This window comes from Bacillus cereus (assembly GCF_002567495.1).
Taxonomy (GTDB): domain Bacteria; phylum Bacillota; class Bacilli; order Bacillales; family Bacillaceae_G; genus Bacillus_A; species Bacillus_A cereus_AQ.
Genome location: NZ_NVAP01000007.1, coordinates 1 through 57,671 on the forward strand (window position 1 = coordinate 1; position 57,671 = coordinate 57,671).

The following is a 57,671-nucleotide window of genomic DNA, read 5'->3' on the forward strand; positions in this document are numbered from 1 at the left end:
AAAGCTAAAGAAGAAGAGAAGGCAAAAGAAATAGCAAAAGCTAAAGAAGAAGAGAAAGCAAAAGAAATAGCGAAAGCGAAAGAAGAAGAAAAAGCGAAAGAAGTGTCTAAAAATAACATACAGTCTGCTAAACGTGAATTAACGGTAGTAGCGACAGCGTATACTGCTGATCCAAGTGAAAATGGTACATATGGTGGACGCGTTTTAACTGCGATGGGGCATGATTTAACGGCAAATCCGAATATGAGAATTATCGCAGTTGACCCGAAAGTAATCCCGTTAGGATCTAAAGTATGGGTAGAAGGTTATGGAGAAGCTATCGCTGGTGATACTGGAAGTGCAATTAAAGGTAATCGTATTGATGTTTTAATGGGTTCAAAAAGTAAAGCTATGAATTGGGGAAGACAAACTGTTAAAGTGAAAATTTTATAATAACAATAATTATCCAAATAGAAGTCAGTTCTCTTTATTGAGGCTGGCTTTTATTTTTTGAGTGGAAGTAACATAGAATTTTTAAAGGGTTATTACTAAATCTGTACTAAAACATAAAAGGAAAATGAAACTTGTATCATGTTTATAAAATAAACTATTAAGGATGAGGTGAGGAAGTAGAGAAGAATAGTATGTTGACAACGACGGGTTTACGTATAATGGAATATATAAATCGGATCAAATCATTTACTAAACACTTTCACTCATAATAGTGTAATTAAGTTCAAAGGATTGGTGTATTTCATGAAAGAAGTAAGAGAATATATTGAAACAAAAAAACAAGGTGTATTGGAGTTGCAAATAAAAGAAACTGAAGAAAAGTTAGGTGCTGCTTTCCCAACTCAATATAGGGATCTTATTAAATTAGTTAATAATGCTGAAATAGGGGAATGGATACTATATCCAATTAAAGATAATAGAAATGTAACGAAAACTTGGGATGATATAGTTAGACAAAACGTTGACATGAGAGATGAGTATATACCAGAAAACCTTATCGTAATTGGTGACGATGGTTCAGGGGATAAATTGTGCTTTAAAATAAATAACGGAATCATGGTTGATGAAGTATATATTTGGTATCACGAGGATGATGAAATGGAAGAAATAGCCCTAAGTTTAAAAGAATTTATTATAGAAACTATTCAGGAAGACGATGCTTTTTAGTGTTAATTATTATCATTTTGTGGATCACTTTTATAAAAAGCGAGGATAGAATATGACAACAGAATTATATGGTGCACATTGTAATAAATTGAAAGGGTATAGAGTAATAGAAGGAAAAGATTCATATAATCACTACTTTGGCGGTCAAGATTGCAATTTGCCAGTATGTAAGTTATGCGGTGAGAAGATGCACCAAATTCTCTGTTTTGATTTAAAAGATGAGAGACTTGCTGAACTTAAAAGTAGTGAACTAAATATTTTACCATTCGTTTCATGCTTGAACTGCGCGATGGTGTGGGAACCGCAATATTTTCAGTTAAGTGATGGAGGTAAAACAGTTCAAATCATACAGCAGCAAAATACAGAAGAATGGATAATGGAAGAGGAAGATAAGTTACCAGTTTCATTACCAAAAACAACGGTAAAGCTTATAAATATGAAAAATGAAGATATACCTACAGATGAAGATAGGTACTGGGAAGCTTTCGACTTGTTCGGTTCGGAATATGTATGTAGATTGTTAGGGGCACCATTATATGATGATCTTCCAGAGGATTTGGCGTGTCCAACTTGTTCTAAAGAGATGAAGTATGCTGCTACAATTACACAAGATATCGAGGAACGTGAACTTATTTCAGTAGTTGATTTCCAGTTTGGGGAAATGAATATCTATTTTTATTTATGTAAAGATTGTTCAATTATAAAAACGGAAACACAAAGTACATAACAAGACTAACATATTATGTTAGTCTTGTTTTTGTATCGCAACATCGTTAAGAATCGCATCAAATATATCTTTTTGTGTAAAATTATCTGTAAAAATAGTTTCACTAGCAACTTCAATTGTATCGTGCGGATTATACCATTTTTGAAGGGAATATTCACCAAATTCATGTCGTTTGTCCCTTGTGTTATGTCGTCTAATGGTTTCCTCGAGTGATAAATCAAAGTAATATGTATATGCATTTCCATCAAAATAACGAATTAATTCTTTCAACATATCACCGTATCTACGATTGTTTAAAATACCTTCTAAAATAACAAACTTACATTTTCCTTTTCCGTACTTCGTAATTTCAAATAGTAGATCATGAGATAAATTACCCATTGTGTCGTGTACTCTAAGCATATCTCTACGTACAACATCCTGTGATACTAAAAGTGTCCCTTGTCCGAAATGTTCTTGTAGTTGTTTTGCAATTGTTGTTTTACCACTTGCGGAATTTCCTCTAAGAATGATTAAAGTGGATGTAAGTATAGGATTAGACATAATGTATTCCCCCCAACAGCATTAATTATATAGAAAATTTTAACAAATAAAGTGAGGGAAGTGTATAATCAATATGATGGATATATTTAAGAAGGGGGTTAGATGGGGAGTACATTAAAAAATGCACAATCTATATGGAAACGGACGTGGTTTCGTTATCTAAGGGCATTTTTTATTGTTCAGTTACTGTTTATCCCGCATTAACGGGCAGTAAGACCCCCACCTCCAAATTCAGCGAAAGCGAAGAAGTTAGGTGGGAGATCAACTGCCCGTAAAAGCCCCATTGGTTCAACTAATAATCAGTGGGGGATGAACAAAAACCCCACTGATTAAAGTTTCACTTTATTTTGTGTGAAATAACTGCGTGGCGCCAAACTTTAGGCCAGGCGGAGAGTTTTTTAATAGAATATTAAATTCGCAATTTTTCACAGAATGGTTCACGCTCTATACAATCCCGCAATTTAACGTATTTACAGCGTTTTTTTACGATCACATTACTACCATATGCATTAGTAGGTGCAATGAAAGATATAATATCAAGAAAAAATATAAAAGAATAATAGAGGTATAATATGCTATTTCAAAAAGAAGGGTTATTGATTAGATACGTAATGAAAGGGGATGCACCTATCATTTCTAAATGGTTAACGGACCCAGAAGTCCTGCAGTATTACGAAGGACGAGATAATCCGCAATCTGTAGAAAAGGTACTTGATCATTTTATACATAATCCAAACAGTAATGAAAAAAGATGTTTAATAGAACTTGATGCCGTTCCGATTGGTTACATACAAATGTACCCAGTTGATTCAGAGTGGAAAGCGTTATATGGATATAAAGAATCACAAAATGTATGGGGAATGGACCAATTTATCGGTGAACCAGCCTATTGGGGAAAAGGAATTGGAACAAAAATCGTTCAGGCAGCAGTTACATACATTATGGGTGATATGGGAGCAGAAGCAATCGCAATGGATCCGAAAGTAAATAATGAACGTGCGATAAAGTGTTATGAAAAAAGCGGATTTAAAAAAGTAAAGATTTTAAAGGAACATGAGTTGCATGAGGGGATATTAGAAGATTGTTGGATGGTGGAATATAAATAATAATAATGGCTTATACAAACAAAGGGAGCTGTGCGAAATGAAAAAAGCATTAATTGTAATTGATGTGCAAGCGGGTATGTATACAGCTGGAATGCCAGTACATAATGGAGAAAAGTTTTTACAAACATTGCAAGAGCTAATTGGGGAATGTCGTTCAAATGATATCCCCGTTATTTATGTCCAACATAACGGGCCTAAAGATCATCCGTTAGAAAAAGGTACAGATGGTTGGCGAATCCATGCGGCCATCGCTCCGCAAAAAGGGGACAATATCGTTGAAAAGACGACTCCAGATTCATTCCATAATACAAACTTAAGCGAAGTGTTACAAGAAAAAGGAATTGAACACGTTATTCTTTCAGGAATGCAAACAGAGTATTGTGTAGATACGACAACACGCAGAGCGTGTAGTGAAGGATATAAAGTAACGTTAGTAAGTGATGCGCATAGTACATTTGATACAGAAGTGTTACGTGCTGAAGATATTGTGAAACATCATAACGCAGTATTGGGAGCGTTTGCGGATGTTGTTGCATTAAAAGACTTGAAAGTGGCTGCCTCTAAATAAGAGGCAGTTTTTTATTGGGAAAAATAGCGTCAAATATTGTCGGTAAGTGGATATTTTGAAATAATCGTTTGTATAATTTCACGTATCATAATGAAAATACACAAAAAAGGAGCACCACATAATTAAAAAGGGCGCTCCTGCATTAAAACGTTACTTCTTCTTATCTTTATCCAATATATTTTGTTCTTCAGCAAACTCCGTACCATATGCAAAGCGGCGATTAATATGAATATTATCATTGTTATGCCTTGTGCGGGCATTTGAAAAACGATGAACGATTACTTCTGATAATGTGAAGACAATCGCCGAAAGGATACTGCCCCATGCAATTTGCATATAGTTGTCTAATAAAATATTACCGAAAATCCAAACGCTTAAATACGTTAATAAGAAATCTGTCATAATGGCACCAGTATTGCCAATTCGATTTAAAATAATTTTATCAACGAACATGTAGGATACGATTGTAACAAAGAGACTGAATGAAATGATTTGGACGAACGTTGCAGGGAAAAATAAAGCGAGCCCAATACTAAATGCGATAATGCACGATATAAACTTGATAAGCACTACTGTGAAATCATTCAAAATTTACACCTCCGATTTATACATAGTTTTTCAATAAATTCTGGAGTTCATACATTGTAACGGATTTATTTACATAAAACTTTTTCATGTTTGAAATTTAGTCTAAATATTATAAAAACAGCGAAAAAATGTTATAGTAAAATGAGAGTGTATGACATTTTTAGGTAAGGGGGAATCCAGAATGTGGATTACTTCAGAAGTAGAAATTCCAGATGAATTAATCGATCACCTTGAGCAAGGGAAGTTAGTGTTATTTGTTGGAGCGGGAGTTTCTATGAAAGGGAAATCAAACTTACCGAATTTTGATGATTTAGTTGATGAAATTGCAAAAACGTTATATGTCGAAAAACGTGAAATAACAGAACCTCATGATTATTATCTTGGTAAAATTGCGAAAACAAAAGATGTACATCAAGTCGCAAGAGATCTTGTTCATATAGAGAAATCAAAACCGAATCCATTGCATTATGCAATTCCAAGGTTATTTCCTTTAGATACAGATGTCCGCATTGTAACAACAAATTTTGATCAACATTTTACAACTGCAATTAAAGAAATAAATAGAGATACCAATGTTTATTACGCTCCAGCTTTACCGACTGGGAGGGCTTTTAAAGGTCTTGCTTATATACATGGTAATGTAGAACAGGAGAAAGAGGCTTTAATTTTAACAGACGGTGATTTTGGAAGGGCTTACTTAACCGAAGGATGGGCGAGAAGATTTTTAGTCGATCTATTCTCAAATTACACCGTTTTATTCGTTGGATATAGCCATAATGACCCAGTAATGAAATATTTAGCAACTGGTTTACCACCAAGCACAAGGCGGTATGCTTTTGTTGCGCAAGGAGAAAATACGTACCACTGGGAACATTTAGGGATAAGACCAATTGTGTATCCGAATAAAGCAAATAATCATCAATCCCTCGTAAAAGCGGTAAAACGCTGGGCGGAATTAATGGGGGATAATTATATTACGAAAAGAATGCGTATTCGGGATATTGTAACGGTTCCACCGTCAGTAGAACAGGAACAATTATCATACATAAAGCAATCCATTAAAAAAATTGAAACCGTTCGTTACTTTGTGGAATTTGCTCATGATTATGAATGGGTCGAATGGTTGGAAGCAGAAGGTAAATTACAAAATTTGTTTATGCTTACGCCAAATTATAATGAGGTAGATGAATTACTTGCAGAATGGTTAGTAGAACAATTTCTTTTTAGTCATCAGAAAGAATTATTTCAATTAATTTATAAAAACTATTCTAAAATATCACCGTTATTATGGAGAAAGATTTGTAATTACTTAAACGAAACGAAAAGTAAGATGGACCCATTGTTGTTTGCGAGGTGGACACTCCTTTTATTAGAAACAGCTGAAAAAGATAGTAGCTCTATAGAAAAGATTTCTAACTTACTACAAAAATGTTCTTTTCCTGAGCATAAGGAAATTGCCTTATTGTTACTAACTTTTATTTTAGACGGAAAACTGAAGTTGAAACGTGTGAGAAAATGGGGAAATGATACGCAAGAATCAATAGAACTCGAAGAATCGAGTCGCTTGCCAGTGTCTATATTTTCTCATGTGGAGCAAATTTGGAACGAAAAGATGAAGCCATATATTGCCTACTACGCTGTTCCAATTATGATGATTGGATTAGAAAAATTGAGAATGTTGTCGTTAAGACAAACTGCATTGAAAAAAAGAAATAAGGAAGATATAGAAAAAGAGTTTTATCAAAATGATCTTGCATTTTTAATACAAATTGTAAAAGAGTGTCTAGCTTATTTATGCGAAAACAATGAGAAAAAAGCGGATTATTATATTACAGAAATGATAGAAGCAAATAGTGTGCTTCAAAAGCGAATTGCAATTGATGCGATGAATAAAAATATTTTTGTTCGTGTAGATGACAAAATGAAATGGTTGTTACATGAAGGACTTCTTTTAGATTTCACTTATAAACACGAAGTTTTTCAACTTTTAAAAAGGCATTATGCACATTCTTTAGAAGAAACAAAAGAAGAAGTAACTGGAACTGTAATAAAGCATCTTACAGAAGAGAGGGCATTTGATGCATGTCTCGTATTAGACTTATTATTCAAGTGTGATTCAAATAGTCCATCTACGGCAAATGGGTATGAGTTAATGAAGCAAAAACATCCTCATTTTCATTCTGAACAATACAGTGTACAAAAGAAAGAAGATACAGAACAAAGCATTACTTGCAATGTCACTGCTGACGGATTATTGCAGCTGAAAGATATTGAAATTATGAAGCAAGTTCGGCAATTTTCTCAAGATGGTGTTTTTGAACAACGCCATTTTTTAGAGATGTTATCAAAAGCATGTAAATTAAATACAGAGTGGAGTATTTCATTCGCATACCAATTGGTAGGAGTGCAAGAAATAAGTAATGAAGTATGGTTTGTTTGTATTAGAGAATGGCGAAATAACCGAGGATTGACAAATAATCAAATCCAAAAAATTATTCCGCTATTGCAGAAATTTGTTAGAAATACGGATTTTCATTGGTTAATCAGTAGTTTTCTATATGAAATTAGTAATCGACTAGAAGAGTTAGAGGAGAATAGTATACGTGTTGTAAAACGTTTTGCTTTTTCAGTATTTCCTCAAGTTATGAAAAGTAATACAGATTTTAAGCTTGGAAAACAAGATTTTTACAATGAGTCAATTCAGCATCCTGTTGGAAAAATGACGGCTGTATTATTAAAATTGTTATCATATGATCATTTATACGATCGTAATGTATATGAATATTTATTTTTATTTGAAGAACAAGTAAGAGTTAATTCAGTACGAACAAACTTTATGGTTGCTCGTTTAATAGCGGATATTACATTTCTATATCATATTGAAAAGCAATGGTGCCGAAAATATTTGTTACCATACTTAGATTTAAAAAAACAAAATGAGATTACGGAATATGCATGGGCTGGCTTATGTTACACGCAAATAAATTTACCTTTATTTACAGAAATGAAGCGTTTTATTAAGTATGCGATAGAACATTTGGAAGTATTACATCCGCATACGAGAGAAGCTTTCTTGAAGTGGCTTAGCTTTGTATTTATTAAATGTGTACTATATTGGGAGCAAAAAACAGATTGGTTGTATCCTTTACTCATACTAGAAAATGAAGAAAATAAAATTAAGTTTATGCAGTTTTTATGCTATTACGTCAAAACATTAAGCGTAAAAGAACAACAAAAATTTTTGACAGCTTGGCTTAGTGTATTTTTACGAGAACGACCAAAAATGGGTGAAATCAATGCTAGAGAATATGTAATGCTTGTACGTATTATTTTATACATGGATGAAATTTTAGAAAGAGGATTATCGATAATATCTAGTGCATTTTCGGATGTAGATGGAAAAGGTAATCAAAAGGAGTTTAAACAGTTATTTATTGAAATACTGGGAAAGAAAGAGAGTATGAAAACGTATAAAGAATTGTATGCAAATGTGTTTTTCACTTTACTACAAACACTTCAGGAAGGCGATTTGCTTGAAAATGAAATCATCCAAATGAAAGAAATATTAACACGATATGGAGTAGAAAAACATATATTAAATTTAATAGATAATGAAATAATTCGCATCGGAATTGTTATGGGAGATTTACAAGAAGAATTATAGGACGTAAGTGGAATTTTAAAAAAATATATAAAAAGTTGTTGACAGTGTTTTGAAAAGCGTTCTATAATACGAATCATACTTATTCAATTTCAAAAACATTTGAATAAACAAAGTGCAATGAAGAGATCACAGTAGTGGTTAGTCTTACTGTAACAGAGAGCTGGTGGTTGGTGTGAACCAGTACAGGGATAATCATGAATTACAGTCTTGGAGCATCTTTTTCGTAATAAAGATAGTTTGTCTTTATGAAGAAAGAGCGGTCAATTGATCGTTAACAGTGAAGAGAGGTAGACGGAAAGTTAGTCTACAACTAGGGTGGTACCGCGATAAATATCGTCCCTACTGATTTATTCAGTAGGGACTTTTTGTATTTTAGTGGTCCAACTTGAAAATAAAATAGTCATGCATTGAAAGGAAAAGCAGTAGTTGTTGTTTCCCTGTAACAGAGAGCTGGTGGTTGGTGCGAACCAGTACATAAACAAGAGCGAATTACAGTCCTGGAGCATCTTTTTCGTAGTAAAGATAAGTATTGTCTTTATGAAGGGAAAGACGGTCACATTGATCGTTAACAATGAAGAGAGGTAGACGAAATAAGTCTACAACTAGGGTGGTACCGCGATAAATATCGTCCCTACTGATTGGATCAGTAGGGCTTTTTTGTACAAAAAAGTGGGTTTTTAGCTAGTCGATAGGTGTCTTTGTATGTATTATTAGCTTAAAATAAGAAGAGGTATCGATTCCACTATAAATTTGTATAATTAACCAGTTCAGAAAATAGAGAATCTTTCGTTCTCTTACTATACTTTTAAAACATTAGAGGAGGATTTCCAAATGGCAAATCATGAATTAGATCAATTACGTAAACAGGTAGATGAAATTAACTTACAACTATTACACCTTTTAAACAAACGTGGTGAAATCGTTCAAAAAATTGGGGAGCAAAAGCAAGTGCAAGGTACGAAACGCTTTGATCCAGTACGTGAGCGTGAAGTACTTGATATGATTGCAGAGCATAACGAAGGACCATTCGAAACATCAACAGTTCAACATATTTTCAAAACAATCTTCAAAGCTAGCTTAGAATTGCAAGAAGATGATAACCGTAAAGCATTACTAGTATCACGTAAAAAGAAAAAAGAAAATACAATCGTTGATGTAAAAGGCGAATTAATTGGAAACGGAACTCAAACGTTCATCATGGGACCTTGTGCAGTAGAAAGCTTAGAACAAGTTCGTCAAGTAGGGCAAGCGATGAAAGATCAAGGCTTAAAATTAATGCGCGGTGGTGCATTCAAACCGAGAACATCTCCATACGATTTCCAAGGTTTAGGAGTAGAAGGACTGCAAATTTTACGCCAAGTAGCAGATGAGTTCGACTTAGCAATTATTAGTGAAATTTTAAATCCGAACGATGTTGAAATGGCATTAGACTACGTTGATGTAATTCAAGTTGGTGCACGTAACATGCAAAACTTCGATTTACTACGAGCTGTAGGTAAAGTTAATAAACCAGTCTTACTAAAACGTGGATTAGCAGCAACAATTGATGAGTTCATTAACGCAGCTGAATACATCATTGCGCAAGGTAACGATCAAATTATTCTTTGTGAACGCGGTATCCGCACATACGAAAGAGCGACACGTAATACATTAGATATTTCAGCTGTACCGATTTTAAAGAAAGAAACACATTTACCAGTTATCGTTGACGTAACACATTCAACTGGACGTAGAGATTTATTATTACCAACAGCGAAAGCGGCACTTGCAATTGGAGCAGATGCAGTAATGGCTGAAGTTCATCCAGATCCAGCTGTTGCATTATCAGATTCTGCACAACAAATGGACATTCCAGAATTCCACAGATTCATGGATGAGTTAAAAGGTTTCAAAAATAAATTATCTTAATTCCATATCATATATGCGCTGAAGAGGAAACAGTAGTGCTTATCTCACTGTTAAAGAGAGCTGATGGTCGGTGTGAATCAGTACAAAGATAAGCATGAATTACAGCCTTGGAGCATCTTTCTCGCCAATTATGGAGAGAAAGACGGTCAAACGATCGTTAAAGAAGAAGAGAGGTAGACAGAAATTCAGTCTACAACTAGGGTGGTACCGCGATAAACATCGTCCCTACTGAGCGCTCAGTAGGGACTTTTTTGTACAAAAAAATAGTAAAGGGGCAAGAGAAATGAGATACATTACAGCTGGAGAATCACATGGGCCGCAGTTAACAGTTATTTTAGAAGGTGTACCAGCAGGTTTAACATTAACAGCGGAACATATTAATAAAGAATTACTAAGAAGACAAAAAGGGCACGGACGCGGAAGACGCATGCAAATTGAAACAGATACAGTTGAAATTGTAAGTGGTGTTCGTCACGGGATGACACTTGGTTCACCGATTACGTTAATCGTAAAAAATGATGATTTCAAACATTGGACGAAAGTAATGGGTGCAGAGCCAATTTCGGAAAAAGAAAGTAAAGACATGAAACGTACAATTACAAAACCACGTCCAGGACATGCGGATTTAAATGGAGCAATTAAATATGGTCATCGTGATATAAGAAACGTATTAGAGCGCTCATCCGCAAGGGAAACGACAGTTCGTGTAGCCGCTGGTGCAGTTGCAAAACAAATTTTAAGCGAATTAGGCGTGGAAATTGCAGGGCATGTTCTTGAAATTGGTGGCGTACAAGCGAAGCGTATTTCATGTTTACCGATTGAAGAAATTCAAACGATAACTGAAAACTCACCAGTTCGATGTTTAGATAAAGAAGTAGAGCAAGAAATGATGGATGCGATTGACAACGCAAAAAGTAGCGGGGATTCAATCGGTGGTATTGTGGAAGTCATTGCAGAAGGTATGCCAATTGGCGTTGGTAGTTACGTTCATTACGATCGAAAATTAGATGCAAAACTTGCTGGTGCAATTATGAGTATAAATGCATTTAAAGGTGCTGAGATTGGCGTTGGCTTTGAAGCAGCAAGACAACCAGGAAGTAAAGTGCATGATGAAATTCTGTGGGATGAAGAAAAAGGATACACGAGAAAAACGAATAATGCCGGCGGTTTAGAAGGCGGTATGACTACAGGTATGCCAATTGTCGTAAGAGGCGTTATGAAGCCAATTCCTACTTTATACAAACCGTTAGCAAGCGTTGATATTGATACGAAAGAAGCCTTCCAAGCGAGTATTGAAAGATCTGATAGTTGCGCAGTACCAGCAGCGGGTGTAGTAGCTGAATCTGTTGTAGCATGGGAACTTGCAGATTCACTAGTCGAACAATTCGGAAAAGATCGTATGGAATTATTAAAGCAAAATATTATGCAACACAATAACTATGCAAAAGAATTTTAATAAAAAGGTGGGTTTAACGTGCAAGTAAAAGATCAACTATCATCATTACAACCATATAAACCAGGTAAATCACCAGAACAAATGAAAGAAGTGTACGGAGATCATTCATTTGTGAAGTTAGCATCGAATGAAAATCCATTCGGTTGTTCACCACGTGTTTTAGAAGAATTACAAAAATCGTGGTTGGAACATGCATTATATCCTGACGGAGGTGCTACAAAGCTCCGTCAAACAATTGCAGAAAAGTTACAAGTTCAAATGGAACAAGTACTTTGTGGTAGCGGTTTAGATGAAGTCATTCAAATAATTAGTCGCGCAGTACTCAAAGCTGGAGATAACATTGTAACAGCAGGTGCAACATTTCCGCAGTACCGCCATCATGCAATTGTTGAAGGCTGTGAAGTGAAAGAAGTTGCTTTAAATAAAGGTGTATACGACTTAGACAAAATGTTGTCAGTAGTAGATAATAATACAAAAATCGTATGGATTTGTAATCCGAATAATCCGACGGGCACATATGTGAACGAGCAAAAATTAACTCAATTTATTGAAGGCATTAGTGAAAATACGTTAATTGTCATTGATGAAGCGTACTATGAATACGTAACAGCAAAAGATTTCCCTAAGACATTACCGCTTTTAGAAAAACATAAAAACATTCTTGTACTTAGAACGTTTTCTAAAGCGTACGGATTAGCTTCCTTCCGCGTTGGATATGCGGTCGGACAGGAAGAGCTAATCGAGAAATTAAATGTCGTACGTTTACCATTTAACGTATCTTCATTAGCACAAAAAGCAGCGACCATTGCTTTTGGTGATGATGAATTTATTGAAGAAATCATTCGTGTTAATACAGAAGGGTTACAGCAATACGAAAGTTTCTGTACGGAAAACGAAATACCATTTTATTCGTCACAAACGAATTTCATCTTCTTACCGGTAGATAATGCTGGAGAGATTTATGAAGATTGTGCATACGCAGGGTTTATTATTCGTCCATTCCCAAATGGTGTCCGTATTACAGTCGGAACAAGGGAGCAAAATGAAGGAGTGATTTCAGTGTTAAAACAACATTTTGAAAATAAAAAAAGTAAGTCTCGAGATGAGGCAAATGCGTAAAAAGGTAGTATTAATAGGAACAGGTTTGATAGGAGGCTCTCTCGCATTAGCAATTAAGAAAGAGCACGATGTAACGATAACAGGCTATGATATATTTAAAGAGCAAGCGGAGCGTGCAAAAGAATTACACGTAATAAATGAAGTAGCAGTTGATTTACAGCATGCATGTGAAGAGGCACATTTAATTGTTTTTGCTTCTCCAGTTGAAGAAACGAAGAAACTATTGCACAAACTAGCGTCATACCGTTTACGAAAAGATGTTATTGTAACCGATGTTGGTAGTACCAAAGGGTCTATTATGAACGAAGCGGAAGCTTTATTTTCGAAGGAAGTTTCTTTCATTGGTGGACATCCGATGGCGGGTTCTCATAAAACAGGAGTTGAAAGTGCAAAAGCACATTTATTTGAAAATGCATTTTACATTTTAACACCGATGAATCACGTGCCAAATGAACAAGTGGAAGAGCTAAAATTATGGTTAAAAGGAACAGGATCACATTTTCTCGTTTTAAATACAGAGGAACATGATTATGTAACAGGGATCGTTAGCCATTTTCCGCATCTTATCGCAGCAGGTTTAGTAAAGCAAGTGGAGAAACATGCAGGAGACAATCCGCTCATTCATCAATTAGCTGCCGGAGGGTTTAAAGACATTACACGCATCGCATCTAGTAGCCCGAAAATGTGGAGTGATATTGTTAAGCAAAATCGTGAGCATTTAATGGTATTATTAAAAGAGTGGATTTCTGAAATGGAAGAATTATATGTTACAGTTTCTGCTGGAGATGCGGGTGAGATTCAAAACTATTTTGCAGATGCGAAAGAATACCGTGATTCTTTACCAGTAAGAAAGAGCGGCGCAATTCCTGCCTATCATGACTTATACGTTGATGTATTAGATAAGGTGGGAGCATTGGCTCATATTACGAGTATTTTGGCACGCGAGGAAATTAGTATTACGAACTTGCAAATATTAGAAGCGCGTGAAGGACTGCTTGGAGTATTACGTATTAGCTTCCAAAGGGAAGAAGATCGTATGAAAGCAAAGCTAGCGCTTGGAGAAGAAGAATACCAAACTTATGAAACAATTTAAATGAGAAGGTGAAAAACGTGAAAGAAAGAACAATACAACCTGTTAATAACGGATTGAATGGCAATATTACAATCCCAGGTGATAAATCTATTTCACACCGCGCTGTTATGTTCGGTTCGATTGCAGAAGGGAAAACAACAATTAAAGGTTTCTTACCTGGTGCAGACTGTTTAAGTACGATATCATGTTTTAAAGAAATGGGAGTAGACATTAAGCAAAACGGTGATGAAGTTACTGTAGTTGGTAAAGGACTAGAAGGTTTACAAGAACCAAAAGCTGTATTAGATGTTGGTAATTCTGGTACAACAATCCGACTAATGTCAGGTATATTAGCTAACACACCATTTTTCTCTTGTGTACAAGGTGATGAATCTATCGCAAAAAGACCGATGAAGCGTGTAACAAATCCATTAAAACAAATGGGCGCAAACATTGATGGCCGAGAAGAAGGTACGTTTACACCGCTAACAATACGTGGAGGAGATTTAAAAGCAATTGAATATATTTCTCCTGTTGCAAGTGCACAAGTAAAGTCAGCTATTTTACTTGCAGGTCTTCGTGCAGAAGGTGTAACAGCTGTTACAGAACCACATATTTCACGCGATCATACGGAAAGAATGCTTGATGCATTTGGTGTTAAAGTAACTCGCGAAGGGAAAACAGTGAAGTTGTCAGGTGGACAAAAATTAACAGCAATAGACATTCAAGTACCAGGTGACGTATCATCAGCAGCATTTTTCTTAGTAGCAGGTGCAATCATCCCGAATAGTAAACTAGTATTACAAAATGTAGGAATGAACCCAACTCGTACAGGTATTATTGATGTTTTAGAGAAAATGGGTGCTACGTTCACTGTAGAGCCAATTAACGAAGGAGCATCAGAACCAGCTGCAAATATTACAATCGAAACATCTTCATTAAAAGGAATCGAAATCGGTGGAGATATTATCCCTAGATTAATCGATGAGATTCCAGTAATCGCATTAGCGGCAACGCAAGCGGAAGGAATTACAGTAATTAAAGATGCACACGAATTAAAAGTAAAAGAAACAAACCGTATTGATACGGTCGTTGCTGAGTTAACGAGATTAGGAGCTCGCATAGAAGCAACTGATGACGGCATGATTATTTACGGAAAATCAGCTTTAAAAGGCAATACAGTAAATAGTTACGGTGATCACCGCATTGGAATGATGCTTGCGATTGCTGGCTGTCTGGCAGAAGGAAAAACAATTATTGAAGATGCAGAAGCAGTAGGTGTATCATATCCTACATTCTTTGACGAACTTCAAAAGTTAGCTAAATAATTAGGATGAGAAGCAGATACATGATGTATCTGCTTTTTTTGTTAAAACACCCTTATAATTTCACTTGCCAAACTGGAATAGTTAGAATTATGGTACAATTCAAACAGGAAATGGGGGAGGACTATATGAACGTCATACAATTAAAAGAAGATAAGTTCAGAGAAGCATTACGTTTATCAGAATACGCTTTTCAATATAAAGTAGATGAGGGACGATTACAGCAGCAACTTACAAAGATGAAGGAAAGCCATGAAATATACGGCATTATGGAAGGGGAAGACTTAGCTGCAAAACTACATCTCATTCCGTTTCATATTTACATAGGTAAAGAAAAATTTAAAATGGGTGGCATTGCAGGGGTAGCGACGTATCCAGAGTATAGAAGAAGTGGGTATGTAAAAGAATTACTTCAACATTCACTTCAAACAATGAAAAAAGATGGTTATACAGTCTCTATGTTACATCCATTTGCTGTTTCATTTTACCGTAAATACGGCTGGGAACTTTGTGCGAATCTTCTCGTATGTCATATGACTAAGAGCGATTTAGTTATGAAAAAACAAGTAAGTGGTACTGTGAAACGTTTCAATAAAGAAAATCATCCAGAAGAAGTCGAGAAGCTCTATGAAACATTTGCAGAACGTTTTTCAGGTATGTTAGTTCGAGAGAAGAACTGGTGGTTACAAGCGGTTTATGATGATTTAACATTAGCGATTTACTATGATGAAAATAAAACGGCAGCAGGTTACATGTTATATAAAATAGAAAACTATAAAATGACAGTAGAAGAATTTGTACCACTGCATAATGAGGCACGAAATGGCTTGTGGAACTTTATTTGCCAGCATGATTCTATGATTAAAGAACTTGAAATGACAGTAAGTGAAAACGAACCGTTGTTATATTCATTGCAAGAACCACGCATAAAGACAGAAATAAAACCATATTTTATGGGAAGAATTGTAGATGTGGAGCAGTTCTTCAAACAATATGATGAGTTGAACTGGAACAATGTACAGCAAGAAGTGATCCTACACATTACAGACGCATTTGCTCCGTGGAATAACGTAACAGTGAGACTTGCAAATCATGAAATAACAATTGTAGAAGAATCAACTGAAAAAGGAATCAAACTGGATATAAATGCGCTATCGGCAATAATGTTTGGGTATAAACGCCCATTAGAACTAAATGAACTTGAATTAATTAGCGGACGTGACGAGGCTATACGTTTATTTGAGAATGTAGTACCAGTGCGTAAGCCGTTTATTTATGATTTCTTTTAATTTGCATACATGAGATTGAACTATCCCGAATAAAATTGCGGGATAGTTCGGTCTCTTATTGTAAGTTTTTGTCAGTTAGTCGATGTATCATGAAAACCGTAGATATAACTTCATTCAAAAACATGGGATTAAAAACAGCAACTATACGTTGTCACATGCTTGACTTTTAGCGCATCTAATTTATAATTAAAAACGGAATGAATTTTCATTCCTAGAAATTGAGGTGAAAAAATGGCTAAAAACAAACAAGAGGATATTTTTGATGCTGCAATACAACTTTTTGCAGAACGAGGTTATGATGGTACAACAATTCCGATGATTGCTGAAAAAGCAAAAGTAGGTGCTGGTACGATCTACCGTTATTTTGAAAATAAAGAAGCGCTTGTTAATTCTTTATTTACGAAAAGTGTTTTACAGCTATCGGAATTAATAAAAACTGATTTCCCGGTCGATGCAAATATTCGTGAACAGTTTAGCCATACGTACAACCGTTTATTTGAATTTGCGAGACAAAATGCAAATGCTTTTCTTTTTACAAATTCTCACTGTGATAGTTATTTTCTCGATGAACATAGTAATGAACTATTCGAGGACTTTATGGGCTTCTTTATGGATTTAATAGAAGATGGAATCGAAAAAGGTTTTCTTCGTCCATTACCACCAATTGCTTTAATTATTATTGTATATCAACCAATTGAAAAATTAATTAAAGTAATGGAAACAGGACAATTAGAATACACAGAAGAATTGGTAAAGGAATTGGAAGAAAGTTGTTGGAATGCTATTAGAATCATCTGATTCTATAGCTTTATAAGGATAGGAATGAACATTCATTCCTAAGTGAATGTGAAGATTAGAACAGGAGATGATATATTTGTGTAACCAAAGGAATGAATATTCATTCCGATAAAGGGTAATTTAATAGAACCTATAAAATAATGTTATAGAATAATAGGAATGAACGTTCATTCCTATAAGGTAGTTTTCAAACAATGAGAATGAATATTCATTCCGTGTATAACATAAACCTCTAAAAGCAGGAGATGATGAATTTGAGCAAGTTAAAAAGTTGGAGAAGTTTATCTTTTCTATTATGGATAGTTATTACTATTACAATGGTCGTAACGATGCCTAATATGGATAAATTAGTGAAGGAAAAAGGGAAAATTACAATCCCTAATACAAAGCAAAGCAGTATTGCTGACAAGATGATGAAAGAAATGGATAAAGACGGGGTTGAAAAGTATGAAATTATAGCCGTCTTTAATAGTGGCAACAAGGAAGCTTTAACGGCTGAACAAAAAGAGGAAATAACAAAAACGATTAACGCCCTTCAAAGTGAAAAAGAGCAATTAGGAATTAAGGAAGTTGTTTCACATTTAGATAATAAGGACTTGGAGAAACAATTCGTTTCTAAAGATAATACGACTATTTTAACGCAAATATCGATAGATAAAAAACATGGCGAAATATCAAAGGTTACAAATAATCTTCATAAAAAAGTGCAAACGAAAGGGGTAAAAACGTACTTAACAGGAAGTGATTTAATAGCGGGTGATTTTCTTAAGTCCTCTCAAGAGGGAGTGAAAAAGACAGAAGTTATTTCAATCATTTTTATTCTTGTAGTATTAATCCTCGTATTCCGTTCACCTGTTGTTCCGATTGTTTCTCTTCTTACAGTTGGTGTATCGTATTTAGTTTCAATGGGGATTATTGCCCAGCTTGTAGATCAATTTAATTTCCCATTCTCAAACTTTACACAAGTGTTCGTAGTTGTCGTTCTGTTTGGGGTAGGAACAGATTATAACATTTTATTATATACGAGGTTTAAAGAAGAATTAAGTAAACAAGAAAACGCATTTTTAGCTACGAAAGAAACATTTAAATCAGCAGGTAAAACCGTATTATATAGCGGCATAGCGGTACTAATTGGTTTTGCATCACTTGCGTTAGCAAGTTTTAAATTATATCAATCTACTTCAGCGGTAGCAATTGGTGTTTTAGTATTATTACTCGTATTAACAACTTTAAATCCATTTTTTATGGTGCTTTTAGGAAAGGGAATGTTTTATCCAGTTAAAACATTTAAAGGTCATGAGGATAGTCGCTTATGGGGATTCTTTGCGAAAAACTCAGTAGCAAGGCCATTTGTCGCTTTAATCATCGTATTCGTAATATCAATTCCTTTTATATTAAAATACTCTAATACACTTAATTACAATGATTTATTTGAAGTGGATAATAAGTATGAATCAAAGATGGGGATTAACGTAATAGAAGATCATTTTCCGCCTGGTTTCTCTTCACCTAGTACATTAGTTATTCAATCTGATAAAAAGCTGGATGAAGGAACTTCTCTACAAATTTTAGACGAATTAACGGATAAAATTTCGAAAGTTAAAGGTGTGTCAGAAGTATATGCACCGACACGTCCAACTGGTGAGAAGATAAAAGAATTATATTTAAATAAACAAGCGGGAGAACTGAATACAGGATTAGGAGATGCCAATGGTGGCATAAAGGAAATTAATGATGGATTAACGGATGCGAAAAATAAAATGGGAAGTAATGATTCAAATAGTCTTGCGAATGTTCAAAAGTTAATTGATGGAACAAGCGAGGCGAAAAACGGGGTATCAGCATTAGGAACAGCTTTACATCAATTATCAAATGGCATGAACGACGGTGCACAAGGAGCACAGCAAATTGAGAGTGGCTTAGCTTCAGTAAACGAAAATATAAATGTTCTATCTAATGCAACGTCGCAGCTGCATGCTGGTTATGCACAGTTAGAAAAAGGTTTAAGCTCTTACGATCAATACTTCGGAAGCATTTCTCAAGCAATTGATGGTGCGAAAAAGGGATATGAACAAATTGAAATGTTAATGACCAATTTCGTTCAAACGAAACCAGAATTAGCGAATGATTCAAACATACAACAAACGATAGGAATTGCTAAAGAGGCTCAAAAACAATTAAACGTACTTTCAAAAGAATTAAATCAATTAGCAACGCAGCATAAAGCAGCAATGGGTTCCTTTAGAGAAGCAAATCAATCGTTATTGAAAGTAGATAATGGTTTAAAAGAAATGAATAATGGGGTTACCAAGTTACAAAAAGGCGCTACTGATCTGAAAAATGGATTGAACGAAGGAGCTACAGGTTCAAAACAAATTGCGAATAAATCAGCTGAGTTACAATCTGGATTAACGAAAATAAACGATGGGCAAGGGCAACTTTTAACTGGCCTTAAAGACCTGCAAGAAAAGATGGGGCAATTACAATCTGGTTTATCTAAAAGTACAGAAGGCCTTGGAAAAGTAAGTAATGGCCTGCATGACGCGCAGAAATATTTAGGGGAGCTTAATGAATCGAAAAGCTCTGAGAAGTTTTATATTCCAAAAGAAGTGTTAGAGGGAGAAGATTTCCAAAAAGCATTGAACACGTACATGTCACAGGATAGAAAGATTGCTAAAATGACAATCATTTTAGATGTAAATCCGTATTCAAAAGAAGCGATGCCGATTATTCAAGAAATCAATAAAACAATTGATGGCACTGTAAAGGGAACGGAATTAAATGATACGAAAAAAGCAATCAGCGGAACAACAGCTAGAAACGTTGATTTAAAAGAAGTAACAGGGCAAGATTTCTTACGTACAGCTACGATTATGTTAATTGGAATTGCGATTGTATTAATTGTAATTACACGTTCATTATTAAATACAATATTTATTATTGGTTCATTACTATTAGCGTACTTTGCATCCCTTGGTATAAGCGAACAAATTAGTGCACATGTATTACATGTAGAGTCATTAAGCTGGAATGTTCCATTCTTTAGCTTCATTATGATTGTCGCTTTAGGAGTGGATTATAGTATTTTCGTAATGATGCGCTATAACGAGATAGAAGGGGATTCGGTAACGAAAATTGTAACTGCATCTCGTCATATAGGAGGAGTTGTATTATCAGCGGCGCTAATTTTAGTAGGGACATTTGCAGCATTAATCCCTTCAGGTGTATTGACACTTATACAAGTAGCATCAGTTGTTGGCGTTGCACTATTACTATTAGCTTTAATCGTGATGCCGATATTGTTACCTGCTTTAATGGGGTTAACGAGTAAATTGAAGAGTTATAAAGAAAAAATAATAAATACGAAATAAGTAGAGACTGTAGGGAATGATTTCTCTACAGTTTTTTCTATATATAAAATTTCAAAAAAAAAAATGAATCCAATGTATTACAGAATGGGAAGTGAATGGTTATATGAGAAAGGGGTTGATGATATACATACAATAGCTAGGGGAAGGGAGAAAAACTATCCGATTTCATTGTAGAAAGGTAATCAACCGTTGCTATTCATCCAGCTTCTACTATATAATAGCTATAGTCTACAATAATTGAGTCGTAATATGCGATTTTTTAAGACAATCGGTGAGAAAACGCTGAAATAAGCGGTATTAGTAGGAGGACACAAATGATTACAGTAAGTAACGTTAGTTTGCGTTTCGCGGATCGCAAATTATTTGAAGATGTTAACATAAAATTCACGCCAGGTAATTGTTACGGTTTAATCGGAGCAAACGGTGCTGGTAAATCAACATTTCTAAAGATTTTATCTGGAGAAATTGAACCATCAACAGGTGACATACATATTACGCCAGGTGAGCGTCTAGCAGTATTAAAACAGAACCACTTCGAATATGAAGAGTTCCCAGTATTAGAAACAGTAATTATGGGTCACACGCAACTTTACAAAGTAATGCAAGAGAAAAATGCTATTTACATGAAAGAAGACTTTAGTGATGAAGATGGAATGCGTGCTGCAGAACTTGAAGGTGAGTTCGCTGAGCTTAACGGTTGGGAAGCTGAGTCAGAAGCTGCAATCCTTCTAAAAGGTCTTGGTATTGGTGAAGATCTTCATGACAAAAAATTATCAGAATTAACTGGTGCAGAGAAAGTAAAAGTATTACTTGCTCAAGCATTATTCGGTAAACCTGACATTCTATTACTAGATGAGCCTACCAACCACTTGGACTTAAAAGCGATTCAATGGTTAGAAAACTTCTTAATGAACTTTGAAAATACAGTAATCGTTGTATCCCATGACCGTCACTTCTTAAATAAAGTATGTACGCACATGGCTGATCTTGATTTCGGTAAAATTCAACTTTATGTTGGTAACTATGACTTCTGGTATGAGTCAAGCCAATTAGCTTTAAAATTAACACAAGATGCTAATAAGAAAAAAGAAGAGAAAGTAAAAGAGTTACAAAACTTCATTGCACGCTTTAGCTCAAACGCATCTAAAGCGAAACAAGCAACTTCTCGTAAAAAATTATTAGATAAAATTACATTAGATGATATTAGACCATCATCACGTCGTTACCCATTCGTTGGCTTCACACCTGAGCGTGAAATAGGAAATGACTTATTAACTGTTGAAGGTCTTTCTAAAACAATTGATGGCGAAAAAGTGTTAGATAATGTGTACTTCACTTTAAATAAAGGTGATAAAGTTGCATTTATTGGTCGTAACGATATTGCGATGACAACATTATTTAAAATCCTTATGGGTGAAATGGAGCCAGATAGCGGTTCATTCAAATGGGGTGTTACAACATCTCAATCTTACTTCCCAAGAGATAACTCTAAGTACTTTGAGAACAGTGACTACAACTTAGTTGATTGGTTACGCCAATTCTCTCCACAAGATGAGTCAGAAAGCTTCTTACGTGGTTTCTTAGGCCGTATGTTATTCTCAGGTGAAGAAGTTAAGAAGAACGTTTCTGTATTATCTGGAGGCGAAAAAGTTCGTTGTATGCTATCTAAAATGATGTTAAGTGGTGCGAACGTAATCACACTTGACGATCCAACGAACCACTTAGACCTTGAGTCTATCACTGCATTAAACAATGGTTTAATTGCATTCAAAGGTACAATGTTATTCACATCTCATGACCATCAGTTCGTACAAACAATTGCAAACCGCATTATCGAAGTAACACCAAATGGTGTAATCGATAAAGAGGCAACTTACGATGAGTACTTAGAAAATGAAGAACTTCAAAAACAAGTAGATGCAATGTATAAAGGTCAATAATATATAATGAAAAAACTCGCTCTTTTTAGAGCGAGTTTTTTGTCGAGGAAACGTAAATCTTTTGGTGGCTTAAATGAATAATTATTCAAATATAATATTAATGAACATGAGAATTTTTCATGTATGGAAGGAGTGTAATGATTATAAGATTTAAAGAGTTAGTTGAAGCAGGGGAATGTAAGTTGAGCAATATAATTAAATAACATTATTTTGTCATGTGAAATATGTACCAAATTTGGAGATAGATTTGTTTGCGAATGAGTTTATAAAGGTATATAGTATGGGGTGTCATAATTAGTGGATGAATCTTGGGAGAAAACAGGAAATGTTACAAATTTATTTTGTTAAATAGAAACCAAGGTCAAAATGTTTAAAAAGAAATAGTTGAATAAATACAAGCTTCAAATTATAATTACTAATATTCTTCATATAGTTAAATAAAAAAATCTATTTGAAGAAGAAAAATTGAATAGAGAGACAGACTTATAAAAAAATAAGCCTTGGATGATCAAAAGAGGTGGAGAGATGAAGCAGTTTTTATTAAAGAGCAAAAGTGTGTTAAGCAATCATTTTGGATTCTTTCTGTTTGCCGTTATTTTATTGTGGCTCAAAACGTATGCAGCCTATGTAACGGAATTTAATTTAGGAATTTCAAACACAATCCAAAAATTCTTGCTGTTTTTCAACCCGCTTAGTTCAGCAGTTCTATTTTTAGGACTTGCATTATTTGCAAAAGGGAAACGATCTTATATTTGGTTAATTGTTATCAACTTGTTATTGTCGATTCTTTTATACGCAAACGTAGTTTACTATCGCTTTTTCAGTGACTTTATTACGTTCCCGACATTAACACAAACGAATAACTTTGGAGATTTAGGTGGTAGTATTCTTGCGTTGCTACATCTTTATGATCCACTATACTTCTTAGACACGATTATATTAATTGTGTTAGTCGCAACAAAATTTGCAAATCCAAAACCAATTCGTGTTGCGAAGCATAAATTATCTCTAGTATTTGTAGCAGGTATTTTATTATTCAGTGTTAACTTAGGTCTTGCAGAATCAGACCGTCCTGAATTATTAACAAGAACATTCGATAGAAATTATATTGTGAAATATTTAGGGGCGTATAACTACACAATTTACGATGGTATTCAAAGTGCGAAAGCATCAACAGAACGAGCATTAGCTGATGGGGATAATATGACAGAAGTAAGAAATTATTTAACATCAACTTATGCAAGTCCAAATCCTGAGTATTTCGGTAAAGGAAAGGGAATGAATGTAATTTATATTCATTTAGAGTCATTCCAAAACTTCTTAATCGATTATAAATTAAATGGTCAAGAAGTTACACCGTTCTTAAACTCATTTACAAAAGATGCGAATACGCTTTACTTTGATAACTTCTTCCATCAAACAGGACAAGGGAAAACATCTGATGCGGAGTTTATGTTAGAGAATTCAATGTTTGGTTTACCACAAGGTTCGGTATTTACAACGAAATCTCATAATACGTATCAATCAGCACCAGCTATTTTAGGACAACAAGGATACACATCAGCAGTATTCCACGGTAACTACAAAACATTCTGGAACCGTGACGATATTTATAAATCATTTGGTTTTAATAAATTCTTTGATGCGTCATACTATGATATGAATGAAAAAGATGTAGTAAACTACGGATTAAAAGATAAACCGTTCTTTAATGAATCTATTCCGTTATTACAAACGCTGAAACAACCGTTCTATACGAAGTTTATTACGTTATCGAACCATTTCCCTTATCCAATTGATAAGGCAGAAGCAACAATTGAACCAGCGACTACAGGTGATTCATCAGTAGATACGTACTTCCAAACAGCACGCTATTTAGATGAATCTGTAAAAGGTTTCATCGATTACTTGAAACAATCTGGTTTATACGATAACTCAATTATCGTTATGTACGGAGACCATTACGGTATTTCAGATAATCATAACGCAGCAATGTCAAAAGTAATGGGTAAAGAAATTAACTCATTTGAAAATGCACAGTTACAGCGTGTACCGTTAATCGTTCGTGTACCAGGAGCGAAAGGCGGCATACAACATCAATACGGTGGTGAAATTGACGTTCTTCCAACGCTTTTACACTTACTAGGTACAGATACAAAGAATTATGTTCAATTCGGTTCCGATTTACTATCACCAGATCATAAACAAGTCGTTGCGTTCCGTAACGCTAACTATGTAAGCCCAACCGTTACTGCGCTGAACGGAAAATACTATGATACAACGACCGGAAAACCTGTAGAATTTACAGATGAAATAAAGCAAAATGAACAAATGGTTCAAAACTCACTAAAATACTCTGACCAAGTCGTAAATGGTGACTTATTACGATTCTACACACCAGAAGGCTTCACTCCAGTAGATCGTTCTAAGTATAACTATAACCATCGTGATAAAAATAAAACGAAGGTAAAGACGACTGAAGATGGTGAAACTAAATAAATGATAAAAAGCGCTACTTATATGAGTAGCGCTTTTGTTTGTAAATATAACATCAACATTATATGGAATCATTTTTTGTTTTTTGTTTCATCTTTCCGAAAAATACTACACCGGCTATGATAATAAGAATGAATCCCCATTTAACGAAAGGGTTACTTTCGAAAAATCCAGCGAACCATTTCTCATCTACAATCATTTTTGCAGCAGTATAAGCTAAAACAGCTGCTCCAATCGTAATGATGACAGGAAAACGGTCCACCCATTTTAAAATCAATGTACTGCCCCATACTACGACTGGAATAGAAACTAATAGCCCGATAATGACTAAAGAAAAGTTGCCATGCGCAGCTCCTGCAACAGCGAGAACATTATCAATGCCCATTAACGCATCAGCAATAATAATAGTTTTAATAGCAGACCAAAATCCTTCTTCTGCCTTAATATCATGATTTTTGCCCTCAGCGATTAATTTGTAAGCAATCCATATAAGAAGTACACCACCAATTAAAAGTAACCCTGGTATTTTTAATAACCAAACGACAACTAAGGTAGCGAGGGCTCTAATGGCGATTGCTCCAACGGTTCCCCAAATGATAACTTTCTTTTGTTGATCTTTCGGTAATCGCCTTGCTGCTAATCCAATAACGATGGCGTTATCCCCAGCTAACACTAAATCAATTACAATAATGGCAAGCAAGGCAGACAAATATTCAGATGAAAGAAAATCCATATACATATCACTCCTTAAGAGTAATATGTGCTAAAGTGTTGATAATATAAAAAATAGGATTGAAATTGCATATTCAATCCTATTTTTTGACTGTATTCTGATATGTAGGTTTTAATTTTGAATAAGTTGCTTTTGTAGTTTTTTTGCTTATCGCATTTCTTAAATTGAGTACAAGGTTCTTCAGCTTGTATTGTAAATATGATCATATAACACCTACTTATTTAAATTAGGCTAGAGTATTGCATGTGATATTTTAAAGTTAAATTTATTTGATTTTTGCTTATTAAAGGGGAAGAGACATATAATATTGATACGGTGAAAGCGTGTATAGGTCTTCTCTATAAGAAAATTTCCAAACGATAAAAAAGACTTGACAACCTACTAGAGGGAATCAAGCCTTTTCATTAAATACGATTATCATGCCAGAAGTTTAATGGGAAGTGTTCGTTCTCATTATATGCTTCTAATTCATATCCTTTTTCTTTCAGTCCTTTAATAATTCCAGGAACTGCTTTTACTGATTGTGGATGAATATCGTGCATAAGGATAACTTCTGTTGGATTTGTAGAATGAGCTAGAACGTTTTCTACAATTTTAGCAGATGCAGCATCAACTTGCATTTTGTTATATTTCCAGTCTAAAGAATCAATTGTCCAATCCCAAACTTTTAAGCCATTCTCTACAACTTTGTTGCGAAGAGCCTCGTTTAATCCTGGCATTGAGCCGTATGATGGGCGAGTTAATACTGGTGATTTACCTAAAACACCAGCGATTAAGCCTTGGTCTTCCTTCATTTCATCTACATAATGACCTTCAGTGTAAAGTTTCTTGTAGTTATGAGTCATACTGTGCATCCCAACGTAGTGGCCTTCAGCATCTTCGCGTTTTACAAGATCAGGGAAAGCTTTTACGTTTGAACCAATTAGGAAGAATGTTGCTTTTGCATTTTCTTTCTTTAACATATCTAAAAGCTCAGCTGTGTATTTTCCGGGACCATCATCAAATGTTAAGTAAGCGACTTTTCTAACTTGTCCGTTATAATGCTTTGGAGCCTCTTTCGGAGCAAGAGAGGTTTGAATCTCACTTACAAGTTGAACAGATTTTGCCTCATCCTCTGTACTAGCTAAAGCAGTATGTACTGATCCAAAAGCGGCTTCGTATGTAAATAATACCCCCGCACAAACCAACATAGCCCTTTTTACCAAAGTTGTCATTCGAATTCCATTGTGCATAATTTTCCTTCTCTCTATAAAAGTTCTACTCTACTATATTAGCAATTATAGGCATAGAAATGCAAAAAAACTTTTTTACAAGTGCTAAAAAGTTTTTCCAAAAGTATGCAAGATTTGCTTGTTTTCTATGATTAGAAATAAAGGAGGTAAAATATGCTTATGGATAATTTCACATACCGCATTTTAAAAAATAAATATAGGAAAATCAGAAAATAATGTAGAATATATCGTACATATATATGTGAAGTCAACATGAAAGAGGTGGACATATGTTACTTGAAGAAGTCATGCAACAACTAGAGGAATATGGAACAGAGAAAAATCGAAAAACGTATAAAAATCACGGAGCAAAAGAGCCACTATTTGGGGTTAGTTTTGCGAATTTAAAATTGTTAAAAAAGAAAATCAAAAAAGATCATGATTTAGCAACTTTATTATGGGAAACAAAAAATATGGACGCAATGACTTTAGCGACTTATATTTTAGACCCGAAGAAACTAAGCGTAAATCAGATTAATAGTTGGGTTCAGGAAGTTGATTATTACTGTTTAATGGATGTTCTTATGACATCTATATGCACTTCGCCAATTGCACTAGAAAGAATGGAAGAGTGGACAAAGTCTAATGATGAATGGACTGGAAGAGCTGGCTGGTCTTTGTTAGCAAATATAGCGATTAAAAATAAAACGTTACATGATGATTTCTTCTCTCCGTATTTAGAAGTGATTAAAGCAAATATACATAATGAAAAAAATAGAAAAAAAGAAGCGATGAATAGTGCTTTGATCGCAATAGGAATTCGTAATGAAGGCCTAGAACGAAAAGCGATTGAAATTGCACGTGAAATAGGAAAAGTAGAGGTTGATCACGGTGCAACGTCATGTAAAACACCAGACGCTGAAGCCTATATAAAAAAAGCGAGAGAAAGAGCTGAAAAAAAGAAAGTGAAATAGGAAAAGGGGAACAGTTATGAAACCAATTGAAGCGGCACAAAGCATAATTGCATCACAATTTCCGAATTGTGATGTTGCTTTACTAGGAGGAAGTGTTGTACGAGGAGAAGCGACAAAAACATCTGACCTTGATATTGTAATAATAGATCATAGTTTAACTTCTTGTTATAGAGAGTCCTTCTATAGTAATGGTTGGCCCGTTGAAGTGTTTGTACATAATTTTGAAACGTATAAAACCTTTTTTGAAATGGATTGTAATCGAGGGAGACCTTCTTTACCTCAATTAGTTTCAGAGGGCATTATTTTAAAAGGAAAAGATGAAATTGTTGAGAGTCTCAAAAGGGAAGCGGAGGATTTATTAAATAAAGGTCCAGAAAGATGGAATGAAGAAACAATGAATATGAAACGCTATTTTATTACAGATACTTTAGATGATTTTATTGGTGCAACAAAGAGGGAAGAAGAGGTGTTTATCGCTAATTTATTAGCGGATTTAGTACATGAGTATGTCTTAAGAGTAAATGGCGAATGGCTTGGAAATTCAAAATGGTTTATTAGAGTGCTAAGAAGATATGATGAGCAATATGCAGAACACTTTGTGGCAGCTTTTGATCACTTTTATACAACAGGAGATAAAAATAAATTAATTAGTTTTATAGAACAAACGTTAGAACAGTATGGAGGAAGAGTATTCGAAGGATTTTCTATTGGTAAATGAAAAGGGGCTAGCACAATGAATATACCATTCGTTCAATTAAGAGAACTGACACTAGGTGATGTGGAAGATCGATATCAATGGTCATTAGATACAGAAGTAACAAAACATTTAGTTGTGCCAGATCAATATCCACCATTCACTCGTGAAGATACGAAAAAATGGATTGAAGCATGTATAAGTCGAAGGAATGGTTATGAACAAAGAGCGATTGTTACTGAGAAAGGTATACATATTGGCTGGGTAGACCTTAAAAACTTTGACAAAATAAATAAAAATGCTGAACTAGGAATTGCGATTGGAAATAAAGACTATTGGGGTAAAGGGTTTGGAATGGCAGCTCTAGACAGCATGTTACAAATAGGATTCTCTCAGTTTGAATTGGAGAAAGTTTGGTTACGTGTAGATGAAGATAATACACAAGCAAGAAAGAGTTATGAAAATGCCGGATTTGAATGCGAAGGATTAATGAGAAATGATCGAATGCGCCAGGGTAAGTTCATTCATCGCTATCGTTACAGTATATTAAAAGAAGAGTATGATTCAAAAGTTAATAGCCTATAAAAATATTATGTAAACATAAAGGGGCGAGAAACATGATTCGATTACTTACGAAAGAAGATGCAAAAAAATATTGGGATTTACGCTTACAAGCATTGCAAGTAAACCCAGAGGCATTTGTTACGACTTATGAAGAAGCAGTGCGTCAAGAAAACCCTCTTGAACGCGTTGCTAGTAATCTTTCATCTAACAGTAGTTTTACATTTGGTGGTTTTAATAAAGAAAATCGTTTAGTTGGGGTTGTTACTTTATTAACAGAAGAAAGGAAAGCATATAAACATAAAGGTCATATCGTTGGGATGTATGTAAATACTGATAATAGAAGAAGTGGTCTTGCACGTGATTTAATACGTAAAGCTATTGAAAGGGCAAGAGAGATGAAGTTAGAGCAATTGAGTTTAGGTGTTGTATCCATTAATGAACCGGCCAAAAAATTATATACGTCAATAGGCTTTAAAACATATGGAATCGAAAAAAGAGCTTTGAAGATGAATGGTGTGTATAGTGATAATGAAAATATGGTGTTGTTCCTTTGAGGGAGTGATTTTATGATGAAAGACCTCCATTTAGAAAAAAATATGAACCCTCAAGTGGCAATTTTGCATGCGACGGTTACTGATACCTTTAAAAGATTGAAAGTTTTAGTAGAAGGTACTGTAGAGAAAGAACTGTCTTTTAAAGGGTCAGAAAATATCGACAATAGCATTGGACAGTTACTTCAGCATTTAGCAGTAGTTGATTTACATTGGGTATATCGTTTCAAGGGAGAAGAAGTTCCACCAGCACTTGAAAATAAATATGGTCCCATGTTGAATGAAGTAGGAGAATTGCCAAGATTAAGAAAATACACGTTACAAGAGTTAATGCAAGATTATGAAGCAGTGCAAAAATTGTTTTATGAAGAATGTATGAAACTAACAGAAAATGATTTAACACGGGAAGTTTTGTATGAAAAAGGGGAATATGCGACTATAAGATGGGGGATATGGCATATAGCAGATCATAATCGGTATCATCAAGCTCATATTAGTCAGCTGAGGAAATTATATAGAGCTAGATTACATACAAGTTAAAGATTGTGAATTTTAATTATATTTATTTTGTTGTATAGTATTAGGAAGAAACTAAACAAGGAGTTTTACAATGAAAGCAATTGTTATAGGGATATTGGCATCATTTTTCTTTGCCTTTACCTTTGTTTTAAACCGGGCAATGGATCTAGAAGGTGGAAGCTGGATTTGGAGTGCATCATTACGCTATTACTTTATGGTTCCAATGCTTTTACTCATTGTTGTGTATAGAGGGAATTTAAAGCAACTCTTGCAATATATGAAAAACAATCCGAAAGAATGGCTGCTATGGAGTATCGTTGGATTTGGTCTCTTTTATGCACCGCTTAGTTTCGCTGGAGCGTTCGGACCAGGTTGGCTCGTTGCATCAACTTGGCAAATTACAATCGTCGCAGGGATTTTGTTAACACCATTTTTTGCGGTCGACCCACTACATAAAAAACTTCCGATGAAGGAATTAGTTATGTCGGGCATTATTTTATTCGGTGTTGTTCTCATGCAAGTAGAACATGCCTCTTCATTAGGTATTCGTGAAACGGTTTTATGTGTAGTTCCTGTGCTTATTGCAGCATTTGCATATCCTCTTGGAAATCGAAAAATGATGCAAGTTTGTAAAGGGGAATTAGATGTATTTCAGCGGGTACTCGGTATGACATTAGCAAGTTTACCATTTTGGTTTATTCTATCTGGTTACGAAGTATCTACAAATGGATTACCATCAAGTAGCCAAGTTTTTCAATGTTTTATTGTAGCAGTTAGTTCAGGGTTAATCGCGACAGTATTATTTTTCTTTGCAACAGATCTTGTGAAAGATGATCCGCAAAAACTAGCAACAGTTGAGGCGACTCAGTCTGGTGAAGTTTTATTCGCACTAGTAGGAGAGTTAATCTGGCTATCTGCTCCAATTCCGTCATCTTTATCTTGGATCGGTATGAGCCTTGTTATTATCGGAATGATACTTCATAGTTATGTAGCGGTTGTTGTGAAGAAAGAAGAAAAAATAACGGCGTAAAAAGATTAGCTCTTTTATAAAGAGCTAATCTTTTTTCGAAAGGGATGGAAGTATGAATTTACAGCATGTTGAACAAATTGAAAAAGATTCAATTTTAAATGTACTACAATATGCAGTCGGTCCAAGTGAAAGAAGCTTAAAGAAAGCAGTATTATTTTATCAAAGCAATAAAGGGACTTTGTACAACTATGAAGAAAAAGCTTGTATAGGTATTGAAGTAATCGGAGCAACTAAAGCACGAATATGTCATATAGCAGTGGCACCAGATTATCGTCAGAAAGGAATTGCACTGCAAATGATTAAAGGGGTAGTAAGAATATATCAATTGACTTATGTAGAAGCAGAGACAGACGATGAGGCAGTAGAATTTTATAAAAAAAGTGGTTTTCAGGTTAATAGTTTAGGAGAGCAATATCCAGGAATAGAAAGATTTCATTGTTATATGGAAAAATAGCATAAAAATATGCAAATATACATATTGTGTATAATTTGAAAAAAGTAAGATCCACAGTATATAATAAATGTATCTGGAAAATTATAGATAAAGGAAATTAGGTGTATAACACGTGAGAATGGATAAAAGTAAATTTATAAAAATTGCTACTTCAATAGGGGTGTCATCTTTTTTATTAACAGGTTGTGGTGATTATGAAGAAGAAACTGCTCAGCAAGAAAGTACAGCTGTTAAAACAGATGGTGCAAAACAAGGAAATGAACAAGAAACATTAAATTGTGATGATAAAGCGCCAACAAATGAAAATATAGAAACAGATGAGTTATGCAAGGAAAATAATCCGTCATTTTCATCTTATCATGAAAACTCTCATTTACCGATACTTCCATTTGTAGCAGGATATTTATTAGCGAGTAGAACCTCAAATATGAATTATATAGCAAAACCAAATCTAATGAAGAAACCGTATGCAAATAATGTTATTCCATATCGTGAAAAAGATGAACGTAGAACTAGTGGCGGTAGTAGTGGTAGTTATTCTGGTGGTTCTAACGGTAACAATAATTCTTCCAATAAAGTGGATCTAAATAAACAGCAGCCCAATCCATCCAATAAAGTAACACCAGATACAAATACACCAAAATCATCTACTACACAAACACCGAAAATAAACTCTGGTTCAAGTGGAATTGGAAACGCAAAAGCGCCAGCGGGATCCTAAAACGAAAGGGTAATGGAGTAATGTATACAGAACGAGAACAGGAAGAGTATATGAAAGTATGGTTTTCACTTGCAGAAGAGGCTAGTAGGAATGGTTTCACTTGGCCTAGTCTGTTAGAGAATGAAGAATGGAATCAATATATGGCAACAGGGATGTATCGCATGCCAGCAAACACTTATACTGCTATCTCAAAAGCGACAGAAGAAATCATGTATGTGCTATATAGAACGTATCAATATATTGTAAATACGACAGAAGATTTTCAAAAACTTGGATTCCCAGCTGAAACGTGGGAAATGGCGAGAATGAAACACAATGGTTTATTTTCATATTTTACAAGGTTTGATTTTATCGTAAATGGTGACGATATAAAATTAATAGAAGTAAATTGTGATACGCCAACAGGCTATTTAGAACCGTCTGTCGCAAATGAAGTGTTATGCCGTTATCATGATGTAAATCACCCAAACCATATAGAAGAGCATATTGTGCAGGCGTGGGAACAAATTAAACATGACTATCATATAGGCCCTGAAGAGACGATATATTTTACTAGTTATGAGTGGCACGATGAAGACAGTCAAACGGTTCAGTTTTTAAGAACGTATTGCTTAGATCAATCAACGGACTATGTAGGAATACAAGACATTGTCGTTGCGGAAGATGGTATATATACGCCAAGCGGAGAAAAAATAAAATATTTATATAGACTTTATCCAATAGAGTATCTAGTATCGGACGTCGATAAGAATGGAAAAAGGATTGGTTTGCAATTTTTAGATCATATCGCGCAAGAGAGAGTGAAAATTATTAATCCACCAGCCGCGTTTGTTATGCAAAACAAAAGTGTACTCGCATTAATTTGGAAGCTTTATGAAGAGAATGTCTTCTTTAAAGAAGAAGAGCAAGATATTATTTATAAATACTTTTTACCAACGTATTTTTCAAATAAGCCATTTCTAGAAAGGAATGAATCATACGTTTCAAAACCAGTATTTGGTCGTGAAGGTGGCGGAGTATCTATATACGAAAACGATGAATTATTAGCTGAAGATAAAACAGAGTATTACTTTGAACAAAGGAAAATATACCAGCAATACATAGAAATGCCTGACTATACCATTGACACATGGGATGGTCCATATACTGGTAAACTATTAATTGGCTCTCACTGTATAAGCGGCAGAGCAGCAGGCTTATTTTTACGTGTTGGTGAGAAAATAACGGGAAACTTATCAATGTTTACTGGGGTTACAATTGAAGGGTAAAGTAAACAAAGAGCTCATTATTTGTGATGAGCTCTTTTGTCCATTTATAAAACATTTTTTTATCCCGCATTAACGGGCAGTAAGACCCTCATCTCAAAATTCAGCGAGAACAAAGAAATTAGGTGGGGAATCAACTGCTCGTAAAATCCCGATTGGCGAGGGATGATTAAAGTTTCACTTTATTGTTGGGTTGTAAAACTTTCAGCTTCTTTTGGTATTCTAAATCGATATACCATAATTCAATTATTTTCTGTATAATAATATTGCCATTTTTTATAGATGTGAAAAATGATTAAGTTAAAAATTAAGAAAAATATGATAATATATGTATATAAAAGTTTAAATTTACGTGGTTAGTGGGGGAACCGATATGAAAATGAATGAAATAGTAGCAAGTACACAATTTCCAAATACAATTGAAACAATAACAAAAGATTTAAAAGCATTAGGAATCGAAAAAGGAATGACAATTATCGTTCATTCATCATTAAGTTCTATCGGGTGGATATCTGGTGGCGCAGTTGCGGTAGTAGAAGCATTAATGAAAGTTGTTACGGAAGAAGGAACGATAATAATGCCAACACAATCTTCGGATTTATCCGATCCGAAACATTGGTCAAGACCGCCTGTGCCGGAAGATTGGTGGCAAATTATCCGAGATAACGTCCCAGCATTTGATTCACGCATAACACCAACAAGGGGAATGGGTGAAATAGTTGAATGTTTTCGTACATATCCGAATGTAGTACGCAGTAATCATCCGTTAGGAAGTTTTGCTGCATGGGGAAAACATGCAGTAGAAATAACAACGAACCATTCGTTATCAATGAGCTTTGGAGAAGAATCTCCAATAAGAAAAATATATGATTTAGACGGGTACGTATTATTAATTGGTGTTGGATATGATTCCAATACGTCTGTTCATTTATCCGAGGTGCGTTCTGGTGCATGTGAGTTAATACAAGTAGGAGCACCTATTATAGAAAACGGTGAAAGAGTGTGGAAAGAGTTTGTTGAAATGGATTACGAATCGGATAAGTTTGTAGAAATTGGTGTAGAGTTTGAAAGAAAAGGAACTGTAAAAAACGGGAGGATAGGGAATGCAACGTGTCGTCTAATGAAACAACGTGATATTGTAGATTTTGGAACAGAATGGTTTCGTAAGAAAAATTAGTAAGGGATGGTTACAATGAAGGGGAAAAAGGTATTAATTACGAGCGGTGGTTGTCTAGAAAAATGGGATCAAGTACGCGGGCATACGAATATGGCTAAAGGAACGATTGGAAGAATAATTGCGGAAGAACTTATAACAAAAGGGGCACATGTAATTTATTTACACGGTTATTTTGCTGAGAAACCAAGTGATGTACATAGGGGATTAGAACTACACCCATTTGAAGGAATTGTTGATTTACAAGATAAAATGAAAAGTATCATCACACATGAAAAGGTTGATGCGGTCATTATGGCAGCAGCTGGATCAGATTGGGTTGTGGAGAAGATTTGTGATCAAGATGGTAATGTTCTTAATATGAACGGAAAAATTTCAAGTGATATAGCACCGATTATTCATTTTCAAAAGGCTCCAAAAGTGTTAAAACAAATAAAAGAGTGGGACCCAGAAACAGTACTTGTTGGTTTTAAACTTGAAAGTGATTTAAATGAAGAAGAACTGTTTGAAAGAGCAAAAAATAGAATGAAACAAGCTAGGGCGAATGTAATGATCGCGAATTCACCACAGTCTTTATATTCGCGCGGAGCTGTACATTACGTAATTGGACAAGATGGTAAAGGGAAGTTATGTAATGGGAAAGATGAAACAGCGAAAGAAATTGTCAAAAGCCTAGAGCTATTATGTAATCGTGTCACTGCTTTTTAAAATTAAGTTTTTAGATAAGAATGAATCCGCATAGTATATAAGTAAGCGAAACTTTAATTGGTGGGAATTTTACTTTTACACAAATGTGAAGCGTATACCAATCAAGAGCTATACACAGAATAATTGGTGAGGAGTGGATTCTATGGAACATTTATTAAAGCAAGCTATTAAACTTAGAAACGAAAAGAAATATGCGCAGTCTAAAGAGATACTTATAGGATTAACAAACTTTACGAAAGATGCAGAAGTACTGTATCAGTGTGCTTGGATACATGATGTAATGGGGCTGGAAACAGAAGCGGTTCCGTATTATGAGCAGGCAATCGCAAATGGACTTGATGGCGAATCGCTTTGCGGTGCTTATATTGGTTTAGGAAGTACATATCGTTGTATAGGGGAGTATGAAAAGGCGATTACAGTATTAGAAGCTGGGGTGAAAAAATTCCCAGAGAACGATCCGATGAAAGTATTTTTATCATTAGCGAAATATAACGTAAACGATCACGAATCAGCGATGAAATTATTACTTGAAACTGTCGTGAAAGTAGAGGAAGTAAAAGAATTTGAACGTGCCATTTCATTTTATAAAGACCATTTAAATGAGGTTTTTAAATAAAGGAGTGAAGGTATGAATATTGCACTATCGCGAAGGCGAAAAGGTGTTTGGATCGGACTCGTTTCTTTCATTATGTTATCAAACTATTTATTGTATGCCCTTCCAATTGTACCAGCTGCGCCGAAAGAAGTTGTACTTGGGTCATTATTAGATTGCGTGTTTGTCATTCCAATCATCACGTATTTCTCTATTATTCGAAAAAGATACTCGTTAACGTATGTATTTCCTGTTGTAATAGCTGGTTATATTTTTGCAAGATTTATTATTCCAAGCGACTATTTACAAGCTTTTTCATTCGTCTCGTATATTATTATTGCGGGAGAAATTGCATTTGTAGGTCTAGAATTATTCCTTCTCTATAAAATTGTAAGAGTGCTTCCTAAAATAATAAAAAGATATAAAGAATATAGAAGAAATTATTCTTCATTTTCTTATGCGATTGATGCAGCGTTTGACGCTACTATGAAAAGAGATAAGTTAGTAGATGTCATTCTAACAGAGTGTAAGTTAATCTATTATGCGTTTTTATCATGGCGTGTAAAAGTACCAACAGGTGAATCCGTATACTCATATCATAAAAAGACTGGTGCTATAGGTGTGTATATCATGATTATTCACGCAACAGTAATTGAAAGCATTGGTTTTCATTATTTACTACACCAGTGGAATCCGGTAATAGCTTGGATATTACTCATATTAAACGTATATGCAATGATTTATTTTATGGCTGAAATACAAGCAATGCGTAAAAATCCAATTATCATAAAAGAAGAACAAATGATTATTCAAATCGGATTAGGAAAGAAAATCGTTATGCCATTTACAAAAATTGATAATATTGCGTTCTATAAGGGTGATTTGCTGAGGGCAAAAGAAGGGAAAGAGGTATTGGATGCAACTGTTATGGAGTTCATGAAAGAACCTGCTATTTTTGAAATAACATTAAAAGAGCCAGTGAAAGCGCAGTTGTTATATGGTCTTTCTAAAACAGTAAGTCGTGTTCATTTAAATGTTGATGAAGAACGGAAATTTTATGATGCGGTTAAGGAAAAGTTAAAACATGAGTAATAGTGCAAAATTCCATCGTTCGTTTGGTGTATATGGTATTTGTATTGAAAATAACTCCATTTTAGTAATTGATAAATTAATAGGTCCATATAAAAACCGATATGACCTTCCTGGTGGGAGTTTAGAAGAGGGTGAATCGTTATTAACTGCACTACATAGAGAAATTCGAGAAGAAACTGGATTAAAAGTAAATGTTAACAAGCAACTAGGTACAGTTGATTTTCAATATCCTTCAAAGTATAAAGATTATACACATGTACACCATATAGCAGTTTTGTATTTTGTTGAAAAGTATGCAGGTGAAATTATAATACCAAAGCAATTCGAGGGACAAGATTCACAAGGCGCAAGATGGGTTTTTATAGAGGGAATTACAGAAGAAAATTCTTCTCCACTAGTTTATAGTGCTGTTAGTTACATAAAAACAAACGAGCTTCCGTTAAAAGTGAAAAAATATGAATCATGGATAGTGAAAAACTCCTTTTAAATAAGAAGGAGTTTTTCACTATGCTCATTTAAAGAATCCTATAAATGAATGTTTTATTTCTCTATAAAAAACATACTTAGTAAATATAGCTTTCACTTTTTGAGCAAAATAAGCTAGAACAATTAGAACTTTTTAGTAATTAGGGCACTTTTTAGTACCTATAGTACTTGAAAGTACGTACTTTTTATTATGTTAAATATGTTTCATAATGGAACCTGTAAGAGAAAAAAGTATAGTACAGCACTTTTAGTACTTTGAAATGGATACTTCGAGAAGGAGAGAAAATAAAATGAAAAATTTACAAAGTAAAACAGCATTACATAACGGTGTAGAAATGCCTTGGTTCGGTTTAGGTGTATTTAAAGTAGAAGAAGGACCAGAACTTGTAGAAGCGATTAAATCAGCAATTAAAGCAGGGTATCGTAGCATCGATACAGCTGCAATTTACGGAAATGAAACAGCTGTAGGTGAAGGAATCCGTGCAGGTATTGAAGCAACAGGGATTTCAAGAGAAGAATTATTTATCACTTCAAAAGTATGGAACGCAGATCAAGGATATGAAGAAACAATTGCTGCATATGAAGAGAGCTTAAAAAAATTAAAATTAGATTATTTAGATCTATACCTTGTTCACTGGCCTGTAGAAGGAAAATATAAAGATACGTGGAGAGCATTAGAAACACTTTATAAAGAAAAGCGTGTACGTGCAATTGGGGTAAGTAACTTCCAAATCCATCACTTACAAGATGTGATGAAAGATGCAGAAATTAAACCGATGATTAACCAAGTGGAATATCATCCTCGTTTAACACAAAAAGAATTACAAGCTTTCTGTAAAGAACAAGGTATTCAAATGGAAGCATGGTCACCACTAATGCAAGGTCAATTATTAGATAATGAAACATTGCAAGCAATCGCTGAGAAACACGGTAAAACAACAGCGCAAGTTATTTTACGTTGGGATTTACAAAATGGAGTTATCACAATTCCAAAATCAACGAAAGAACACCGCATTATTGCAAATGCTGATGTGTTTAACTTTGAATTAACGAAAGAAGATATGGAAAAAATCGATGCGTTAAATGAAAATCACCGCGTTGGTCCAGATCCTGACAACTTTGATTTTTAATTTAGTAAGAACATTGAATCATTTCTTTTGTTTATGATTTTATAAGAAAAAGTAGTTCCTCTTATTTTCTGTAATAAATAAGAGGAACTACTTTATAAACCATATACATTTAATTATCTATTCTAACAAATTTCAATAAGCTAAAACATAAATCAGGGAGGGATTTAAATGCATATACATTTAAAAGGAAAAACGGCACTTGTAACTGGCTCTACGGCAGGAATTGGGAAAGCGATCGCCACATCATTAGTAGCGGAAGGTGCCACTGTAATTATTAATGGACGTCGTGAAGAGATTGTGAATCAAACTATAAAAGAAATTCGGGAACAGTATCCTGATGCCGAGCTTCAACCAGCAGTAGCAGATTTAGGAACAGAACAAGGATGCCAAAAGGTTATTGAGAAATATTCTGAGGTAGACATACTTATTAATAATCTAGGTATTTTTGAACCAGTAGAGTATTTTGACATCCCTGATAAAGATTGGTTTAAACTGTTTGAAGTTAATATCATGAGTGGTGTTAGACTTACACGCTGGTATTTGAAAAAAATGATTGAAAGAAAAGAAGGTAGAATTATCTTTATTGCTAGTGAAGCAGCTATTATGCCATCGCAAGAAATGGCTCACTATAGTGCAACTAAGACTATGCAGCTTTCGCTTTCTCGTAGTTTAGCTGAATTAACTACTGGAACAAGTGTGACTGTCAATACTATTATGCCTGGTTCCACTTTAACTGAAGGAGTGGAGACGATGTTGCATAGTCTTTATCCTAATGAGAATTTGACAATAGAAGAGGCTGAAAAGCGATTTATGAAAGAGAATCGACCAACCTCTATTATTCAAAGGCTTATTCGACCAGAAGAAATTGCGGACCTCGTTACATTTTTAAGTAGTCCACTTTCCTCAGCCATTAATGGATCAGCGTTACGAATAGACGGAGGATTAGTACGTAGTGTATTTTAATTAACAAGTACACTGTCAAACAAAAAAATGTAGAGCAAGGGTTAATTATCGTAGAAACGATATCTGTGTCATACTTCACAGAAAATCGTCATCACAGGTTGAACTAACCGCGAATATCCATTTTTTAAACCATAGTGAATATACGAGGGGTTTCTTACATTCCTAAAGAAAAGAGCTACAATAATTTATACTCAGTTATTGTAGCTCTTTTCTATTTAATGATAGTACGAGAGTCTTTGTTTACATATAAATTAATTGAGCGCAATATATTTATAAATAACAAAAGATTAAACTACACTATCATTTCATGTCAACATGTATTTATTATAAAGTCACAACTACTTACTTCTTAATCATGAAATAAAAGGATATAATTAAGAAAAAATAAAATAAGAGGTAACAGGAAAGATGAATAGAGTATGTACATTGGGAAATGAGATTATAGAAAGAAAAATCCGGTATGATTCAACAATAGTAGATCACAATTGCTTATTACTTGAAAAGCAATCGCAAAGTATCGTGTTATTTCATGAGGTCCAGTATTCATTTACGATGGCTACAAATGATACAAAGTTAACAATTCCAAAAGGAAGTTATACAATCGCATATTACTGGGAGAATCGTCCGTACAATTTATACGTATGGAGAGATATTGAAGGGAATTATTTAGGTTCCTATTTTAATATCGTAAAAAATACACAAATAAAAGATGAAGTAGTTTCTTTCGAAGATTTAATCATCGATATTATGGTACTTCCGAATGGAGAATATTTCATATTGGATGAGGATGAATTACCAGAGCCGATAGGTTATTTTGAAGAAGGGTATGTAAAAGAAGCACTTTATACATTAACGGATACAATACAAGAATTGCTTCCTAAAATTATAATAGACACTACTCGTATCATTAAAAATACATAATGGTTATCAAAACCTAGTTGACTTATCGGAAATATTTGTATAATATGTAGTTAATTCTATAACAAGTGGCTGATTGGAGAAACCAAAGGCATTTCATTTATTGATGAAATGCCTTTGGTTTTTTTTAGTTACATAATATCTTAATCAATTAATCCAAATGATTCATATTAGGGAGGGTGAACGTGTGACAGTTTCAATTAACGGGGTGTCTAAGAAATTTTTGAAAGCGGTAGGTAATGTTCAAGTTTTAGAAAACATTCAATTTCAATTAGAGAAAGGAGATTTTGTTACAGTAATTGGTCCGAGTGGGTGCGGAAAAAGTACATTACTAAAAATCGTTGCAGGTCTAGATAATGATTTTGAAGGTGAAGTAGTTATTGATGGGGAGCCTATCGTAAAACCGAGTAAGAAACAAGGTTTTATTTTTCAAGAACATAGGCTTTTTCCATGGTTAACAGTTGAAGAAAATATAGCGGCAGATTTGTCGTTAAAAGAGAAGTATGTGAAAGAAAAGGTAAGAGAGTGGGTTGAAATCGTTCGGTTAGATGGCTTTGAAAAATCGTATCCGAAAGAAATTTCAGGTGGGATGTCACAACGTGTTGCGATAGCGAGAGCGTTGTTAAGGGATCCGAGTGTATTATTACTTGATGAACCTTTTGGAGCGCTGGATGCCTTTACTCGAAGTCATTTGCAAGAAGTATTGCTGAATATTTGGGAGCAGAAGAAAACAACAATGATATTCGTTACACACGATATAGACGAAGCGATCTATCTTTCAAACCGAATTATCATTATGAGTGCAAAGCCAGGGAAAATACATAAAGTGATTGAAAATCATCTGCCTTATCCACGAAATAAAACTTCTCAATCATTCCAGCAACTTCGAACGAAAGTATTACAGCAGTTTGAATATGGAGGATTGATTCAAACAAGTATATAGGAAAAGGATGATTTTATATGTATAAAAAATTTAAAGTTCTTTCTTTTGCTTTAGCTATATCTGTATTTTTATTCGGATGCGAAAAAAGTACAGCAAGTAGTAAGAAAGACGATGTAACAATACAAATTGGTATACAGCAAGGATTAAGTCCACTATTACTAGCACAGAAAAAGGGATGGTTTGAAGAGGAGTTTAAAAAAGAAGGAGTTAAAGTAAAATGGACAGAGTTCCAGAGTGGCCCTCCTTATTTTGAAGCAATCGCATCAAACCGGTTAGACTTTGGTGAAGTAGGGAATTCTCCAGTCATTTCAGCGCAAGCGGCAGGTATTGGATTTACCGAAATTGCGAATACAAGTTATGCAAGAAAAGGAACTGGAATTCTCGTTCAAAAAGATAGCAAGATAACGAATGTAAAAGATTTAAAAGGTAAAAAGATTGCAGTAGCAAAAGGAAGTAGTGCCTTTAATTTATTATATCGAGCACTTGATAAAGAAGGTATTGATGCAAAAGATGTAAATGTCATTCAATTACAACCAGATGAAGCGCAGCCTGCATTCGAATCAGGATCGGTGGATGCATGGGCAATTTGGGATCCGTTTATTTCGTTACATACGGTAAATAAGGGCGCGAAAGTGATTGCAGATGGTGAAACATTAAATGTCTCTTCACCAGAATTTTTAATTGCGAGAACAAAATTTACGAAAGAACATCCAGAATTAGTCGAGAAATTCCTTAAAGTTTATGAGAAAGCGCGTGTATGGCAAGATGCTAACTTAGATGAAGCAGTAAAAGTATACACTTCTGCAAAGAAGATAGATGCAGAGATTGTAAAAGAAGTGTTTAATCACGACAAACCAATTTTAGTTCCGGTAACGAAGGAGATAATAGCAGAACAGCAAAAAACAGCGGATTTTCAACATAAGCTTGGTTCTATAAAGAAAGAAATTAAGACAGATAAAGTTGTGGATAATTCTTTCGTAGAAAAAGCGTTAAAAGCGAAGTGAAAAGAGGTTTTGTAAAGTGGAAAATACGAAAGCTGTTATGAAACCAGCGAGTATAACGATTGAGAAAAATAGCGTAAAGAAAGTGCGGAAGTTAAATGTAAAAGCTTTAGTAAGGGCGATTACTATACCGGTTATTATATTAATAATTTGGCAGTTGTCTGGCGTATTCGGTCTTGTCTCTAAAACAGTTTTACCAACGCCATTAGATATTTTTCTAGCTTTCCAAGAACTTATTAAAACAGGAGAGTTATTCGGCCATTTAAGTATAAGTGTATTCAGGGCCGCAGCTGGTTTCTTTATTGGCGGGAGCTTAGGGGTTATTTTAGGAACGATTGTTGGATTTTCAACGAGAAGTGAGCAATATTTAGATCCATCTGTGCAAATGTTAAGAACTGTACCTCATTTAGCTGTTGCGCCGCTTTTCGTATTATGGTTCGGTTTTGGCGAAACATCGAAAGTGCTATTAATTGCAGACGGTGCATTTTTTCCTTTATACGTAAACGCATTTTTAGGTATTAGAGGTGTAGATTCAAAGTTATTTGATGTTGCGAGAGTATTAGAGTTTAGTAAACGAAAATTAATAACGAAACTAATTTTACCAGCCGCATTGCCTAACCTTTTATTAGGAGCAAGATTATCCTTAGGAGTTGCATGGGTGAGTTTAGTAGTAGCAGAACTTATGGGATCAACAGAAGGTATTGGCTATATGATTATGGATGCAAGACAATTTTCAAATACAGATATCGTATTTGTCGGCATAATTATCTTTGCATTTGTTGGGAAGTTTTCTGACTCTCTTGTACGTTTACTAGAAGTGAAATTTTTAAGATGGCGAGATAATTTTAAAGGTGAGACAGGGAATTAACATATAAAGTGAAACGCATCTCCCACCTAATTTCTTTGCTTTTGCTGAATTTTGAGGTGGGGGTCTTACTGCCCGTTAATGCGGGATAAATTATTAGGGGTAATTTATATAGAGTATTTTATTATACGTTTCAAAATAAATAAGGGGTGTGTAAAGACATGGAATTATTATGGTTTATTCCGGCTTATGGAGATGGTCGATATTTAGGAACGACAAAACGAGGAAGAGCGGCTGAATATGGTTATTATAAGCAAGTTGCACAGGCAGCTGATTATTTAGGATATACGGGTGTTTTACTTCCAACTGGTCAAGGGTGTGAAGACCCTTGGGTGTTAGCTTCAGCTCTTGCTGCTGAAACAGAAAAATTAAAGTTTTTAGTAGCAGTTAGACCAGGACTTATGTCACCGACAGTTGCGGCGAGGATGGCATCTACATTTGATAGAATTTCAGATGGAAGGCTACTTATTAATGTAGTAGCTGGAGGAGATCCAGTTGAACTACAAGGAGATGGGTTATATCTGGAGCATGATGAAAGATATGAAGCAGCGGATGAATTTTTGAAAGTTTGGAAATCGACATTGCAAGGTGAAACGATCTCTTTAGAAGGAAAACATATTAAAGTTACAGATAGTAAAGTTGTATTCCCACCAGTTCAAACGCCGTATCCTCCTATATATTTCGGAGGATCATCAGCTGCTGGAAAAGAAGTTGCTGCTGAACATAGTGATGTATATTTAACGTGGGGAGAGCCACCAGAGCAAGTAAAAGGGAAAATAGAAGAAGTAAGAAAACTTGCAGAAGAGAAGGGGCGTACAGTACGATTTGGTATCAGGTTACATGTAATTGTAAGAGAGACAGAAGAAGAAGCATGGGAAGAGGCAGAACGTTTAATTCAATATGTGGATAATGAAACAATTGAGCTTGCTCAAAAGACATTTGCAAGATATGATTCGGTTGGTCAAAAACGGATGACACATTTAAATAAAGGAACAAGGGAGTCGTTAGAGATAAGTCCTAATTTATGGGCTGGGATCGGACTTGTAAGAGGTGGTGCAGGTACTGCACTTGTAGGCGATCCGCATACAGTAGCAGAAAGGATAAAAGAATATGAAGCGTTAGGAATTGATACGTTTGTTTTATCAGGATATCCGCATTTAGAAGAAGCATATGAAGTGGCAGAATTGTTATTCCCATTATTGAAAGACGAGAAGAAACAAGAAAATAAAATTGTTGGTGAAATGATTGCTGATGCATATGCATTAAAAAAATAGTTGGAGATAAAAAACTCGCAAGTTTTTCGCTTGCGAGTTTTCATCGTAAACTATTAGAAAATATGGTAAAATTAAAGGGTAACTTAAGGTGCGGTTGGTTGTTCAATTATCACTTCTCCGAGTAGGAGGGGGGTGATAATACGTGAGTGAAATAGCGTTGCTACTGCAGGGTGGACTGTTTCTCGTTGCATTGTTAACGTTCGTCGTCGTTTTAATAGACAAGCTCAAAAAATAACAACCCACCTATGCTGATAGAATGTGGGTTGTTTTGTTTGTAAGAAAACAAATAGGATAAATGAACAATCCAATCTGCTAAGTTACGTGGACTAGTGTGTAGCCGCACACTAGTCTTTTTATTTATATACAATTAATAATTAGTTTATGTGATTGTATTGTTCTTTTCATGCTTATTATAACACAGTGTCTTTTCATCAAGAAAGGAGACCGTATGTTCTGATTTCTATTATATAGTAGGTGCTTTTTCTCTAAATAACCCATCCATATACTGTTTTAAACTTTGGACATAAAATTCTTGCTTATTTACATTATTTACACCAACAATTGGTGATGGAAGATTGTATTTCTTTTCTGATAAATGAACGACAACGTCAAAAATATCAAATAGACGAATGAAACAGAATAGCCCATCTTTATCGCTTAATAAAATAAAGTAATGGTTTTCACTACTTGTATTTAGCGTGTTCCATAAAGAACTTTTGCTTAAATCACGTACAATGCTTTTTTCTTTTAGTTCCACGAAATCTGCATTTGAAAGAATGGTAGAAATATCAATTGCATCTTGATCTTCAAAGTAGCCATCAACTGCTTGTACAGCGAATGCATAAGCCATTTTTAATATACTCATTTTATATTTACGGTTATCTAATAGTAATTCACGTTGAATAGAACTCGCAACCTTCGTTACACGTTCCTCTTTCCAAATTTCATTATGTAAGGAAATATCGTGCTTTTTACATAGTTTCATAATTAATGCATTAGAATAAAGAATTTCGTCGCTTACTTCGACAACATCAGTCTCAGCAGCCGCAAGTTCCTCACCGTGCTCATTCGTATAGAGTGGGGAATCAATTTGTCTTTTCATTTGTTCAATCTTAAATTGACTTAATTTATGCCGAATTAATGGACGATCAATATTTGTTGTCATTTGTTCATGACAAGTATCACAAATTGAGTTTGTGAAATAATATCCACATAATATTTCTGGAATGACATATTGTTCACTAAGTTCTTTCGTATCTTTTCTGCAAATGATGCATTGTGTCATTTTTATCACCTTTACCTGCAAATTTGTATGTAATCTCATTGTAGTGTATTTATTGGCATTTTGGAATATTCTAAAGGAAAATATTATGTGAAATTCATGTTTATTTTGGTACAATGAAGAGAAGTGCTAGTTTAAAGGAGGCCATTTTTTTGAAATCGAAAGTGCACTTTTGGACATTAGAAGTGCTAATGGTTGTAGGAATCATATTTATTTGCACAAAAATATCGTTTTTATTTCAACCGATTGGTATCTTCATATCAACATTATTTTTCCCAATCTTAATCGCGCTTTTTTTATACTTCATATTTAATCCTGTATTAATCTTTTTGGAGAATAAAAAAGTACCTAGAAATTTAGCGATATTACTGTTATATCTTTTCATCATAACATTAACTGCAGTTGGCGTTGGAGTAGTTGTTCCTACGATTTCACAACAGCTAATGGATTTAGTGAAAAATATGCCAGGCTATATAAAAGAGGGAAAAGTATACATACAAGAATTATCACATCATAGGCTGTTTGAATGGTTATCTACACAAAACTACGTTTCCATTGAAACAATTGAAAAAAATGCGATTGAATACTTAAAAGATATACCAAACACAATTACGTCGAGTGCAACGGCTTTATTTGGTATTATCACGAATGTCGCATTAGTTATCTTTACTGTACCGTTCATTTTATTTTACATGTTTAAAGATGGACATGCCTTTCCAGGAAAAGCAGTTAGCTTATTACCGGAATCATACCGTGAAGAGGGGCTTCGCATTATTAAAGAAACGAACGAAACATTGTCTGCATACATTCAAGGGCAAGCGCTCGTTTGTATGTTTGTAGGTGCGTTCACTTTTATTGGATATTTAATTATCGATTTACCATACGCTTTCGTATTAGGAATTATTGCAGCATTAACGAATATTATTCCTAACTTAGGTCCATTTATTGGTGCAGCACCAGCTGTTATTGTAGGCCTGTTCGTATCCCCGATGCAAGCTTTGTACGTAATTATTATCGTAACAATTGTACAACAGTTTGAAAGTAACATCATTTCACCGCGTATTATGAGTTCGAAATTAAACATTCATCCTTTAACAATTATTATCCTAATTTTAGGGGTAGGTAATTTTGCGGGAATCATCGGAATGATTTTAGCAGTGCCAGTTTATGCAGTAACAAAAACAGTTATTTCGAACTTAGTGAGATTGTTTAAGACGAAGAGAAGTAATCGGAAATAGTAAAAGCTGAGAAAGATACACCGCTTTTTAAGTGGTGTATCTTTTGTTTATAATACATATTTAAAAGTGTACTAATTTGATTTTATTATATATTTTTTATACATCAAATTCAGCAGAAAACTTGTGTGATATAAGGCTCTATAAAACTACGAGGAATCCCTCTGAACTATCCAAATCATTTCCTTACAGCGTGCTATCAACATCATAATCGACTCCTTTCAATTTTATATAGTTAAACGATTAAAGATGAGTGTAGTATTTGCTTCTACGATCTCGAATTTCATCAATAATTTGTTTATATTGTTGTTCTTGTTGTAATTCATTTTGAGATATCGTTTCTTTTTGAATCGTAATCGTTAAAAAGAAAAGGTGAAACTTCATATGTGAATTCCTCCTTTCAAATTGGAATTACAGATGACTACAGTAATGACTTTGTCTTTCTTTTACATGATCCATCGCTTGATTAATTTGTCGGTTATGAAGTATTTCAGACTCAGAAAATTTATTTTTTTGAATGGTAATTGTTAAAAAGAATACTTTAAATTTCATTGAATATTACCCCTTTATAAGTGATTTAGAAAAGACGAGTGTAGTAAGAAGATTGGAGTTCTTTTACTTCGTCCATAATAGTTTGAATGTGTTGCTCACGTAAAATCTCTTTCTGTGAAAGCTTACGTTTTTGAATGGTGATAGTTAAAAAGAATGCTTTAAATTTCATTAGATGTATTACCCCTTTATAAGTGATTTAGAAAAGACGAGTGTAATAAGAGGATTGACGCTCTTTTACTTCATCCATAATAGTTTGAATATGTTGCTCACGTAAAATCTCTTTTTGTGAAAGCTTACGTTTTTGAATGGTGATAGTTAGAAAGAATGCTTTAAATTTCATGAAGATATTACCCCTTAAAAATATATTTTTAATACATGTGCGTATAGTATGAACTTTTAATGTCAGTCATTTTATCAGTCAGTTGTTTTAATTGTTGTTTACGACTGATTTCAGCTTCAGATAAAGTGTTTTTCTGAAGTACAGTTGTAAAAAAGAAAATATGAAAAGTCATAAATGAATTCCTCCTTTCGAAAAGGAATTACAGGTGATTACAATAAAGCGCTTGACGCTCCTTAACATCATTCATAGCTGTTTCAATTTGCTCATTATGAAGAATTTCATCTTTGGAAATTGTATTTCTTTGAATCGTAATACTTAAAAACAATACGCTAATAGTCATTGAATGTTGCTCCTTTCTTTGGAAAATAATGCAAGAGACTAAAAAACCGCACAAAAAAACCACAGGAAGTTACAGTTCTCCTATGGCTGGGCGTGAAAAAGCCACAGGAAAGCATACGACCTCCTGTGGCGAATTTATGAATTAAATGAAATAAAGTACGATTTTCAATTCTCCATTAGGGTGGTCGAATTCATATTTAATTGTCCAGAAAACATAGGTGCAGTTAACGCTAAAGTTAATGCATGTAATTGTAATTTCATCATTTCTTTCGACCTCCTTTTAGAATTTTTTTCTTACGTTAGTAAGTATATACAATTAATGGATAATTGTAAACATAAAAAATGAAAATTTTTAATTTTGATTAAAATGCGTATATTTAAAAAGGGATTTGAAAATAAATATTGTAATTAACGAAGTATCGATAAAAATGGGGGATGCTAAATGAAATATATGCATCGTAATGTGCTCGTTATGCTAACAATTTTTTTATTTATTACTGCTTGTTCTAACGGAAAAAGAATAAAAGAAGTATCTGATGTTGAACCTGGTGATTTTAAGAAATATGCTGGGACATACGTTGGTAATAATTCAGATGTGGTTGCAATTGTTAATAATTTACCCGGTGGTGAAACATTTCAAAGTATAAGTCTAGAAAATGAAAGCATAAAAGTGAACTATGGTGCAAAAGAGAATGGAGCCTTTACAGAAGATATGGTTGAGACATATTGGTTTGATGGGAAGGATACGATGAAGAAGAATTTTCTCTTTAACATTATTTATCTTGTAGTTTTAGTACCAAATGCAAACAGTTACGAGTTTCAGGTAGAGAAGAAGATTTATGATGAAAAGGGAGGAAATACTATCAATCTTGCATGAAAAATTTGATGATTTTCCAAAAGAAGATGATATATGGGATAAAAAGAAAGTAGTAAAGTTTCTTAACGATAATAATGAAAAAATTACAATGCTTGTGGATGGTAAAGATTTTCGGAAATCTTTATTTGCTAAATATCCAGTTCAGCAGCTGAAATAATGGGAGGGGAAAAGGTGAAGTTAGTATACAAAATTACTTATCATAGAATGCAAGACCATTATTTACCTAAGTTAGTACAGACGATTAGGCTTGTTGGTCGAGAAGAATTGTGGAAAGAAAGGGAGGCTGCTAACTCAATTGGTGGAATAGTATTGCATATTTGTGAACATATACAGAGAAATACTAGTCGTTATAAAAATCTAAATATAATTTTTGAAAATGGAATTGAAGAATATTTTCCCGTAAAACAAATAGACTCTGAAGCTTTGCTAAAAATTGTTGAAGAAATATTTGATCAATGGGGAAAAACATATATACAAGTATGGGAAGAAAAAAGGCATATCGATCTTCATAGTTTATTACATTTAGTGGAGCATACAAGTTATCATTTAGGGCAAGTAGTAGATCGTACAAAATGTATTGAGGGACAACAGTTTCATTTTTTCCAAAATGGTATAAATGAAAAGAATTTGAGAACAAGAGTTGAAACTTCGAACTTTTAGAAAGAGAGTCATTCTTAAACGAATGATTCTCTTTTTTTGTAAAGGGAATTTATGGAAAGAATAATTCGTTGTGATATGGTTAATTACATAAGTAACGAACCTATGAACCTAAGGTGGTGAAAATGTGAAACCTACTCTGGAGCAAAATAAGTTAATATACTTACAAATTGCAGAAACGATTGAATCTGATATTTTAAAAGACATATTACTTGAAGAAGAACAAGTTCCATCGACAAATCAATTTGCGAAGATGTTACAAATTAATCCAGCTACTGCAGCTAAAGGGGTAAATGTATTAGTGGATGAGGGGATTTTATATAAAAAGAGAGGGATTGGGATGTTTGTTACAAAGGGAGCGAAAGAAATCGTACTTAAAAAAAGACAAAATACTTTTATGACCGAATATTTACCTAAAGTGTGGGAAGAAGCTAAAGTGCTAGAAATATCGAAAGACGAATTGATGGACATGATTCAAAAAATTACAAAGGAGGGAAAATAGAGATGATTGCACTTGAAACGAAAGATGTAACGAAAAAGTATAAAAAGAAAGTAGCTGTAAATGAAGTAACCATTTCATTGGAAGAGCATAAAATATATGGTTTGCTCGGAAGGAACGGAGCAGGGAAAACGACACTATTAAATTTACTCGCAGGCCAAATTACTTCAAGTAGTGGAAGTGTATCAATATTTGGTGAAGAAGTTTTTGAAAATAGTAAAGCGATGCAAAATATTTGTTTCGTTAGAGTAAAAGAAGAGTCTCTTTTAAGTTATAGAGTAAAAGAAATTTTTAAGGTATGTAACATGTTTTATAAAAATTGGAATCAGAAGTTTGCTGAAGAATTGGCGGATAAATTTCAACTTAATATGACAGAGAAATACCATAAACTATCTCATGGCATGCAAACAATTGTAGGAATTATTAAAGGGTTAGCAAGCAGAGCGGCAATTACTATTTTTGATGAACCAACTACAGGTTTAGATGCAGCACATCGTGAGTTGTTTTATAGTGTACTACTAGAAGATTACGGAGAGTATCCCCGAACAATTATATTATCAACACATTTAGTAGAAGAAGTAACCCATATTATTGAAGACGTAATCATTATGAAAGAAGGTGCACTTGTTGTTCAATCGACAGTAGAAGATTTATTGCAACAAGGTCATATTATTTCAGGACAAAAAGATAAAGTAGATGCGTTTTCAAACAATAAAAGAGTTATAAATCGAGAAGTTTATGGAAATAAAGGCATTGTTGTTATATGGGAAGAGATTTCAAATGATGATTATGACTCTCTTGAAAAAGAAGGTTTAGTAGTTGATAGAATTACATTACAAAAACTATTTATTCATATAACTGGTGGTGAAGTGAAATGACGATGTTAATGAAGCAGTTGAAGTTACATATAAAGTATCATTATAAAGCAATCTTAATATTTTGGATTACAGTATTACTAATAAAAGGAATCACAAGTGTAATGGATTTAAAAGAAATAAGAGAAGGATTTTTACAACATATATTAAATAATCCCTCGATTGTAATCACATTGTTTATAGTAGTAAGTACTTTTATTATACAGGATGATATATTTCGTTTAGCAGTTTCATTTGGAGTGACGAGATTACAATTTTTCATTGGATCAGTGTGCTATATCATATTACAAGCTGCGGTTTTCTCATTCCTTCAAGTGATTTTTTTACAAAATAGATTGTATAGTACAGTAAATACTAGTTTAGGAGAACACTCAGTTAAACAGTTTATTGTACAACTATTATTGTATGTTACAATAGCAACTTTCTTTCAAGTAGCAGTAGTAATTAAGAAACGTTTTAAGTGGATTGGTCTTATGATAGGTGGAACATTCTTTATATCATTGAATAGTGTGCTTTATGCAGAAGTAGGAATGCAGGATTTAAATTCTACATCTAATCTATCTTTAATAGATATCCCATATTTTACTGTTATTTCAATTGTATTAATTATCGTCTATATCATGACTAGTGGTATATTTATTCAAAAAGTATCATTTGAGCAAACGATTTAAAGTGTAATTAAGTATATATTTTGGGGGAGTAGGAAAAACAAATGGGAGATACATCTTCACTAATAACCGTCTTTTTATGTATTGCACTACTAATATTTTGGCGTCGTTATCGTTCTATGTATAAGCCAATAAAAGGAACAGGAAAACGTATTTTATGGCCATTACTATTTTTAACACCAGGTATTGTGTGGGTTTTTGGTCCCGTACATCCAGCTATATTACCATTAGTTATAGCAGCATTTATTGGAATTCTTTTCTCTGTACCACTTATAGCATTAACAAATTATGAGCGAAGAGATGATGGGAATATTTATACGAAAAAAAGTACAGCCTTTTTAATTACTTTTATTGCGCTTGTTGTTTTAAGATATGGTTCGAGACAATTTATCGTTAATTTAGATCAACAAACGATTGGTTTATTATTTTACGTTGTTGCTGTCTCGTATATTATTCCTTGGAGAATCGCTTGTTATATAAAGTTTAGAAAAATTTGGCGGGAAAATAATAATCATGCTTTATAAGAAAAAACTTCTCTTTTGAGAAGTTTTTCTTTTTATATGTAATTGAAATCATTTGTTGAAGTACATGTTACCATACAGTAAAATAAATATAAAAAAATGGGGGGAGTGGGGATATAAAAGTGCGTACAATTTTACTTTTTCTAAATAACATGCCCATTAGCAAAATTGAGGATGTTAGGAAAAAACACGATCCTTTATTCGGATTAATTCCACCGCATATTACAATTGTATTCCCGTTTGAAAGTTCGATTTCAAATGATGAGCTGAAATTACATATTTTGAATGTGACAAAAGGGATACAGGAGATAGAAATTGAACTTGCGAATCAGATTACGAGTGAGGGAGAATATTTGTTTTTACGAGTTGAAAAGGGGAAAGAACAAATAGAAGAACTACATGATATCCTATATACAGGACCTTTATTACAATTTTTAAAAGAAGACATTCCGTACATCCCGCATATAACAGTCGGAAGAAAAGAAAGTGCTGAGTTAGCTACTTCAGCAGCTAAGGAGATTCCTAGTTTTCATGAGAAGTTAAGTTGTGTAATTGATAGAATTAGTGTGGAGCGAATGGGAGAGAACGGGGAATCGATTATTGAATTTGAAGTAACATTGCCTAAAAGCTGACAAAAGTCAGCTTTTTATTTCGCAGCATGAAGTAAAGCACCAATCGCACCACTATAACCATCATCTTGTATAAAAATTGGTGTCTTATTTTGATATTTTGTATAACTACTAATAATACTTTGAAGATGTACGTTATTACATAGGGTTGAACCGATATAAATAATATGATTAATATCTTTTGTTTCGGCGAATTGGAGACTTAATGCGGTAACAACTTCACCTACAAGTCCTTGCACAGTAGCTAGTATGTCTGAACTACTATAATTTGAGTTTGTAATGGCTGCTTTTCCAAAATTGCTAGCGGTTAAGCTATTATCAATAGGAGAGAGAATACCACCATAAATATCTCCAACCGTAATATCTAGTTCTTTTCTAGAGCCTATTTTTGTTAGAGGGATTACATCTTCAAAATGATCTATATTTGTTAGTAGTTTTGAAAGTCCCATAATGGTACCACCACCAATTCCAGTTCCACCGGCACGCACATATTGCTTGTCATGAACGTAGTGAATAGATGTACCTGTACCGATATTTGTTAATACAAAATTATTGATAGTTTGCTTTTCTTTATTTAGAATATAGCGCACACCTGCTATAGTAGCATCGAATTCATTTAATGTTACTGTCTCATATGAATCCGAAAGTAGATTCTGTAATTGTTCTGTTTTACCACCTGTAATAAGTAATTTTGTAATAAATTTGTTTTTGTGAAGCCATTCTTTAATTTTTTGTTGGTCATATGAATAAAATTTTTCAAAAGAAATTTTATTCTCTCCGTTATAAAAGGCGATTTTTGTTAATGTTCCGCCAGCATCAATACCGATCGCACGTTCCATTTTTCTACTCCTAACTATGTGTTGTTTACTCAGCTTGATAAATTAATAGTTTTTCCACCGTCACAATTACCTGATCGTTTACTGTTGCAATACCTTTACCAAGAATAAAACCTCGACGATTGCGAGTTAGCTCATAATGTAAATCAAGTTTATCACCAGGGTATGCTTTCTCATGGAACTCAACTCCATCTAATGAGGAGAGAAAACCTAAACCTTCAGAGTTGCTTGTATTTACAAAGGAACTAAGCTGAGCAAGTGCTTCTACAATTAACATATGAGGCATATGGCTTTGATTTTCATTAATAAACCACTCATTATTTGTGATGAGTTTGTAGCCTGTAGCTGATTGTGATTCTTTAATACTTGTTACTTTATCAATCATTAAAAATGGATAACGATGGGGAAGTGTGTCTTTAATATGCATATGAAAGTACCTCCAATTCATAATACCCCTGCTAAATTTAAGCAGGGGAGCGGGAACTAGTTTTTAACTAATTCATCTACTTTTTCAAGAGAGAAAATGCCGCTATTTCTAATGTTTTCAACGACTTGTTGTAGTACTGCTTTATCTTGAACAAGTGCAATACGTACAAATCCTTCTCCGTGAGGACCAAATGCCTGACCTGGTGTAACAACGACATTCGCACGATCCATTAATGCATAAGCGAAGTCTAGAGAAGTCCAGCCTTTCGGAATTTCAGCCCAGACGAACATACTACCAGCTGGCTTATCGACATTCCAACCAAATGTTCGGAACCCATCGACTAAAGTATCTCTCCGTTCTTGATAAATAACGCGGTTTTTCTCACAAAATGCCGCGCCATTTCTTAGTGCAGTAGATGCTGCTTGTTGAATTGGTAAAAATACGCCGTAGTCTGTATTTGATTTAAACTGTGTAAGTGCACGAACAATTTCTTCGTTTCCAATCATATATCCAATACGGCTACCTGCTAAACTATAACTTTTTGATAAAGAATTGATTTCTACACCAACTTCTTTTGCACCAGATACAGAGAGGAAGCTAATTGGCTTATTACCATCGAAATAAAATTCAGCATAAGCAAAATCATGGACAACGATAATGTTATGTTTTTTCGCGAATGCGATTATCTCTTTAAAGAACTCTTCATGAGCCATTGCTGGAACTGGATTTCCTGGGAAGTTCAAAATCATCATTTTCGCTTTATCAGCAATTTCTTTAGGGATAACTTCTAAGTCTGGTAAGAAATCATTCTCTTTCTTTAATGGCATGTAGTAAGATGTTGCGCCAGCCATTTGAATACCTGTTTCATAAGCTGTATATCCTGGGTCAGGCACTAATATAATATCTCCTGGATTTGCGTAAACCATTGGCAAATGAACGAGTCCGTCCTGTGAACCCATTAATAATAAAACTTCTTTATCCGCATTTAATATAACGTTATGATTATTATTGTAATATTCAGTTACAGCTTCGTGAAATTCTTGAATACCACTTAATGTGTATCCGTAGCTTTCTTTTTGACTCGCTGTATGTACCATTGCTTCTCTAACGAAGTCAGCGGGCGGCATATCAGGATTCCCGATACTTAAGTCAATCATTTTGTGACCTGCTAAAATTTTTTCTTTTTTATAGGCCCCTAATTCACTAAATATAGAAGATTGGAATGCTTTCATTCTAGTTGCTAACGTGTAAGTCATCAAAACCCCTCCTAAAAACAGTGCTTTCATTCTACGTTTTTAATTATTCTGAAAACACGTGTTTATATTTTATCATTTTTTTATGAAAATTAAAATGATTGACAAATTTAGAGGGAGGATAATGAGTAGAAACGTAAAAATAACGTAGAAAATATTTTCTACGTTATAAATGAAGACTAATTGTTTATCTTTTTATATGTACACAATTTTTCCACTGCATAAAAGTATACATTTAATGTACCATCGGCAACTTTTAAAGTTTGATCCGATGTAAATGAGTTACCATAATCAATGTGATACACATTAGAATTTTTGACAAATGAACCTTTGTATAAATCTTCTTTTTTCTTTGTTGTTTGCATTTCCACTAAGTTTTGAATAATTTTTTCTTTCTTTTCTTCTTTTACAACTGTTTCAAATTTATAAAATGTAGGACAAAGCCCATTTTTATTGTCAACGACTTCCCAAGAACCGTATATATCATTATTGCTACATCCGCTAAGTAGGACGACTAGTATAGGAATTGTAAGTAGAAACTTTTTCATTTTGTGCTCCTTTCTTTTAATTTTTAATAAACGTGCGAATACGATAAGGATTATTATAATAAATAAAGTTTAAATTTTTTTAAAGAATTATTTAATTTCATATAAAAATTGGGAAAAGGATAACAAAAACTAAAAGGCATGAATCTAGCATTCATACCTAGCAGTATATTTTTTACTATACCTTTTTGAGGATAAATGAAGAGGAAAGAAGAATGACTATTCCATTTAAAATATATACACTTGCAATAATAAAGGCTAAAGAACCTGTACCAAATCCAACTTTATCGAATATAGAAGCGAAGGCTGTGGTAGTCAAAAAGACAAAGGGAGTTAATAATAAGAAAACGAAACCCGCCACAATTCTTCTTTTAAAGCTATGTTGAGAAAGGGAAATAGCTAAAAAGTTTATGATGATAAACATAGCAATTACAAAAAGAAGAACAATAAATAGCTGCATACCATCAGACATCTTTCAAACTCCTTTATACTTTATTTATATACTGTATTCGAAAGCGAGAGGGAGTACTCCTTTAAATGTTTTCGATTAATGTAATATATAGTTTTTTTATAAAACAAAGAGGCATGGCCCAGTATAAAACTGAAGCCATGCCCAATCATGTTTAAGTTATAAATTCGCAGATTGCGAAGGCTGTTTTTCATAATGTTTCTGCTTAGAAAGGGAAATAGAGATAATCAATAATGAAACGACACCGAAGATGAGAACCATATATTGTAACCCAATTGTATCTAAGAAGAAGCCTGTGCCAAGTAAGACGATTTGGAACATAACCCTCTCAAACATATTACGGAATGAGAAGAGGCGACCGTGATAACTTTTTTCCACTTTCGTCTGAAAAATTGTCGACATAATAGGGAAGAAGCAGCCGACACTAAACCCAAACAAACCAAATGATGTAAGAGCCATCCATTTTATATCACTAAAGAATAATGAAAGGTGTGCAAAAGCAGTACACACTGCGAAGAAATATAGTAATTTTTCAGGTTTGAAATGATCAGATAGACGTTTAATCACGAAGGCACCTAGCATAAATGCGACACCTTCAATTGTATATATGAACCCTTTAATTGTAGGATCATGTTGCATTTCGCTAATGTTAATAACCATTAAATTAAACCCAGCTA

The 57,671-nt window shown here is 34.1% G+C and carries 62 protein-coding genes, 2 pseudogenes and 3 other annotated features (1 of these 67 running past the window's edge); of the genes and pseudogenes, 47 read left to right on the plus strand and 17 right to left on the minus strand.

What is annotated here, in order from left to right:
* From COK05_RS03550 to COK05_RS30840, 3 genes are all read left to right on the plus strand, one after another.
* On the plus strand, positions 1-432 hold a 432-nt coding region (locus COK05_RS03550; RefSeq protein ID WP_176539410.1), incomplete at its 5' end, for a 3D domain-containing protein.
* A 303-nt stretch (positions 433-735) separates the two neighbouring features.
* Positions 736-1,158: an SMI1/KNR4 family protein gene (locus COK05_RS03555; protein ID WP_098611484.1), complete on the plus strand. Its 423-nt coding sequence runs from the start codon at positions 736-738 to the stop codon at positions 1,156-1,158.
* 52 nt (positions 1,159-1,210) lie between these two features.
* Positions 1,211-1,885 carry a hypothetical protein gene (locus COK05_RS30840; RefSeq protein WP_141538880.1) on the plus strand — a complete coding sequence of 225 codons (675 nt, stop codon included), beginning with the start codon at positions 1,211-1,213 and terminating at the stop codon, positions 1,883-1,885.
* Positions 1,886-1,903: 18 nt separating this feature from the next.
* On the opposite strand, the gene COK05_RS03565 is transcribed toward COK05_RS30840, so the two are convergent.
* The gene (locus tag COK05_RS03565) at positions 1,904-2,428 is read right to left on the minus strand and encodes a kinase (RefSeq protein WP_098611485.1); all 525 of its coding nucleotides are present in this window, start codon (positions 2,426-2,428) and stop codon (positions 1,904-1,906) included.
* A 341-nt stretch (positions 2,429-2,769) separates the two neighbouring features.
* On the opposite strand from COK05_RS03565, the pseudogene COK05_RS03575 reads away from it, so the two are divergent.
* The 3 genes and pseudogenes from COK05_RS03575 to COK05_RS03585 all read left to right on the plus strand — a co-directional run.
* Positions 2,770-2,988: pseudogene (locus tag COK05_RS03575) on the plus strand (YfzA family protein); the annotation flags it as partial.
* 12 nt (positions 2,989-3,000) lie between these two features.
* Positions 3,001-3,534 (plus strand): GNAT family N-acetyltransferase, encoded by a 534-nt coding sequence (locus COK05_RS03580; protein WP_098611486.1) that lies wholly within the window; start codon positions 3,001-3,003, stop codon positions 3,532-3,534.
* A 37-nt stretch (positions 3,535-3,571) separates the two neighbouring features.
* Positions 3,572-4,102 carry a cysteine hydrolase family protein gene (locus COK05_RS03585; RefSeq protein ID WP_098611487.1) on the plus strand — a complete coding sequence of 177 codons (531 nt, stop codon included), beginning with the start codon at positions 3,572-3,574 and terminating at the stop codon, positions 4,100-4,102.
* A gap of 150 nt (positions 4,103-4,252) precedes the next feature.
* Here the strand turns inward: COK05_RS03585 and COK05_RS03595 are convergent, their stop codons facing one another.
* The gene (locus COK05_RS03595; RefSeq protein WP_098611488.1) at positions 4,253-4,690 is read right to left on the minus strand and encodes a YndM family protein; all 438 of its coding nucleotides are present in this window, start codon (positions 4,688-4,690) and stop codon (positions 4,253-4,255) included.
* 181 nt (positions 4,691-4,871) lie between these two features.
* Between COK05_RS03595 and COK05_RS03600 the strand changes: the two genes are divergently transcribed.
* The 11 genes from COK05_RS03600 (at position 4,872) to COK05_RS03655 (ending at position 25,131) form a co-directional block, all read left to right on the plus strand.
* A complete protein-coding gene (locus COK05_RS03600; RefSeq protein ID WP_141538881.1) occupies positions 4,872-8,354 on the plus strand; it encodes a DUF4020 domain-containing protein in 3,483 nt (1,160 codons plus the stop codon).
* A 108-nt stretch (positions 8,355-8,462) separates the two neighbouring features.
* Positions 8,463-8,698 (plus strand) — a binding site (T-box leader).
* A gap of 54 nt (positions 8,699-8,752) precedes the next feature.
* Positions 8,753-8,990, plus strand: a binding site (T-box leader).
* A 195-nt stretch (positions 8,991-9,185) separates the two neighbouring features.
* Positions 9,186-10,262 carry a bifunctional 3-deoxy-7-phosphoheptulonate synthase/chorismate mutase gene (locus tag COK05_RS03605; protein WP_086412102.1) on the plus strand — a complete coding sequence of 359 codons (1,077 nt, stop codon included), beginning with the start codon at positions 9,186-9,188 and terminating at the stop codon, positions 10,260-10,262.
* A gap of 9 nt (positions 10,263-10,271) precedes the next feature.
* Positions 10,272-10,492, plus strand: a binding site (T-box leader).
* A 53-nt stretch (positions 10,493-10,545) separates the two neighbouring features.
* On the plus strand, positions 10,546-11,718 hold the full coding sequence (gene aroC, locus COK05_RS03615; protein ID WP_098611490.1) for a chorismate synthase: 1,173 nt from the start codon (positions 10,546-10,548) through the stop codon (positions 11,716-11,718).
* Positions 11,719-11,736: 18 nt separating this feature from the next.
* Positions 11,737-12,837, plus strand: coding sequence for a histidinol-phosphate transaminase (gene hisC, locus COK05_RS03620; RefSeq protein ID WP_098611491.1), 1,101 nt, complete (start codon positions 11,737-11,739; stop codon positions 12,835-12,837).
* Positions 12,830-13,930 (plus strand): prephenate dehydrogenase, encoded by a 1,101-nt coding sequence (gene tyrA / locus COK05_RS03625; RefSeq protein WP_098611492.1) that lies wholly within the window; start codon positions 12,830-12,832, stop codon positions 13,928-13,930. Before hisC ends, tyrA begins: the two co-directional genes overlap by 8 nt.
* A 17-nt stretch (positions 13,931-13,947) precedes the next feature.
* Positions 13,948-15,237 (plus strand): 3-phosphoshikimate 1-carboxyvinyltransferase, encoded by a 1,290-nt coding sequence (gene aroA, locus COK05_RS03630; RefSeq protein WP_098611493.1) that lies wholly within the window; start codon positions 13,948-13,950, stop codon positions 15,235-15,237.
* A 125-nt stretch (positions 15,238-15,362) separates the two neighbouring features.
* A complete protein-coding gene (locus COK05_RS03635; RefSeq protein WP_141538882.1) occupies positions 15,363-16,523 on the plus strand; it encodes a GNAT family N-acetyltransferase in 1,161 nt (386 codons plus the stop codon).
* A 231-nt stretch (positions 16,524-16,754) separates the two neighbouring features.
* The gene (locus COK05_RS03640) at positions 16,755-17,321 is read left to right on the plus strand and encodes a TetR/AcrR family transcriptional regulator (RefSeq protein WP_098611494.1); all 567 of its coding nucleotides are present in this window, start codon (positions 16,755-16,757) and stop codon (positions 17,319-17,321) included.
* 254 nt (positions 17,322-17,575) lie between these two features.
* Positions 17,576-20,692 carry an MMPL family transporter gene (locus COK05_RS03645; protein ID WP_141538883.1) on the plus strand — a complete coding sequence of 1,039 codons (3,117 nt, stop codon included), beginning with the start codon at positions 17,576-17,578 and terminating at the stop codon, positions 20,690-20,692.
* Positions 20,693-21,006: 314 nt separating this feature from the next.
* Positions 21,007-22,632 carry an ABC-F family ATP-binding cassette domain-containing protein gene (locus COK05_RS03650; RefSeq protein WP_000633860.1) on the plus strand — a complete coding sequence of 542 codons (1,626 nt, stop codon included), beginning with the start codon at positions 21,007-21,009 and terminating at the stop codon, positions 22,630-22,632.
* A gap of 525 nt (positions 22,633-23,157) precedes the next feature.
* A complete protein-coding gene (locus tag COK05_RS03655) occupies positions 23,158-25,131 on the plus strand; it encodes an LTA synthase family protein (RefSeq protein ID WP_098611496.1) in 1,974 nt (657 codons plus the stop codon).
* 58 nt (positions 25,132-25,189) lie between these two features.
* Here COK05_RS03655 and COK05_RS03660 read toward each other — a convergent pair whose 3' ends face one another.
* Positions 25,190-25,861, minus strand: coding sequence for a TerC family protein (locus COK05_RS03660; protein WP_098611497.1), 672 nt, complete (start codon positions 25,859-25,861; stop codon positions 25,190-25,192).
* Positions 25,862-26,265: 404 nt separating this feature from the next.
* Entirely contained in the window at positions 26,266-27,093 is an 828-nt protein-coding gene (locus tag COK05_RS03665; RefSeq protein ID WP_098611498.1) for a peptidoglycan-N-acetylglucosamine deacetylase, read from the minus strand.
* Between the two features lie 269 nt (positions 27,094-27,362).
* Between COK05_RS03665 and COK05_RS03670 the strand changes: the two genes are divergently transcribed.
* From COK05_RS03670 to COK05_RS31615, 22 genes are all read left to right on the plus strand, one after another.
* Complete coding sequence (locus COK05_RS03670) at positions 27,363-28,046, plus strand: DNA alkylation repair protein (RefSeq protein WP_098611499.1); 684 nt, start codon at positions 27,363-27,365, stop codon at positions 28,044-28,046.
* Between the two features lie 16 nt (positions 28,047-28,062).
* Positions 28,063-28,764 carry a nucleotidyltransferase domain-containing protein gene (locus COK05_RS03675; protein WP_098611500.1) on the plus strand — a complete coding sequence of 234 codons (702 nt, stop codon included), beginning with the start codon at positions 28,063-28,065 and terminating at the stop codon, positions 28,762-28,764.
* A gap of 15 nt (positions 28,765-28,779) precedes the next feature.
* On the plus strand, positions 28,780-29,325 hold the full coding sequence (locus COK05_RS03680; protein ID WP_098611501.1) for a GNAT family N-acetyltransferase: 546 nt from the start codon (positions 28,780-28,782) through the stop codon (positions 29,323-29,325).
* 32 nt (positions 29,326-29,357) lie between these two features.
* Positions 29,358-29,858, plus strand: coding sequence for a GNAT family N-acetyltransferase (locus COK05_RS03685; protein WP_098611502.1), 501 nt, complete (start codon positions 29,358-29,360; stop codon positions 29,856-29,858).
* Between the two features lie 15 nt (positions 29,859-29,873).
* The gene (locus COK05_RS03690; RefSeq protein WP_098611541.1) at positions 29,874-30,395 is read left to right on the plus strand and encodes a DinB family protein; all 522 of its coding nucleotides are present in this window, start codon (positions 29,874-29,876) and stop codon (positions 30,393-30,395) included.
* A gap of 70 nt (positions 30,396-30,465) precedes the next feature.
* Positions 30,466-31,404: a DMT family transporter gene (locus COK05_RS03695; RefSeq protein ID WP_098611503.1), complete on the plus strand. Its 939-nt coding sequence runs from the start codon at positions 30,466-30,468 to the stop codon at positions 31,402-31,404.
* A 52-nt stretch (positions 31,405-31,456) separates the two neighbouring features.
* Positions 31,457-31,858 (plus strand): GNAT family N-acetyltransferase, encoded by a 402-nt coding sequence (locus tag COK05_RS03700; RefSeq protein ID WP_098611504.1) that lies wholly within the window; start codon positions 31,457-31,459, stop codon positions 31,856-31,858.
* A gap of 112 nt (positions 31,859-31,970) precedes the next feature.
* Positions 31,971-32,579 (plus strand): hypothetical protein, encoded by a 609-nt coding sequence (locus COK05_RS03705; protein WP_098611505.1) that lies wholly within the window; start codon positions 31,971-31,973, stop codon positions 32,577-32,579.
* Positions 32,580-32,599: 20 nt separating this feature from the next.
* A complete protein-coding gene (locus COK05_RS03710) occupies positions 32,600-33,847 on the plus strand; it encodes a glutathionylspermidine synthase family protein (RefSeq protein WP_098611506.1) in 1,248 nt (415 codons plus the stop codon).
* A 376-nt stretch (positions 33,848-34,223) separates the two neighbouring features.
* Complete coding sequence (locus COK05_RS03715; protein ID WP_141538886.1) at positions 34,224-35,021, plus strand: aminoglycoside N(3)-acetyltransferase; 798 nt, start codon at positions 34,224-34,226, stop codon at positions 35,019-35,021.
* Positions 35,022-35,036: 15 nt separating this feature from the next.
* Positions 35,037-35,726 carry a phosphopantothenoylcysteine decarboxylase domain-containing protein gene (locus COK05_RS03720; RefSeq protein ID WP_098611508.1) on the plus strand — a complete coding sequence of 230 codons (690 nt, stop codon included), beginning with the start codon at positions 35,037-35,039 and terminating at the stop codon, positions 35,724-35,726.
* Between the two features lie 142 nt (positions 35,727-35,868).
* A complete protein-coding gene (locus tag COK05_RS03725; RefSeq protein WP_141538884.1) occupies positions 35,869-36,342 on the plus strand; it encodes a tetratricopeptide repeat protein in 474 nt (157 codons plus the stop codon).
* A gap of 12 nt (positions 36,343-36,354) precedes the next feature.
* Positions 36,355-37,410 carry a hypothetical protein gene (locus tag COK05_RS03730; protein ID WP_098611510.1) on the plus strand — a complete coding sequence of 352 codons (1,056 nt, stop codon included), beginning with the start codon at positions 36,355-36,357 and terminating at the stop codon, positions 37,408-37,410.
* Positions 37,403-37,897, plus strand: a complete 495-nt coding sequence (locus COK05_RS03735; protein ID WP_098611511.1) for an NUDIX hydrolase — start codon at positions 37,403-37,405, stop codon at positions 37,895-37,897. Before COK05_RS03730 ends, COK05_RS03735 begins: the two co-directional genes overlap by 8 nt.
* Before the next feature lie 289 nt (positions 37,898-38,186).
* Positions 38,187-39,026 carry an aldo/keto reductase gene (locus COK05_RS03740; RefSeq protein WP_098611512.1) on the plus strand — a complete coding sequence of 280 codons (840 nt, stop codon included), beginning with the start codon at positions 38,187-38,189 and terminating at the stop codon, positions 39,024-39,026.
* Between the two features lie 168 nt (positions 39,027-39,194).
* Complete coding sequence (locus COK05_RS03745) at positions 39,195-39,989, plus strand: SDR family NAD(P)-dependent oxidoreductase (protein WP_098611513.1); 795 nt, start codon at positions 39,195-39,197, stop codon at positions 39,987-39,989.
* Positions 39,990-40,397: 408 nt separating this feature from the next.
* A complete protein-coding gene (locus COK05_RS03750; RefSeq protein ID WP_098611514.1) occupies positions 40,398-40,910 on the plus strand; it encodes a DUF402 domain-containing protein in 513 nt (170 codons plus the stop codon).
* Between the two features lie 184 nt (positions 40,911-41,094).
* Positions 41,095-41,850, plus strand: coding sequence for an ABC transporter ATP-binding protein (locus COK05_RS03755; RefSeq protein ID WP_098611515.1), 756 nt, complete (start codon positions 41,095-41,097; stop codon positions 41,848-41,850).
* A 17-nt stretch (positions 41,851-41,867) separates the two neighbouring features.
* Complete coding sequence (locus tag COK05_RS03760) at positions 41,868-42,854, plus strand: aliphatic sulfonate ABC transporter substrate-binding protein (RefSeq protein WP_098611516.1); 987 nt, start codon at positions 41,868-41,870, stop codon at positions 42,852-42,854.
* Between the two features lie 16 nt (positions 42,855-42,870).
* Entirely contained in the window at positions 42,871-43,719 is an 849-nt protein-coding gene (locus tag COK05_RS03765; RefSeq protein WP_098611517.1) for an ABC transporter permease, read from the plus strand.
* Between the two features lie 158 nt (positions 43,720-43,877).
* On the plus strand, positions 43,878-44,990 hold the full coding sequence (ssuD, locus tag COK05_RS03770; RefSeq protein ID WP_098611518.1) for an FMNH2-dependent alkanesulfonate monooxygenase: 1,113 nt from the start codon (positions 43,878-43,880) through the stop codon (positions 44,988-44,990).
* A gap of 142 nt (positions 44,991-45,132) precedes the next feature.
* Complete coding sequence (locus COK05_RS31615) at positions 45,133-45,225, plus strand: putative holin-like toxin (protein WP_001289320.1); 93 nt, start codon at positions 45,133-45,135, stop codon at positions 45,223-45,225.
* Positions 45,226-45,453: 228 nt separating this feature from the next.
* On the opposite strand, the gene COK05_RS03780 is transcribed toward COK05_RS31615, so the two are convergent.
* A complete protein-coding gene (locus COK05_RS03780; protein WP_098611519.1) occupies positions 45,454-46,275 on the minus strand; it encodes an HNH endonuclease in 822 nt (273 codons plus the stop codon).
* 149 nt (positions 46,276-46,424) lie between these two features.
* Here COK05_RS03780 and COK05_RS03785 point away from each other — a divergent pair, with 149 nt between their 5' ends.
* Positions 46,425-47,510, plus strand: a complete 1,086-nt coding sequence (locus COK05_RS03785) for an AI-2E family transporter (protein ID WP_098611520.1) — start codon at positions 46,425-46,427, stop codon at positions 47,508-47,510.
* Positions 47,511-47,750: 240 nt separating this feature from the next.
* On the opposite strand, the gene COK05_RS03790 is transcribed toward COK05_RS03785, so the two are convergent.
* From COK05_RS03790 to COK05_RS03815, 6 genes are read right to left on the minus strand one after another with little or no spacing between them, the layout of a single operon-like run.
* Positions 47,751-47,891: a YrzI family small protein gene (locus COK05_RS03790; protein ID WP_098611521.1), complete on the minus strand. Its 141-nt coding sequence runs from the start codon at positions 47,889-47,891 to the stop codon at positions 47,751-47,753.
* A 27-nt stretch (positions 47,892-47,918) separates the two neighbouring features.
* Complete coding sequence (locus COK05_RS03795; RefSeq protein WP_098611522.1) at positions 47,919-48,059, minus strand: YrzI family small protein; 141 nt, start codon at positions 48,057-48,059, stop codon at positions 47,919-47,921.
* A 25-nt stretch (positions 48,060-48,084) separates the two neighbouring features.
* Entirely contained in the window at positions 48,085-48,228 is a 144-nt protein-coding gene (locus COK05_RS03800) for a YrzI family small protein (protein ID WP_098611523.1), read from the minus strand.
* Positions 48,229-48,255: 27 nt separating this feature from the next.
* Positions 48,256-48,399: a YrzI family small protein gene (locus tag COK05_RS03805; RefSeq protein ID WP_098611524.1), complete on the minus strand. Its 144-nt coding sequence runs from the start codon at positions 48,397-48,399 to the stop codon at positions 48,256-48,258.
* Between the two features lie 28 nt (positions 48,400-48,427).
* Positions 48,428-48,571 (minus strand): YrzI family small protein, encoded by a 144-nt coding sequence (locus tag COK05_RS03810; RefSeq protein WP_098611525.1) that lies wholly within the window; start codon positions 48,569-48,571, stop codon positions 48,428-48,430.
* Between the two features lie 27 nt (positions 48,572-48,598).
* On the minus strand, positions 48,599-48,739 hold the full coding sequence (locus tag COK05_RS03815; RefSeq protein WP_098611526.1) for a YrzI family small protein: 141 nt from the start codon (positions 48,737-48,739) through the stop codon (positions 48,599-48,601).
* 441 nt (positions 48,740-49,180) lie between these two features.
* On the opposite strand from COK05_RS03815, the pseudogene COK05_RS03825 reads away from it, so the two are divergent.
* The 7 genes and pseudogenes from COK05_RS03825 (at position 49,181) to COK05_RS03855 (ending at position 53,467) form a co-directional block, all read left to right on the plus strand.
* Positions 49,181-49,772 (plus strand): annotated as a pseudogene (locus tag COK05_RS03825) (DUF4825 domain-containing protein).
* A gap of 14 nt (positions 49,773-49,786) precedes the next feature.
* A complete protein-coding gene (locus tag COK05_RS03830; protein WP_098611527.1) occupies positions 49,787-50,275 on the plus strand; it encodes a hypothetical protein in 489 nt (162 codons plus the stop codon).
* A gap of 124 nt (positions 50,276-50,399) precedes the next feature.
* Positions 50,400-50,774 (plus strand): GntR family transcriptional regulator, encoded by a 375-nt coding sequence (locus COK05_RS03835; RefSeq protein WP_098611528.1) that lies wholly within the window; start codon positions 50,400-50,402, stop codon positions 50,772-50,774.
* 2 nt (positions 50,775-50,776) lie between these two features.
* Positions 50,777-51,649, plus strand: coding sequence for an ATP-binding cassette domain-containing protein (locus COK05_RS03840; protein WP_098611529.1), 873 nt, complete (start codon positions 50,777-50,779; stop codon positions 51,647-51,649).
* Entirely contained in the window at positions 51,646-52,317 is a 672-nt protein-coding gene (locus tag COK05_RS03845; RefSeq protein WP_098611530.1) for a DUF4052 family protein, read from the plus strand. Before COK05_RS03840 ends, COK05_RS03845 begins: the two co-directional genes overlap by 4 nt.
* Before the next feature lie 41 nt (positions 52,318-52,358).
* Positions 52,359-52,838: a CcdC family protein gene (locus COK05_RS03850; RefSeq protein ID WP_098611531.1), complete on the plus strand. Its 480-nt coding sequence runs from the start codon at positions 52,359-52,361 to the stop codon at positions 52,836-52,838.
* A 119-nt stretch (positions 52,839-52,957) separates the two neighbouring features.
* Positions 52,958-53,467 (plus strand): 2'-5' RNA ligase family protein, encoded by a 510-nt coding sequence (locus tag COK05_RS03855; RefSeq protein WP_098611532.1) that lies wholly within the window; start codon positions 52,958-52,960, stop codon positions 53,465-53,467.
* Positions 53,468-53,481: 14 nt separating this feature from the next.
* Here the strand turns inward: COK05_RS03855 and coaW are convergent, their stop codons facing one another.
* The 6 genes from coaW to COK05_RS03885 form a co-directional block, all read right to left on the minus strand.
* Complete coding sequence (gene coaW, locus COK05_RS03860; protein WP_098611533.1) at positions 53,482-54,303, minus strand: type II pantothenate kinase; 822 nt, start codon at positions 54,301-54,303, stop codon at positions 53,482-53,484.
* A 25-nt stretch (positions 54,304-54,328) separates the two neighbouring features.
* Positions 54,329-54,727, minus strand: a complete 399-nt coding sequence (locus COK05_RS03865) for a 3-hydroxyacyl-ACP dehydratase FabZ family protein (protein ID WP_098611534.1) — start codon at positions 54,725-54,727, stop codon at positions 54,329-54,331.
* Between the two features lie 56 nt (positions 54,728-54,783).
* Positions 54,784-55,983 carry an LL-diaminopimelate aminotransferase gene (locus COK05_RS03870; protein ID WP_141538885.1) on the minus strand — a complete coding sequence of 400 codons (1,200 nt, stop codon included), beginning with the start codon at positions 55,981-55,983 and terminating at the stop codon, positions 54,784-54,786.
* Positions 55,984-56,159: 176 nt separating this feature from the next.
* Positions 56,160-56,528: a hypothetical protein gene (locus COK05_RS03875; RefSeq protein ID WP_098611536.1), complete on the minus strand. Its 369-nt coding sequence runs from the start codon at positions 56,526-56,528 to the stop codon at positions 56,160-56,162.
* A gap of 175 nt (positions 56,529-56,703) precedes the next feature.
* Positions 56,704-56,997: a hypothetical protein gene (locus tag COK05_RS03880; protein ID WP_098611537.1), complete on the minus strand. Its 294-nt coding sequence runs from the start codon at positions 56,995-56,997 to the stop codon at positions 56,704-56,706.
* 156 nt (positions 56,998-57,153) lie between these two features.
* On the minus strand, positions 57,154-57,671 hold the end of the coding sequence (locus tag COK05_RS03885; RefSeq protein WP_098611538.1) for an MFS transporter. 685 nt of this gene lie beyond the right edge of the window; only the last 518 of its 1,203 coding nucleotides appear in the window; the start codon falls outside the window, past its right edge — the gene reads right to left on this strand; the stop codon is at positions 57,154-57,156.

What these genes read in the sequence shown, in the direction of transcription:
- COK05_RS03685 (WP_098611502.1), top strand. Translation starts at nt 29,358, where the DNA reads ATGATTCGATTACTTACGAAAGAAGATGCAAAAAAATATTGGGATTTA.
- coaW (WP_098611533.1), bottom strand. Translation starts at nt 54,303, where the DNA reads ATGGAACGTGCGATCGGTATTGATGCTGGCGGAACATTAACAAAAATC.
- COK05_RS03870 (WP_141538885.1), bottom strand. Translation starts at nt 55,983, where the DNA reads ATGACTTACACGTTAGCAACTAGAATGAAAGCATTCCAATCTTCTATA.
- COK05_RS03565 (WP_098611485.1), bottom strand. Translation starts at nt 2,428, where the DNA reads ATGTCTAATCCTATACTTACATCCACTTTAATCATTCTTAGAGGAAAT.
- COK05_RS03850 (WP_098611531.1), top strand. Translation starts at nt 52,359, where the DNA reads ATGGGAGATACATCTTCACTAATAACCGTCTTTTTATGTATTGCACTA.
- COK05_RS03815 (WP_098611526.1), bottom strand. Translation starts at nt 48,739, where the DNA reads ATGACTATTAGCGTATTGTTTTTAAGTATTACGATTCAAAGAAATACA.
- COK05_RS03735 (WP_098611511.1), top strand. Translation starts at nt 37,403, where the DNA reads ATGAGTAATAGTGCAAAATTCCATCGTTCGTTTGGTGTATATGGTATT.
- COK05_RS03795 (WP_098611522.1), bottom strand. Translation starts at nt 48,059, where the DNA reads ATGAAATTTAAAGTATTCTTTTTAACAATTACCATTCAAAAAAATAAA.
- COK05_RS03800 (WP_098611523.1), bottom strand. Translation starts at nt 48,228, where the DNA reads ATGAAATTTAAAGCATTCTTTTTAACTATCACCATTCAAAAACGTAAG.
- COK05_RS03730 (WP_098611510.1), top strand. Translation starts at nt 36,355, where the DNA reads ATGAATATTGCACTATCGCGAAGGCGAAAAGGTGTTTGGATCGGACTC.
- COK05_RS03675 (WP_098611500.1), top strand. Translation starts at nt 28,063, where the DNA reads ATGAAACCAATTGAAGCGGCACAAAGCATAATTGCATCACAATTTCCG.
- COK05_RS03670 (WP_098611499.1), top strand. Translation starts at nt 27,363, where the DNA reads ATGTTACTTGAAGAAGTCATGCAACAACTAGAGGAATATGGAACAGAG.
- COK05_RS03750 (WP_098611514.1), top strand. Translation starts at nt 40,398, where the DNA reads ATGAATAGAGTATGTACATTGGGAAATGAGATTATAGAAAGAAAAATC.
- COK05_RS03555 (WP_098611484.1), top strand. Translation starts at nt 736, where the DNA reads ATGAAAGAAGTAAGAGAATATATTGAAACAAAAAAACAAGGTGTATTG.
- COK05_RS03865 (WP_098611534.1), bottom strand. Translation starts at nt 54,727, where the DNA reads ATGCATATTAAAGACACACTTCCCCATCGTTATCCATTTTTAATGATT.
- COK05_RS03725 (WP_141538884.1), top strand. Translation starts at nt 35,869, where the DNA reads ATGGAACATTTATTAAAGCAAGCTATTAAACTTAGAAACGAAAAGAAA.
- COK05_RS03580 (WP_098611486.1), top strand. Translation starts at nt 3,001, where the DNA reads ATGCTATTTCAAAAAGAAGGGTTATTGATTAGATACGTAATGAAAGGG.
- aroC (WP_098611490.1), top strand. Translation starts at nt 10,546, where the DNA reads ATGAGATACATTACAGCTGGAGAATCACATGGGCCGCAGTTAACAGTT.
- COK05_RS03585 (WP_098611487.1), top strand. Translation starts at nt 3,572, where the DNA reads ATGAAAAAAGCATTAATTGTAATTGATGTGCAAGCGGGTATGTATACA.
- COK05_RS03680 (WP_098611501.1), top strand. Translation starts at nt 28,780, where the DNA reads ATGAATATACCATTCGTTCAATTAAGAGAACTGACACTAGGTGATGTG.
- COK05_RS03810 (WP_098611525.1), bottom strand. Translation starts at nt 48,571, where the DNA reads ATGACTTTTCATATTTTCTTTTTTACAACTGTACTTCAGAAAAACACT.
- COK05_RS03605 (WP_086412102.1), top strand. Translation starts at nt 9,186, where the DNA reads ATGGCAAATCATGAATTAGATCAATTACGTAAACAGGTAGATGAAATT.
- COK05_RS03710 (WP_098611506.1), top strand. Translation starts at nt 32,600, where the DNA reads ATGTATACAGAACGAGAACAGGAAGAGTATATGAAAGTATGGTTTTCA.
- COK05_RS03600 (WP_141538881.1), top strand. Translation starts at nt 4,872, where the DNA reads ATGTGGATTACTTCAGAAGTAGAAATTCCAGATGAATTAATCGATCAC.
- COK05_RS30840 (WP_141538880.1), top strand. Translation starts at nt 1,211, where the DNA reads ATGACAACAGAATTATATGGTGCACATTGTAATAAATTGAAAGGGTAT.
- tyrA (WP_098611492.1), top strand. Translation starts at nt 12,830, where the DNA reads ATGCGTAAAAAGGTAGTATTAATAGGAACAGGTTTGATAGGAGGCTCT.
- COK05_RS03840 (WP_098611529.1), top strand. Translation starts at nt 50,777, where the DNA reads ATGATTGCACTTGAAACGAAAGATGTAACGAAAAAGTATAAAAAGAAA.
- COK05_RS03690 (WP_098611541.1), top strand. Translation starts at nt 29,874, where the DNA reads ATGAAAGACCTCCATTTAGAAAAAAATATGAACCCTCAAGTGGCAATT.
- COK05_RS03845 (WP_098611530.1), top strand. Translation starts at nt 51,646, where the DNA reads ATGACGATGTTAATGAAGCAGTTGAAGTTACATATAAAGTATCATTAT.
- COK05_RS03805 (WP_098611524.1), bottom strand. Translation starts at nt 48,399, where the DNA reads ATGAAATTTAAAGCATTCTTTCTAACTATCACCATTCAAAAACGTAAG.
- COK05_RS03650 (WP_000633860.1), top strand. Translation starts at nt 21,007, where the DNA reads ATGATTACAGTAAGTAACGTTAGTTTGCGTTTCGCGGATCGCAAATTA.
- COK05_RS03700 (WP_098611504.1), top strand. Translation starts at nt 31,457, where the DNA reads ATGAATTTACAGCATGTTGAACAAATTGAAAAAGATTCAATTTTAAAT.
- COK05_RS03635 (WP_141538882.1), top strand. Translation starts at nt 15,363, where the DNA reads ATGAACGTCATACAATTAAAAGAAGATAAGTTCAGAGAAGCATTACGT.
- COK05_RS03790 (WP_098611521.1), bottom strand. Translation starts at nt 47,891, where the DNA reads ATGAAGTTTCACCTTTTCTTTTTAACGATTACGATTCAAAAAGAAACG.
- COK05_RS03655 (WP_098611496.1), top strand. Translation starts at nt 23,158, where the DNA reads ATGAAGCAGTTTTTATTAAAGAGCAAAAGTGTGTTAAGCAATCATTTT.
- COK05_RS03640 (WP_098611494.1), top strand. Translation starts at nt 16,755, where the DNA reads ATGGCTAAAAACAAACAAGAGGATATTTTTGATGCTGCAATACAACTT.
- COK05_RS03740 (WP_098611512.1), top strand. Translation starts at nt 38,187, where the DNA reads ATGAAAAATTTACAAAGTAAAACAGCATTACATAACGGTGTAGAAATG.
- COK05_RS03780 (WP_098611519.1), bottom strand. Translation starts at nt 46,275, where the DNA reads ATGACACAATGCATCATTTGCAGAAAAGATACGAAAGAACTTAGTGAA.
- COK05_RS03695 (WP_098611503.1), top strand. Translation starts at nt 30,466, where the DNA reads ATGAAAGCAATTGTTATAGGGATATTGGCATCATTTTTCTTTGCCTTT.
- COK05_RS03875 (WP_098611536.1), bottom strand. Translation starts at nt 56,528, where the DNA reads ATGAAAAAGTTTCTACTTACAATTCCTATACTAGTCGTCCTACTTAGC.
- COK05_RS03880 (WP_098611537.1), bottom strand. Translation starts at nt 56,997, where the DNA reads ATGTCTGATGGTATGCAGCTATTTATTGTTCTTCTTTTTGTAATTGCT.
- COK05_RS03715 (WP_141538886.1), top strand. Translation starts at nt 34,224, where the DNA reads ATGAATGAAATAGTAGCAAGTACACAATTTCCAAATACAATTGAAACA.
- COK05_RS03760 (WP_098611516.1), top strand. Translation starts at nt 41,868, where the DNA reads ATGTATAAAAAATTTAAAGTTCTTTCTTTTGCTTTAGCTATATCTGTA.
- COK05_RS03745 (WP_098611513.1), top strand. Translation starts at nt 39,195, where the DNA reads ATGCATATACATTTAAAAGGAAAAACGGCACTTGTAACTGGCTCTACG.
- COK05_RS03720 (WP_098611508.1), top strand. Translation starts at nt 35,037, where the DNA reads ATGAAGGGGAAAAAGGTATTAATTACGAGCGGTGGTTGTCTAGAAAAA.
- COK05_RS03665 (WP_098611498.1), bottom strand. Translation starts at nt 27,093, where the DNA reads ATGCACAATGGAATTCGAATGACAACTTTGGTAAAAAGGGCTATGTTG.
- COK05_RS03660 (WP_098611497.1), bottom strand. Translation starts at nt 25,861, where the DNA reads ATGGATTTTCTTTCATCTGAATATTTGTCTGCCTTGCTTGCCATTATT.
- ssuD (WP_098611518.1), top strand. Translation starts at nt 43,878, where the DNA reads ATGGAATTATTATGGTTTATTCCGGCTTATGGAGATGGTCGATATTTA.